Origin of the sequence: Peribacillus simplex (assembly GCF_001578185.1) — a bacterium.
GTDB lineage: Bacteria > Bacillota > Bacilli > Bacillales > DSM-1321 > Peribacillus > Peribacillus simplex_A.
Map to the genome: position 1 here is coordinate 2682616 of NZ_CP011008.1, position 57671 is coordinate 2740286.

The window sequence follows — 57671 nt, forward strand, 5'->3', positions numbered from 1 at the left end:
GAAGAAGGTCGTCGAACTATGTGCCTTTGAGCTCATCCGTTAGTCTGACTCCGGCGACCACGGTGTACCACCGACTGTCGCGCCCTTTTTGTGCTTTTTTAATTTTCATGGGAGTTCAACAAAAGCCTACCCTTAAATCCACTCTTTTCCATGTTCACAAATGAATTTAATATCGTTTTGGTAATGTTCAAGATGCCCTTCATCTATCATCTTTTGAAATGCAATGTCACCTTCACTGGATTTTTTTGTAATTGTTTTACATAACCCCTCTAATCGTAGCAATACCATTTCCAAATAATCTTCGTCTATTCCTTCACCGTAAGATTCAAAAAACAATCTAACTCTTTGTTTTATACGGTTAGCATGCTGTAATGAATTATAATAAACTCTCTCACCTGTTTCAGAAAGGTAAAATCTACTTAAGGGGACGCAATTATAAAGAGTATAAGCCATGTCCCAAAGTCTTGGACCAGGTCCAGCAACATCGAAATCAATAATACCTATTGGTCTTTCATGTTTAAAAATAATGTTGTATATCGCAAAATCATTATGGCATAGTACCTCAAATTGTTGGGGGGTGTTATCTATCGATTCCCAGCTATCATCAAATGAAAAATCACTGACAGAATCATGATAAAGACGGAGCATTTTCGCTATTTCTATTAAGACATCATTAGACCGCATGTATTCTTTTAAAGGATAATTACCAGCTTCTCCTTCAATAAATGATAATATCTCCCTTCCTTTTTCATCAATACCTAACAACTTTGGGGCATAACTGAAACCTTTGTTCTCCAAATGCTTTAATAGCTTATGAATTTTGGGACTATCTGGCTTTAATTCTCGTCGCACAGTATCTCCCGAACGATAAACCCTAGAGACATTCCCTCCTGTTAGCATTTCTTCGTTTTCATGGTTTGACATCTAAATATCCCTCCTTGATATGACTTTCTATAAACCATAAAATAAATCCTGTTTGTTAAACTAATCTCTTTCAATTTATACCGGTCAAAGTACTTTGGGAGTTTCCGATTTCCTTAGAGCTGCCTCTAAAATGGATTAATCCCCGATCCATTCTTTCCTTTATAATCGTTACAGGATAAACCTACTTTTCTTCAACCATTCCCTGGTTGCAACAGTCTCCCTGTCCGTCATACCCTTCAACAAAGATCATCTCCCATTCCCGTGATTTCATTAGGTGGGATTATTTGGACACGTGCCTTCAACCAGGTGTTATGTTTTTACCTTATACCCACAGCCTTAATGATTCCATCCTTCTTCAAATTGTTCTCTAATCCTTGAACCATATCGCGGATTCACTTCCAAATTCATGACTTTTATAAGCCCTTTGCCTCTCCTGTTATGATAAGCCCTGAGATAGCCCGTACTCCTCTGGCGAATCCTCCATTGCCAGGACAGTACTGGATAACCGTTTAGGGTATCTTTACTTAATTGGATGGTATTCAAGAGTCTTTAATGCAGAGCAGCCCACTGCGGAACCATACAAGAAGTTGGCAAGCAATTCCCTGGACGAATGCTGCATTCATAAATACCAAATCGGATTCCCCCCCCCGCTACCCACAAAAAACAAGGAATTGAACTGCATTTGGCCAAACTTTCACAAAGTCTCCCTGATTTTCATTAATGAACCTCAAATTCTCTTTTTCTGATCCATATCGTTGTGAGCACAATCTAGCGTTTATAATAGTTCCTGTTCCATTACTTAATTAAAAACAGAAGTTGCCGAAACCACTAAAAAAAGCCGCCGGTAATGGCAGCTGGGAAATCTTTATATTTATATTTATATATCATATTGACTTTTAAATTGGAAAATCTCATCAACAGCTTGATGATACCCACCCGATTTTTGAAAGGATTCACTAATATTTGAAACAGCTTTATGGAAGGATGGGTGGTTTAACAAATGCTCTACCGCTTCATTAAGTTGATTTGCCGTCAAACTTTGCATTTGTAATTGAATACCTGCTCCTATATTGGCAACTTGCTTGGCAATTATCGGCTGATCCGCACTTTGCGGAATTACAATTAGCGGAACCCCGTAGTAGAGACCCTCATTGGTACTGTTCATTCCACCATGAGTGATAAATAATTTCGTGTATTTCAGCACCTCAGTTTGTGGAACATAATTTTTCACAATGAAGTTTCTAGGAATATCCCCCAAGTCAGATATTTGAGCATTTTTCCCGATAGACATCAAGACAGTATGATCAGTGGCCTCGAATGCCTTAAAACATAGCTTATAGAAATCAATTTCTTGGTTAAAGACAGTACCCAGTGAAATATAAATTGGGCTTTTTCCTTTGATTGAAGTAAGGTCGAAGTTTTCTTGCTTTAATCGTGTGGAGATGGATGGACCAACAAATTTGTAAGTTTGGTTGAATACTTCTCCGAAAGGTTGAAACTCCCTAGTTGTATAAATGATTGTAAGTGGTGCAGGATTACAAAAAACTTCGTAAGGAGAATCGATCACCACATCATATTTTTCCTTCACCATTGCCGTCAGGCTTTGATATTCATCGTATATAGGTTTAACTCTTTCTGTAGGGATTTTTTTAGAAAGTTGTTCCAACATTTTATCGAATGATGCTTTTGTCTGCGCAAAAGATGTACAAGAATTAATTGCCGGAAGTTTAAGTATTTGTGCAAGTAAATACCCACAACCAAACATGGAATCGTGGATGATATAATCAAAATGTTCTCCTTCGATTTGCTTCAGAACACTAGGTATCACGACATCAGCTGTATGCAAAAGACCGTTGATTCTTTCGAGTAAATAATTTCTTCCACCAGAGATAAAGGCTTTTACAAATTTTTCACCGTCTAATGTTCGTACAGTAGCTCCGGTCTTCTCAATACGCTCTCGAAAAGCTTCTATCGTAAAGTACACCACCTCTTCTCCACGCGAAATAAGCTCATGCACAACTCCAATAGTTGGATTGATATGTCCTTCTGATCCACCATTAATAAATAAAACACGTGCCATTATAACCACTCCTTAAGTAAAACGTTCACTTGATTTGATATGAGTAAGGGGCACTGCCCCATACCTTTCTCAACTATGTTAAAACTCCGTGGGCTCTTTTAGCAAGTGCAATCAAGTATCATTTTTAACTAAATTGCCCAGTTTAGTGAAAATCCTCACACTCTCTTCACCATTACCGATTTTCTTTAAATTGTTTTTCAATAATATGTGCGATTGCTAAATAAGAAAAAACCCTACATTATCAAAAAACAGCATATAAACGGCCTACTTAGGGTTATGCTCTTCAAGCATTACTGATTTCCCCATTAACTAGGTCACCTTTTAATTAAAAACAGTTAAATCCCAAGTTACAAGAACGATTATATGTGACATAAAAGAATGGACAAAATCCTTTTTCAGATTTTAGTGATGTAGACATGCTACAGTGGTTTCTTCAACGGCGAGAGCATTTATAACTGCAACATGAAAAGTCCACCCGCACCTTCCAAGCCTAAGAGCGAAAACTTCTTCAATTTATTGAACAATTACCCACATATTCAGTGGAAATCCATGTAGACTTGGAAATGGTTGTGGAGGGTTCCCTTTTTAAATCTTTATCTAGCCGGCAGATTCGAGGTATCAGGAATGGTTATCAATCGAGTAGGAGGAGGCGCCTAGCCTCCGACCTCTCACACCACCGTACGTACCGTTCGGTATACGGCGGTTCAGTTTAAGTCTGACGTAGTTTTGTATATCGTTCATATAGATTTACTAACCCATGATGGAGCCAATAAACATTATTAAGGGTTTTGTCTAGAATAGGACTATGCGCTATGCGCCAATAACCCTTTCTGCTATTTCCCCATTCATATGCTTTTCCAAATGGGACGCCTAATCCTTTGAGTTTCCTCACCCTCGTTCTTGGTAATTTCCATTGTTTCCATAGGCACATTCTGAGTCTTCTTCGAATCCATGAATCTAAATTCTTCAATACGTTCGGAGTATCAATGAGGGCGAAATACCCCATCCAACCTCTAAGGTATTGCTTTAACTTATTTATTCGGAGTTCCATGGGTATCGGTAATTTTCTCGAGGTCATTTCCCTGATTCGTTTCTTTACCCTCTTCACTGTTTGTTTAGCCAGTAGAACCTTCGGGTTCTTCTTTGACTTCGTGAAACTAAAACCGAGAAACGTTCTGTTCCAAGGGCGATCATACTTCGACTTCTCGTAGTTGACCTTTAGCTTCAGTTTATTTTCAATGAAGCTTGAGATATTTCCCATTGCACGTTTGGCGGCTTTTCGTGTCTTCACAAAGATAGTATTGTCATCCGCATACCTTACAAATCGAAGATTGCGTTTCTCTAGTTCTTTATCTAAATCGTCTAACATGATATTAGATAATAAAGGACTTAACGGACCTCCTTCCGGAGTTCCCTCCTCACTTTTATGAAAAAGTCCGCCTATCATAATGCCTGCTTGAAGGAACTTACGAATCAGTTTAAGAACTCGTTTATCTTCAATTTTCCGCTCTAACATTCCCATGAGCTTGTCATGATTCACTTTATCGAAGAACTTCTCCAAATCCATATCCACTACCCATTTATAACATTCGGTTATATAGGACTTTGCCTTTCGAACCGCCTGGTGCCCTTGTTTGTTAGGGGCGAAATCCATAGCTATTCTCCGAAAAGGTTGAGTCATATATCTTGGTCAATATTTGGGCAATGGCTTGTTGAATGAAACGGTCTAGAACGGTTGGAATACCCAAAAGCCGAACTCCGCCGTTTGGTTTCGGGATTTCGATACGACGGACGGGCTTCGGTTGATAGGTACCCTGTAAAAGGGCAGTTTTCATGTTGTACCATTCGGTTACGAGGTGCGGTCTCAGGTTTTGGACCCGCATTCCATCTACACCATGGCTTCCCTTATTTCTTTCTACACGCTTCAATGCCTGTATTAAGTTTTCCCTCTCTAGTATCTGTTCCATTAACATCGTTGATATCCTTTCTACGTGGATAAATGGTCTATTTGTGCCTTTATCTGCTCCACCCTTTTGAAGTTCCCCGTGTATTCACCACTTCTTCCTTCAAATAAGTTCCGTTAGGAATTGTTTGCTTCTTCACAGATAACGAACGCCTAGTATTCATCCTCCTTAATCTGTTCGGTCCTTCCTTGTCTTCTCGAGGAGACAAGTACTATGACCTCTGCTGACTTCTGATGATTCAGCTGTCCATCACTGGAAAGGTTACCAAGTGTACTTGGCTGTCATCAGACCTCCCCGGGTAAGAGTGCAATCTTTCCCTCCATCTATCTGCTTCATTTACTCTGTACCACCTTCGGCAGTAAGGACTTTGTTTTGTTTCGCAAACTCATCCAATGATACCTAGCCTTATATGAAGTTCGTGTTCCTCAGACCGGAGGTTTGCCGCTTGCTTCCTTCAGATTCCACGTCACCGTGGACACCCTTGCATTAAGCTAACCACTACTACTGCCTTCATGATTCGGGACTTCCACCCTATAGATTGCACCCATGCCGGGCGCACGAAAAAAGCCCCTATGTCTTAACAAAAGGAGCGTATTCCGTTGCCACATTATCCAGAAAGACAACCATCATTAAGAGTTTTTTGAAATTCCTGTTCGAAGCAGGCTATATCACGGAACCTATTCATGAAGGTTTCTTTAATGTTCGTAAAGATGATCGGCCCAACGTGATTTGGGACCAAAGGAAATCATTCAGCTACTTGATTACTTCAGGGAAATTAACCACCCCATCGTTTTTTCGATTATTCATATCCTAACGATGACAGGCATGCGTAATGAAGAGTTTACAAGACTCCGAGTCAAGGACTTCAATATGATTCCATTTCCAGTACGTATTTTTTAGAGGTCCTAGGTAAGGGAGTAAAAAAAGGCAAATACCAGACATCGACGATATAGATGCAGCAGAAGGAGACGACCCTCTTTTTACGACCAATACCGGCCGTGCCTACTCTCCCTCTTATTTGTCTCAATTCTTAAAAAAAGTCATAAAAGAGAGTGGATTGCTCTTTTTGAAGTTCCGTTCTTCCTCCGTTGGTCCTCATACCTTTAGGCATGCTTTCGCCATCATTTCTCACTTAAATGGAGTTAATGTCTATCAGATTATGATGAGTCTGGGCCATGAGCAGCTATCCACTATAGAAATTTATTTGCAAAAGGTTTTTGAAAAAGAACGCCATGCGATTTCATTTGTGTAAATCAGATGTGTTTGGAGAGTATATATAATAGAAGAAAGTCGTCCTATTTAGAGAAGTTTTTGAAGCATATCGCTGATAACTAAGAACTTCTTCGTAAATTTGAACAATCATTTCCTTGGAATCGTTCATTGTTATACCGCCTAGTATATTATGTTTAGGCTCTTTATTTAGAGCACATATTCTTCTTGCTTTTTCTGCAAAATATAGTCCAATTACTTGAACTAAATTGAAAGGGTGGGGAAAAAAGGAGCGTCTCAAGGGGACGAATTTAGATCCTTTTGGGTCGCTCCTTTTTTTGACGTCACTTTCTATTCGGTGATGCCGGTGTTCACAATACGAACCTTCATATAAAATTGAACAGGAACGGTTGGGTAGCGGTCAAGTTCCGAAAATGGCTCCGGACTTTTTCACCGATTCCGAGCGGATCAATCTTTAGCTCCTGAAATTTCCTCATCATTTTTTCCGCTCTTTCCGTCGTCTCTTTGCTCCATTCCTTCTCCACTTCTTTCATCGTGTTCCCTTTCTTCAACACGCTGGAAGCATCTTTAACCTCTCCTATCACCGAGACATGAACCGACACCCGCGGATTGTCTTGGCTGCCGGACACTTTATATTTCACTTTGGATCGAATATTTTCAGTAGCAATGTACTTTTTATTTTTGAAGCTTATTTCATATGTGCCTGTTTTAGTCTTTTCGTAAAAGAGTTTAAATATATAACTGTCCTTATTGGAAAGCTCTCCTACGTAGAGATCATCCTTAAAAAGAGCGAGACCTTTATATTGAATATGATCGTCTTTTTTCCTAATAATAGGTAGAAAAGGATCTTGATTGAACCCTTCATATTGATCCAGGAAAGCATGAACAGTTGGCTGAGGAATAATATCCTTCAGATTTCTCTCCATGAAATCGGAAAGATATTCAGCAGATGTCGGCGCATTAGGATACTCAAAAGTTAACAGCTCCTCAACGCTGCCGTCGACGACCGCCATGTAAACATCTCTGCCAATATCGGTAGAGCGTCCAAGCGGATCAGCAAGCTCGGCGACTCCGTGTTTTGCCAGCTCTTTTTTGTGTCCAAAATATTGACTCAAATCCACGTAGCTTTCTAAATATATGCCTAATATACAAAGGAATATCAGGGAACTATACCTAGATAAAGTATAAAGGGGACATAATTATGAAGAAAATAATGCTATTTATCTTACTATCATCCTTATTATTAAACCTTTCTCCGATAATTGTTCAAGCTGACAAAAAACTGAATAAAGAGCTAATGAAAATTGTTAATGAGTTTAAACCGTCGAACTCGTTAATTGTAAGTCCTGACAAACCTTTCCCTACAAAGTCAATTAAACTATATGACTTTAATCAAGATGGACGGAAAGAAATAATCGTTACTTTTGAAGTTAAAGCAAAAGAACAGCCTTCCCCTTCCCAGTATGGAGCAATGGTATTAAAGAAGGTTAATAATAAGTGGGAAAAAATATGGGAGACAAGAATTAAAGGAGTAGATTTAGATTTTTCTGGATTAGCTGATATTACTGGTGATGGTACAAAAGAATATCTATTTGGTGTTACAATTGGCGCAGCATTAGGAAGTAAACTTAAAATTTTCCAGTGGAATGATAACTCATTCAAAAATATTGCAGAAGTTCTTTATCATGAAATTGACATTTTGAATGGAAATCAAAAAGAAGGTTTAGCAGTTTGGCGATGGTATCTTGCTGAGTGTTCTTTAGTAGATGTATTAAAATGGAATGGTGATCAATTAGTTTATGATAAAGAATTATTTTCTAAATATTATCCTGTTATCGAAAAATTTTATAACGATAAAATTTCTAAAATGGATGCGTGGTTCTACTGGTATTGCCTTGCAGATGCTCAAATTAAAGCGAATTTATTTGAAGAAGCTTCTAAATCAATCGAAAAAGGGAGTTTGTTAGCAAAAAAATTATCAATGCCTGAGGGAGTCCAAAACTTTAACAAATTAAGGGACAGACTGGAAGAAAAGAAAAAAAGCTTAAAGAACTAACGGGTGCTTTAATTCAAGAAGGTTGCTGGGGCAGCCTTTCTCTTATGGCACTAAAGGGACAGTTTAGTTACACAAGGAGTTATAATATATTAGATTCAGAAGCTTGTAAAAGTGGTGATGAAAAGTGTATATAAAGTAACGAGTATATGTAAAGACGCGAAGCTTTGAACAAAGTTGCGATGTTTATAAAAATGATGCGATGCTTTATCTCTTTGATTGAAGAATTTTAAATAGTTTGGATATAGGATTAGGTGAAGATGATTCACATATTGCATTCCGTATAAAAGAATGTTATTTTAAAAATAGAATTATGAGAGGACTGATGGTTGAATAATGATTAACTAATCTATATTTTAATTTGAAATTAATATTCAAACTAAAAAAATAGGGTTGGTCTATCCATTTTTATAAATCAGTTCATACTTTATTTATCATGATTCCAATGATTAATAAGGACTTATTTAGTATGAGTGAAAGACTAATCCTTCCAATTATAAATTGGGAGGTATTTTTTATTCTCTAATAGATAAGTCGATATTTATTAATCCGTAACTTTAACCCAACAAACAAAGGAGAGAGAAAAATGAGTAATTCAGACACTATTGTTACACATGTAATGCTCTATATAAGTCGTTAGTATCCATCAAACTTATATGGAGGAATTAATAAATTGATGGATATTCCGACTTTATATGAAAAGTGTCGATATATAAAGGAGGAATTATTATGTCAATGATAAAAGTTCAAGACTTAACTTTTTCATATCCAGGTAGCTTTGATAATATTTTTGAAGGTGTAAACTTTCAAATGGATACGGATTGGAAACTAGGATTTATCGGTAGAAACGGACGAGGAAAAACGACATTCTTTAATTTATTATTAGGGAATTATGAGTATAGTGGGAAAATCACTTCTTCGGTAGAATTTAATTATTTCCCTTACCCAGTTTCAGATAAGAACAAGTTTACTCATGAAATCCTTGAAGAAATTTGTCCCCAAGCAGAAGATTGGGAATTTCTTCGTGAAATATCCTATTTAAATGTTGATGCCGAGGTCATGTACCGACCATTTAAAACATTATCAAATGGAGAACAAACAAAGGTATTGCTTGCTGCACTGTTTTTGAATGAGGGTCAATTTCTATTAATTGATGAGCCAACAAATCATCTAGATACTGATGCACGAAAGATGGTCTCTGATTATCTAAGGAAGAAAAAAGGATTTATTTTAATTTCACATGACAGAATCTTTTTAGACGGGTGCGTTGACCATATCTTATCTATAAATAGAGCAAACATTGAAGTCCAAAGTGGTAACTTTTCTTCTTGGAAGTTAAATTTTGATAGACAGCAGGAACACGAAGAAGCAACAAATGAGCGTCTACAAAAAGACATAGGGAGATTAAAACAGTCTTCAAAGCGTTCAGAAGCTTGGTCTCATCAAGTGGAGGCCACTAAAAACGGGACAAGGAATTCTGGTTCCAAGTTGGACAAAGGTTTTGTAGGGCATAAAGCGGCCAAGATGATGAAGAGATCGAAGAATCTTGAATCAAGGAAACAAAAAGCTATTGAAGAAAAGTCAAAATTACTAAAAAATGTAGAGAAAACTGATTCGTTAAAATTAGAACAATTGAAATTCCAGTCAAATGAATTGGTTGTTTTGGCTGATGTGTCTGTTCAGTATGATGACCAAATAGTGAATGAGCCAATTAGCTTTATAATTGAACAAGGTGACCGAATTGTACTTGATGGAAAGAATGGAAGTGGGAAAAGTAGTATCCTAAAACTAATTCTAGGACATCCGATTCAGCATACAGGCTCAGTTAATTTAGGCTCAGGACTCATCATTTCCTATGTCCAACAAGATACTTCTCATTTGAAAGGATCGTTATCAGATTTTATTGAAGAGCAAGAGATTGATGAGACGTTATTTAAATCTATCCTACGTAAGATGGATTTTGACCGAATTCAATTTGAGAAAGAAATATCTCATTATTCTGGTGGACAAAAGAAAAAGCTGCTTATCGCTAAAAGTTTATGTGAAAAAGCTCATTTATATATATGGGATGAACCATTAAATTTTATTGATATTTATTCGCGTATGCAGATTGAAGAGCTTATTCAACAATTTAATCCCACAATGGTTATTGTTGAGCATGATCAGGCATTTCAACAAACAGTTGCAACAAAAACTATATCTATGTAGTTCAAAGTGAATGATTGAAAGTATATTCAGTAAATCAAGTCATTAAACTATAAGGCGCTTTAATGGAGTAGTGAAAAAAGGCCTAATTCCTCTACAATAAGTTGAGAATTAGGCTTTTTAATGGGGAAATAGGAAATACTTTAACGAAATGCACTTATATCTGGGAATATATAAGACCATAAGGTTTTCCTACTATTAAAGAAGATGTTTAAGAATGTTTCCCTGGTAAGGGCGATAACTGGTAGCTAGCCTTTCCTCCATCGGCATTACCCAACTTCATTGGTACTACGCTGCTATCCGACTCCCTACACAGCATTTGGTTTCCTTGCATCATATCGATGTGTAACGTGCCCAATTGTTAGTCACAATTAACAATTGGAGGTGCAGTTTTTTTATGACAAAGTATTCGTTAGAAACTAAGCTAGCTGCCGTTCATTTTTTTATTGAGGGTCATGAATCTTTTAAAAATGTAGCTCAGAAGTATGAAGTAAGCAAAACTAAAAGGATTGAGTCCTGTAAAATACAGGATCCAATCCTTATCAGCTGCTTAAAATACTTTGTCTAACTTTTTGGGTTCACTTCACAATACAGGGATCATCTGTTCAATGCTTTCTAGCTTTTTTTAAAATATCCTTTACAAGGGATACACTTTAAATAAGAGAACCACCTTATTATTTATAAAGTACAATTTTACCTACAGTACCGTCAGCACTTTGGCCAACAACGCGAACCTTTAGTCCGAATTTTGGAATATTACGGCCAACGTCAGGAGCTTGGGTATTGCTGTAATTCTGTTTATCATCAAACATGGCATTGCTTTGAGTAAAGTTATCTTTCAAGTAGAAAGAAGAATCACCAATGGTCACTTTACTACCTTTGTTTAAGCTAAATGCTGCATCATGCATTTGATAGCTGTTTGAGCCAAGGACTTTATTAACATCATATACACCGTTTGGATCCTTCCAGTCTTTATAATGCCAGATATTATTGTGCTGGTCGGCGTCGACAACACCTAAGAAACCATCACCAGGGTGGTAGTCTGGACCTGTCCAGTTGTTATCGTAGGAGTTATCAACATACCAAACTACTAAACCTTGATCATAAGATAACATGGTTCCTTTACGGTTCACATTGGCTAAACCTGAATCAGAACCGTTATGGGATCTCCATTCAAGAAGGTAATACTGACTTGCATGTTTTTTGCCATCAGATTTGGAGAAACCTACAAAAGTAAATGGTGAAGTTCCTTCCGCATCATCGGACAGAATTGTGCTGCCACCCGCACTTACCTTGATATCATCAACATAAAAACCAGCCATTGCCAATCCGCCATCAGTGACATAATTGAAGCTTAATTGGACTTTTTGGCCAGCAAATTGAGATAAATCAAATGTTGCATCTACCCATTTGTTTCCGGAATCTCCTGTAATACCATTGCCTGGATTTGACCCTTGAGGATCATCATTCGTTGTGATGTTACCATGAACCGTTTGACCATTGACACGAACAGTAGCATAATCATAATCTTGTTCGATAGAGTACCAGGTTTTAAATGTAAGTTGAGCAGAAGTAGCATTGGATAAGTCAATAGTCGTGTTCATTTTGTTACTTAGATTATTTCCACTCCCACTGAAGTACTCTGACTTCCCACTTGCAGGCGTATTAACTAATATCTCCTTTTCAGGAAGATTTACTTTAACAACATCATCATTTGTGCCTTTTGTACTTGCTTCATCAAGCAAGTACTCTGTTCCTTTAGAAGTAACATCATTTACGTTTATTTGACTTCCTGACTGCCAGTTTGGTATAAAGTCATTTGTTGTCATCGTTTGCTGTAAAAACTCTTTGTCATATGGACTGAAGCCAGATGGTTCCGTACCTGGAATTTTCCCTGTCCAGCTTCCACTTGACATGAGTGACCAGTAGCTGACTGGTTCACCTAAACCGCTGTAAAGAGTGTCATACTCATCCGGCAAGCCTAAATCGTGACCGAATTCATGAGCAAATACGCCCGCAGCTCCATCTTCTGGTTCAATGGTATAGGCTAGTCCTAACAAATTATCAACACCAAAATAGTTTACATCCGCTTTTGTTTCGGGAATTGGGTAGAGACCGCCTAGATCCCAGCTGTGAGACCAAATTGCCTCTTCACCAATTTTACCGCCGCCTGCTTCTTCCCCGACACCAGAGTGAATGACCATGACATGGTCAATGATTCCATCTGGTTCGCGCATATTGCCGTCACCGTCCAAATCAAACTGATCTTCTTTGTCATATTGATTCAAATCAATTGAAGGATCTTTAGCCGCATCAGCAAGGGCTTCCCGAATAAGTGCTCTTGGATTTTTATCATTACCGGCATTTTCATCATGAGCGCCGTAATAAGCAGCTGGATGTTTGGCTGTATACCAGCCGGCAACCTTACCATCCACCGTATAACTGCCGCCGGACTGTTGCTCGTAATACTGTTTCATGGAGATCTTCTTTTTACCATCCGGACCGACATAGCCATTTTCACCGAAAATCATATCCTGATAATGTTGGTTGGAGTATGCATCGGGTCCGCTATAATACATGTCTGTTTCATCGGAAGTTAATTGTCCGTGTGGAAGATTAGGAAAATCAATTAATAGAACGAGGACCTCGTCTTTCCTTTCCGTACCATCCCAATCTTCTTTTTTGACAGAGGAAACAGTATTTTTCTTTGCTTGCCCTGACTTGTTTCCTTTTCCCTCATTTAGACCGTTACTATCCATTTTTGCTTTAACTTGTTCTTTTAGTGCGGCCTGCTTCTTTTCAAAAGAATTTTCTTTTTTATTAGTTTCCGAGGCCGTCGCTAGCTTATGTAAGTACTTTTGTAATGCCTTTTCTGCTTCTGTGGCCGTCGCATCTTTCGGAATCGTTCCATTTTTCTTTAACATCTCAATTAGCCGGTCATCATTTGCAATCCCTAAATCAATTGGTGCTCCCTCTTTTCCAGAAGCCTTAACTTCTTGAGATAAATTCACATGACTTATAACTCCGGGTGTAAACGCACTAAATGCAAGTCCAGCAGATAATAATGGCATGCTAATTTTCTTTTTCCAATTCAAAGTCCATCCCCCTTAAAAAAAGTCTATGAAACTAATTGCGAAAAGAAAGAGTTTCATAGAATTTTATACTACAGGCAACAAAATGGCAATGGTTAATATATTGATTAATCAGATAATTGAAAATATGTTTCTCAATAAACATTCTTAAATTTAACACTCGAGACCAAGTAGGTTACCACGTGCATTAAGGTAAATTACGACAGATACATATTTACAGGTACAACTATGAAAACTGATTTATAGCAATGAACGTACCTTTCTTCTTAAACTATTGTTAATCCGAAATTACGTCTTATTTAGTTCATATTTCAGCTTTTTTCGCCTGGATCATTTCTTTGATTTTATCTCTAAACTTTTCATTCGTGAGGATATCCTGTGTGGTTGTTAAGTGTCGCTTGGCATGTCTGGAAAAGTTAGTATCTGCCACCCACTGACCACAATAAGGACATGGAAGCTGTGCGTCTACTTGCCAGTGTGTCGTTACGAATCTATTTGTATTTGAATTACATCTTTTGCAATCTTATTGACTACTTTTGTATTCACATTGACTACATCATCATCATTTTGTATTTGTCCGTGATTGCTAATTCTCCAGATACCTTGTCATTTCACGTTCTATCAGCAGACAAATCGCTTCACTGATAAATAAATTCAGTTCGTCACAGTAACCTTTGAAATCACCGTACAAGCTTTCTGGAATGAGTGCGGTTAATACCTCAGTCTTTTCTCTTCTTCTCCAATTACGTACGAATTGTTTCAAGTATGGCATCCAATTCCCTCCTAAAATATTAGGTCACCTTGTATACTTGAGTATTAGATTAAAATATATATTCTATCGAGGTTATTCCTAAAATAATTATGAAGTACACTTCACTATAGTAACTGATAAATTTGTCTCCAAGAATCTTTGATGATTGTTCTTTTTGACGCTCATACCGAGTAGCTTTTTTAAAAATTACTTATGTATTTCACTAGAACGATGCTACGTTGAATAAGAGAATATGTAATTCAAAACCTTTATTCTGAGTGAAATAAAAACGACAATTAAGTCGCCTTTTCTCTACCTTTTTAATAAAAATCTCCAAGCTGCAAGTTTTGTTGTCCCACCCTAGCCCCCTTCGTAAATATATCAGAAGCATCCTAACCACCGATTTATTTGGAGAACTTTAATAGGGCGCTGCTCTCTTTTTCAAAAAATTGAAGTTTGCGCTTTATTTAATATGGTCTTTTTCCTGATTATTAATGTTTAATTTTCATGGTAGTTTAAGTGTAATTCTTCACAATCCTGTTTTTGGAAAAAGCGACCTCTCTCTTGAAGGATCGCACGATATAAAATAAAAATAATTAATAACCTAATGTGCACAAGGCTGCAAAATAACCTGTTTGAGGACGGAACAGGCAGCCGTCGCCCTCTTTGGAGATCGGGATTGTCACCCCGCTAAAATTTTGCATGCTAGTAGGCCGTAGCCCACCGCTATGGCTTTTTCATTTTCTTTCAAGCTTTTTTGGGTTGTACTTTCTGACTTTTTCATCACTCATTATAAACAAAGTACGTGCATAATAAATTCCCGTTTGGCTGGCCCGTAATGCCACTCAAACGTAGTCTCCTCTACCCTTGTCGTAATATTTTTTATATACTTGATGGAGTCTTTCCTTGGATGTTTAGCTACATAATCCGGCTCCTGAAGGATTTCAGGTCAAAGAGGTATTCATTACCAATACTACAGAAAAAAAATAAACATATACTTAATGATACTTGTGATCAGATTAGAAAGGAGAAATCTGCTTTGACAAAATATCGGATTATGTCCTTTGATGGAGGCGGTACCTTAGGTGCTTTAAGTTTACAACTTTTGAACAGACTGGCTCAGCACAACCCAAAATTAATTAGGCGAACCAATGTTTTTTCAGGAAATTCAATCGGTTCATTCACTGCCCTTGCGTTAGCAAGTGGAAGATCGCCCAAGGAGACACTCCAGTTTTTTAAGGATAAAATCCTGCCGGCATTCAGCGTTTCCCGACCAGGTGGACCTGTATTCAACCAACAATTACCATATTCTGGTTTCGTTAAAGCGGTGCAAACATTTTTTCCACCAGACCTTCTCCTCAAAGACTTAAAAAGACGAATTGTTGTCCCTGCATTTCATTTATTCTCACCGGAGCTGAATCGTTGGACTCCTGTGTTATTCCACAACTTTCCTGGCTCTCCCTATTTAAATGAGAAAGCGAGTGATGTAATACTACGGAGCAGTGGTGCTCCCGCGACACAACGAGCCTATCAAAACTACGTGGATGGGTATACAGTAACAACTAACCCCAGTACAGCCAGTATCGCGTTTGCAGTGGGGAAAGCCAAACAGCCGTTGGATCAAATTGCGGTATTATCCATTGGAACAGGTGAAGAGCCGACTCAATTAAGAAGAGATACGAAGGGGTGGGGGATGGTGAGTGCAGATAACATACGCCCCGAAAATATGAAGAACCTTCCCCCAAATTGGGGAGTCCTTTTGGACCGATCGCCCAATGAACCCTTACTGCCATTTCTTCAGATTGTCGCTAGTGGATCCGGTTACTATGAATCCATGGTCAGTTCTCAGCTTCTAGGAAATCGTTTTTTTCGGTTAAATCCACGGATCCCTAATTTCTCCAAAACGGACCCGTCTGTAGTTCCCGCTGTCATTTCAATTGCTAACAAAACAAATTTACAACCTGCAATTCAATTTATAGAGAAAAACTGGAATTAATCAAATTATCCCATAAATCTGATTGCGTGATTGAATTTTCCGTTTTTATTGAAAGCATTTGGATTTTTTATAGAAAAACAGCCATAACCTGGCTGTTTTTATTTATTCAGTTTTCTTCAACTAAACTCCCTCAATAAACTAAACACAATCTCACTATTGCTCTAGTTTTCAAAGAAACACGTTTTATCCAGTTCCAATCCTCTAAAATCCTGTGCTCTCGCTGCATGATTGTGCTTGGCAATATCTACTCCACAATTAAGGTTTCAGAAGTAATTTGAGAGATTTTATGATTTTGGTTATAATTCATTGTGAGACCTCCAAATAGATGTTTTTGTCCTTTTTAGCTGCCAGCTTAGGACACATTCATCTTATCAAGAGGTCTTTTTTGGTTCAAACTCTTATGCAACTAAAGGGGTAGCATTCCTGTAATAACTGAAAATGAAAGGAGCAGCTGATTAGCTCCTGATAATGAAGTAAAGCACCTGTTAGTTCAACAAGGAGACATTCTTTATTTGAATGTCTCGTCTATTTCATTTCTGTCGTAATCTAATATCCAATCGTTGTATTTGTCATAAACATCTCTTATTGTTTCGGGAGAGGTCGCCAATAAATCACAACCCCTGTCATCATAAACGTGAAATATAGTTTTCCTGTTGATGTTGATAAAATAGACTCTATTAAAAATACTTGGTCTTATGCCCATATCATTATTGCAGATTGCTTTTAACATAGGAATGTATGTGAAGTCAGACGTTTTACATTTTAAAGTAAATCTATGTGTTTTATATGTTCCTTCATCATCATCGTCAGGAAAAATATAAGGAATTGTTTTTTGGTTTAACCCATATAAGACCGATTTCTCTTTAATATAACGAGAAAAAGTTTTTGATTTATGTTTATAACCATCTGCATAATCGTTTACGTCAACTACGATATAAAGATCATCGTTATGAGAATGCAAGGACTTAAATAAAGTGATAGCCCTTTTATATACTCCTTGTAGATATGGGCTATTTTCATAATCATTATCTCTATCATAGTCCACACCTAATTCAAAACGGATACCAATTTTCCAACTATAAAACAAGGGTGGTCTAAGTTCTAAGTTCGGGAAATTCTCATTCATAAAGTCGTTTAAAAACATTTTTGCACCTCGTTAATTTTCCTTCATTGTACCATTCCTTAAGGAACTATCTTGCCCCTTTAGCATTCCTGTAGACTGTTAAATATCAGGTTTGAAAAAAAATAGGGCCCCTCAAGCAAAAAAACGCTTGGAATCATAAAATCATCCAAGCGTTTTGCGCTTATTTCAATATATTTCATTTGTTAATTACATTTCCCAATGAAAATTCGACAAATCTCAATGTAATGAAATTATTTAGTTATTGATTACTTGGAAATGAAAATTCCGCTTTATTTTCGTTGTCTTTGGATTCAGGCCATCTTTCTGAAATCGTTTTGGTTTTTGTGAAAAAGCGAACGGTGTCTGGACCAAACATGTGGCCTTCCCCGAATTTCGAACGCTTCCACCCTCCAAAGTTGTAGTATCCGACTGGTATCGGAATCGGTACGTTCACACCGACCATTCCCACTTCAATTTGTTCTGAGAACTTCCTTGCAGCAGACCCATTTTCTGTGAAAATCGTAACACCATTACCATATTCGTGATTATTAATTAATTCAATTGCTTCGTCTAAGCTATTTACGCGTACCACAATACGTGCCGGTCCGAACACCTCATCACGATAAATTTTCATGTCAGGAGTAACATGATCTAAAATCGTTGGTCCTAAATAAAAACCTTTTTCCGTTTCACATATTTTAGGATTCCGGCCATCCACATATAATTGTGCGCCTTCTTCAAGACTTTCATTAATATACTTGATAACAGAATCCTTTGATTCTTGTGTAATTACAGCTCCGAAGTCTGCATTATTGTCATTATATGCCCCTACTTTTAATTCTAGTACACGAGTTTTTAATTTTGCTACAAATGCATCAGCTGTAGCTTTACCAACCGGAACAGCTGCTGAAATCGCCATACAGCGTTGGGATGCAGAACCAAATGCTGCACCTAGGAAGGCAGTAACAACTTGATCTAAATCAGCATCCGGCATAATAATCATATGATTCTTTCCTCCACCAAAAGAAGCTACTCTTTTATTATTTCGGCTTCCTTCGTGATAAACATATTCAGCTACCCTTGTAGAACCTACAAAAGATATGGCACATACTTTTGGATTTTTAAGTAATGCATCAACTGCCTCTTTGTCACCGTTAACGATACTCCAAATCCCATCTGGTAGGCCCGCTTTTTTCCATAGATCCGAGATAAATAAAGCTGAGTTCGGAACACGTTCAGAGGGTTTTAAAATTACCGCATTTCCACAAGCTACTGCCATAGAAGTCATTGCGAGCGGTACCATTACTGGAAAATTGAATGGAGAAATCGCTGCAACTACACCTAGAGGTTGTTTCATTGAAAAAGAGTTGATATTTCCACCAACATTGACAGAGTATTCACCTTTTAACATATGTGGAGCATTTATCGCCAAATCAACCGATTCAATTCCTCTACTAATTTCACCTTTTGCATCAGAAATTGTTTTGCCGCTTTCAAGACCTATTATATTTGCCAGTCGTTCTGTTTCCTCTATTAGAAGGCTTCTAAAGCGATGAATAACTTCCACTCTTTTTGCTACAGACGTATTTTTCCAAGCTGCAAAAGCCGAATGTGCCACTTCAATTGTTTCATTTACTTCCTCTACTGAAGCATATGGACAAAAAGCCGTTACTTCACCCGTTGAAGGATTATATACCTTTCCAAAGCGTTCACTTCTGCCAGGTTTCATTTCTCCACCAATAAAATGAGTTAATGTTTTCGTATTAAATTCACTTTTAATCATAGTCATATTAATTATTCCTCCTAATTTATTATTATTTTTTTTGTATTGCTTTTTTGGCTAGCTTCTTAGTCATTAGGTAAACAGCAGACATATCATTCTCTCCATAACCTTCATTCACCGCCTGCGTATACCAATCTACCAAGTGGTCTCCAATTGGCAGCTTAATTTCACATTCCTCAGCCATTTGCTTAGCTATTTTTAAATCTTTTAACAACAGATTTGTTGTAAAGCCAGGTTCAAAGTTATTTTCGGCGATATACTCCTTATAATTTCTTTCATATATTCTGCTTTGGCCATAACTTACATTTAGGATTTCAAACATACGCTCGTGATCTAAGCCCATATTTTCACCAAGAGTTAGCGCTTCCCCAACTGCTTGGGTATAGAAGCCGATCATCAAATTATTGATTAACTTAATCACAGTGCCACTATCTGGATTTTCTCCAACATGAAACAGATTTTTTCCTAAAATATTTAGCAGTGGATGTACTTCATCAAAGTAAACTTTAGGTCCGCCAACCATAAATGTTAGGGTTGCATTAACGGCACCAATAACACCGCCACTTATCGGAGAACCTAAGTATCTTAAGTTATTTTTCTGGCAAGCAGTAAAAACTTTACGGTTTAATTCGGGTGTTACTGTACTTGTATCAATAATCATTAAATTTTCAGTACCATACTTAATAATACCTTCTTCGAAAAACGTCATCTCAACAATAGCTGGTGAAGGCAAACTAATAAATATCACATCTGCATATTGGAGTACTTCTTTAATACTTTGACATACATGTCCACCAATTTCTTGAAATTTGACAATAGCTGTTGGATTAATGTCAAAACCGTATACTATATTTTCATGACTAATCAAATTCTCTGCCATAGGTAAACCCATATTTCCTAATCCGATAAATCCTATCCTATGTTTTAAACTCATCTCTCTTTCCCTCCTTCAGGTATCATCTAGTAAAAAATCATATATAAGATAACTGCTAAAGCTAAAGCTGCTGTAGGTACGACCACACTGAGAACAAATACTGGCTTATATGCTCGTTGATGTGTCTCTTTACATACCGCTCTGATAGTAGTAACGACGTATCCGTTATGTGGTAAAGAATCTAGGCCACCGGAAGCAATGGATGAAATTCGATGCATAGCTCCTGGATCTAAACCTTGTGCTTGATAAATGGGTGCAAGTATAGGTAAGGCGATTCCTAAACCGCCAGAGGCTGAACCTGTTATAGCGGCTATAGTCGTAACAGCCATAGCAAGACCCGCATATTTTAGCCCAGGCATATTAGTAAGCGTATCCACAATAGCAGTAAATGCTGGTACTTTTGCTGCAACTGCACCAAATCCTACAACAGCACATGTATTAGCAATGGCATTAAGTGCATTTTCTGCCCCTATAGTAAGGGCTTTCCAATGAGTGCCAATAGCATTTTTATACATAAGCGCCCATCCCACAATAATTCCCGCAAATAAAGCAACCAATACCGCTTGATCCGTCGGGATATACTTGGCAACAATATTTAAAACTGCTACTACAGAGATCAAAGGAATGATCGAAATAATTATATTAGGCAAGCCCTTTTTAGATACTCCTTGATTCAGGTCATCCTCTGTTTCCAGCCGAGTTGCAGCAACCTCATTCGATGCACTTTCAGCAATGTGGTCCATAGAAAAAGTTTCTCCTCTATCTACAGCTTTTTGAACCATCCTTCCTAAGAGAATTCCACCTCCAACCATAATTAATAGAGCAATAACCACACCCACCCAACCTCCAGCAGTTGGAGTCGTACCAAAATGTTCAGTAGGAATTAAATTTTGAATTTCTGGTGACCCTGGCGATGTCATAGTGAAAGAGATGGATCCAAAGACAAGTGCACCAGGTATAAAACGATGAGGTAAATTAGCACTTTTAAACAAAGAAACTGCTATAGGATAAACGGAAAAGGCAACAATGAACACGCTTACACCACCATACGTCATAAGCGCACACGCGGTTACAACAGCAAATACTGCGCGTTTAGCTCCGAATCTACGCTGAACCCAATTTGCAATTGAATTTGCAGATTTTGTATCTTCCATAACTTTCCCAAAAATTGCACCTAGTAAAAATGTTAAAAACCAGGAAGCGAAGAAACCAGTGAAGCCCCCCATGTAGTCTGTTGTTAACGCTCCCATTAGATTAAGCTTGCCTGTGATACTTACAACAACAGAACACAACACAGCTGCAATAATGATGTTTATCCCTTTAATGGTCATATACATGAGTAGTCCAAGGCCAGCTATTAAACCTAAAAAACTAATTGCCATATTAACCAATCCCCCCTTTCCAAATTCAATATTATTTTTTGAGTAATTTCATAGTTGAATAGTCATTAGTAAAGGAGACCCGATATAGATCAATAATTTCCTCTTTGCTAGGCACTCGGGGGTGATTCCCTGGACTTCCGCTTGCTAATGCGTCAGTTGCCATTTTCTCTAAAGATTGTTCAAAATCTTCTTCATTAATTCCCCACGCTTTAAGATTAGGAATATTTAAATCAACACATAGTTTTTTAATGAAAAATACGGTTTCTTTTGCCACGACCACATCACTTTGCTGCTCCATGCCCTCCATAATTGTCCGACCTACTTGAGCTAGTTTTTCAACGCAGCTGCCTTCACTAAATTCCAACACAGCTGATAGAAGCATTGCATTCGAAATCCCATGTGGTACTTTATACAAGGCACCAATTGGCCGAGACATCCCATGAACAAGGCATACGGATGAATTAGAAAAAGCAATGCCTGCTTGCATTGAAGCTAAAGCCATCTGTGTTCTTGCTTCTAAATCATTTCCATCTTCATAAACACGTTGAATGTTATCTATAATTAATTTGATAGATGATAAAGCTAGTGTATTAGTTAAAGGATGAGACTTACGTGAGATATAAGCTTCTAAAGCGTGACATAATGCATCAATCCCTGTGGCAACTGTTAACATTTTTGGTGATGAAAGCGTCAGACTTGGATCAACAATAGCTACCTGTGGCATTATTTTAGGTTGTTTAATCATCATTTTTAAATCTAAAATTGTATCAGTCACAACTAAGGCATCAGTCACCTCAGATCCTGTTCCAGCTGTTGTCGGAATAGCTATTACTGAAACGGGATCATTTATAATCTCATTTTCCACACCCATATATTCAATTAAAGCGCTTTTATTTCTAGCCAATAGAGCTACCGCCTTAGCAGCATCAATACAACTTCCTCCGCCTAGACCAACAATTAAATCACATTCATTCTCTTTAAAAAGAGTTAAAGCCTCTTCAACATGAGTATCTTTTGTTTCTGAATCCACTCCCAAATATGTAATCGAGTGAACACCCCCACCTTGAAGATATCTAATAACCCTAGCCACATAACCTAAATCCTTCATAGGCTTATCACTGATTAACAATGCTTTGGAACCTAAATCATTTGCCACTTTGCATAGTTTAGAAAGGCTTTGGTCTCCGTAATATACAATATTAGGCGTACGTAATTCTCCGATAAAATTCATACTGCACCCCCTATAAAAAATTGACTTTCAGTTATAAACTAATGCAAGTGTTGTGCCAACTCGTTATTATGCCAAATTTACTGTAAGTGCCCATCCGTTTCTTAAATATCTGTTTCCAAAAAGCAACACTCTATTGATAATTATGTAGATAAACAAGAACAACTTCGTTGACAAATGACAACAATTTCCTTTAGTATTATTTTGAATATTAAAATTATTCAAAATTCATATCAATTTAAAATTATATATAAGATAGGTGATTCTTGATGAATGTTTTAAATAATAAAGGCGTCTCCTATAATATTTTTAAGGACGGTATCGTTGAAGATTGGATGGAAGAAGAGTCATATTTATTACAAATTCACGACTCTATTTATAAAGCTGCTAATATCATGTCGAAATACGAAATAGATAACATTGCAGTGGTTAACGAAGATTGTATAGTAAAGGGGATTGTCACTTTCTCAATAATAATGAGAGCATTTTTGGATGGCATACCTTTAGAACAAGAAATTCAAAATATCATGATTAAGAAGTTCCCTGCTTGCTATGCTGATGATCCTATAAACGAACTTTCCTTTCAGTTTGGAACGCGTATTCCAGTATTAGATAGAAATGGACGTCTTATTGGTCGTTTCCCTTCAACGAGAAGTTTGCTAAACCAATTCTTTGTATTGAGCGAAGAAGTACAATCATTAGATCAAATAGTAAAAATGTACGATCTTTGTTTTGATACAGCCTATGAAGGTATAACAGTAGTGGATCAAAACGGCGTAATCCAACTTTTTAATAATTCCTACAGCCGTTTCGTACAAATGAGAAAGGAAGAAGTTATAGGTAAGCATTGTACTGAAGTAATTGACAATACCCGGTTGCCAGTTGTTCTTGAAACGGGTATTCCTGAACGCAATAATGCGGTTATTTTGCAGGGGCAAGAAATGATTGCTAGCGTAATTCCGATATGGAGAAATGATAAAGTGATTGGTGCAATAGGGATGCTTGTTTTCGAAGGAGTTTCAGAGCTCTCTAAAGTCTTTGATAGGATGCAGACCCTTAAGGATAAATCGAGCCATAAACACATTACACTTGAATATCCCAAGAAAGATGAAGAAACGATTACATTTGATAAAATCATCGGTGAAAGTAGCTCTATAGGTGAAGTTAAAAAAATAGCCCGTCGAGCAGCAAAGACAATGGCTACGGTTTTAATTATCGGTGAAAGCGGTGTTGGAAAAGAGTTGTTTACCAAAGCTATTCATAATTTAAGTCCAGTAAAAAATGGTCCATTAATATCCATTAATTGTGCGGCTATTCCTGATGAGTTGCTTGAATCTGAGCTTTTTGGGTACAACCACGGGGCTTTTACAGGAGCAAGCAAGGGAGGAAAACCAGGAAAATTTGAATTGGCTCATAATGGGACGCTTTTTTTGGATGAAATTGGAGACATGTCCCTACACCTACAAGCTAAACTGCTCCGTATCTTGCAGGAACAAAAATTTGAAAGGATTGGGGGCATTAATGAAATACATGTGAACGTACGCATTATTGCCGCAACGAACCAGCCATTAGAGCAGTTGGTTGAAAAGGGAACCTTTCGTAAAGATTTATTCTATCGTCTAAACATCATTCGTTTGCACATCCCTCCCCTCAAAAATAGAAAAACAGATATTCCTATTTTAGTATCAAAATTATTAGAAGATTCTTGCAATAAACACCAAATCCCCCCCGTTAAATTAAGTCGAGAAGTCTTGGAAAGCTTCATTCAATATGATTGGCCCGGAAATGTTCGGGAAATGGCAAACCTTTTAGAAAGCTTAGTGGTTATTTCAGATCAAGCACGAATTCAACTCGAAGATCTGCCACCACATCTTACAGACTATCTTATGAGGACTAAAAATAAAAATAGTAAAAATCCTAGTGAAAAAACAGGCCAGATTTCAACTCATACTATTAATCCTCTTATAACTACTGATCTAGAATTAGATCAGCAATTAGGTTCTCCTCACCAAGGAAATAGTTCAACAACCTCTAATTTGCTGGTTAATGAAAAAGTGGCGAACGAAGAACGTGAACGTGAACTTATTTCAAACATCTTACAGAAAGTAGACGGAAACAAATCGAAGGCAGCTAAAATTCTCGGCATACACCGATCTACTTTATATAAAAAAATGGTGAAACATCACCTAAGATAAACTTGATAGGTGTAGCGTCACATGCCCATCAAGCTAAGTTAAAACGATACCTTCAAAAATGAAAAAACGCTATGCTTATCGAAAGAAGTTTACGAGATAGGATGGTGTTTTTATGAATCCTATCATCTCTAGTGAACTAACACTTTTCGCACAAGAATTACAACGCTTTTTATCTCCAATAGTCCTACAAGAAATCACCAAACAAGTTGGTTTTGTATAGCGATCTAGTAAATATAAGCAGATGAACTATCACTAATTGCGTTTGGCTCAGCCAAGAAGTCGCTCGTACATGAAGATAGAAAACTAGTGTGATTTTCGACTGATAATTTGCATATATTTTAAATGTTATTTTGCACATCCAACTTTAAAAACCCAGCTATCTTCACATGAGAAGATTAGCCGGGTTTCTTAATATTTACATCCAATGATTTAAAGAATTGATTTGAAATTAAAGCACTGCAGAGGCTTGACTAACTATTGAGACAAGCTGTTCGAGATCAATCGTATCCCATTGCGGAGCTTCATTGTCTTTCTTTCTGGGGGTCCATCGAAAATGGCTTCTGGAAGATCCAATGTGACGGCATTAAAAATTGTAAAGCTGACTGCTGCTTTAGATGTCGAGATAACTTCAGCATACTTTCTGTTTTTTTATAATGTCACAGTACGAAGACACTACGCTTATTAAAGTATGCCCCGGTAGTTGAATAAGCAAATATTTCTTTCATGCAAGTATAAAGCTACCAATGTGGTTTTTCAATGGATGCCCATCAAAACAGAATGGTTATTAAGGAAAGTGTTCCTTTATAACGGAATAAGCAAATCCTGCGGGGTTTGCTTTTTTGTCTGGAGAACCATTGATAACATTGTGATGCATGATTTACTTCCAACCTCATCAGAAATATAGCCCAATCCTTTCCGTTATAGCAATTGCTGAGATAATTGTTCAAGACTTAGTAGCAGGCGTTTAGCATTTTTTAAATAGCCAAAGCCGGATTCATTGCTGAATCCGGCTTTGGCTATTTCTACTATTTTTCAAAAATTGCATTTGATAGAAGACGGAACAAGTAATCCGGGTGGTCGCGGAAACCTGCTTCTAACCCAATAAGAGTTACATCTTTGTTCTGTTCTTTTACGATTACGGCTTGGCCCTTGGCGGTTATGTTATCTTTCCAGTGACCAGCTACGAAGAAATTATCTGAATCTGCAAGGGTCGCGACGACTTCATCATTATCCGTACCCGTGAACCATGTTGGACGATAGACAAAGCCGATATCATCCTCACCATATCCTGCTGTTAAACCGGTTCCCTCATAATCGACTTTTACGATACCATTACTGTTGGAACCTCCTACATTAATGATGTCGTCTGTAAGACCAAGTGTCTTAGTTGCTCTAGATGCCCCAGCACCTACAGCTATATATTTGCCTCCTTCATTTAAGAAGCTTGTCATATTTTCTTTAAACGCATTAAGTTGCCCGTCGTTCTGTAATCCAAATTCTTTATTAGCTTGAGATAGGTTGGTAGAAATTAGACTTTCCGTTCCACTATAGACAAAAATATCAAAACCGTAAAGGGTATTTGTAGCCACTTCGACTGGCGTAACTTCTGTCACATCAAAACCTAGTCTTTTCAAAGCGAGCTTTGTTCCTGCGTGTGATTTCTGTTTACCCATACCTCCATCCTTTAATATAGCCACTTTTAAAGTCGTAATAGCCACTGCATCTCCTGGTACCTCAGCAGTTCCAACCTGTAACCCAGATTCTTTCACCGCTGCTGATACCTGATTAGCTACTGCTTTTGCAAAGAAGTTGCCCTGGGCATCACGTACTATAGGTATTCCTTGCTTAAGCAATGCATTCACTAAATTTACCGATTGGACAGAGCTGTTCGGAATCAAAAACGGTCCTTTTCCTGAAACCGTTCCTTGACCTGTAATCTGGTTTACTTTCGTTGCTTTAACTTTAATAGGATTTTGTGTGGCTACTGCCTCGAATCCCCAAAGCTCCGGTAAACTCCATGCGGAAATGTCGTACATCGCTGGGGTATCGTTCGTGATGTCTTCCCCATCCCAGAGCATCGTGTTTGCTAATCCGGCTTTCGCCTGATCCATCTCAACGAGATAAGTTCCTTTTGGATATGACACTCCATCCGATTCAAATGCATTCACAGCTTGAACAACTTCAATATCATTATTGATCAAATGATTTACTGCCTTATTCGTAACAGTCGGATCCTTAGGGTCTAGTGGAAGTATGTAAGCTTTTGGAAACAGCCCTTCCTTATGAAAAGGATGGTCAAAGTTAATTCCTCTTTTAAAAATTTCAATTTGATCAGTAATCATGGATTGCTTGTTAGCTGTTGCAAATTTCAGTGCCCCCATAATCGAATTATACATCCATCGTACGCCATCCCAATCATTTGTTGGAGCTTCTAATGTATGACCGTAAGCACCATGGTACATCGCATACATTGGTGTGAAAATTGGTGGGTAATCATCCCAGCCAGCGGAATCGTCGCGCAGCGGAATATAGGTACCTTTCATGTTTTGATACAAGGATCCTGAATAGTTCCCATGATCCTTCATTATTTCCGCTTCCATCGCTTCTGCCTGTTTATAGGCCCATTTTCCGTATAAGTCATACTCGTAATTAGGATTATGGGGTGGCGTACAAGGCTCAATTAACCCCTGCAGATTTGGCTGATAATTCTTCACATAGCCATGAGTATCAAGGAACACCATCGGGTTCCATTCTTTAATGAGCTCAACCATCTCTTTTGTTTCTGGCTGCGACTGGGTGATAAAGTCACGATTTATGTCAATTCCTTCGCCATTAAAGCGGGTGGCATCAATACGTCCATCAGGGTTTTGTACCACATTGAAAATAAGAATGTTATTCTTTAAAACGTCTTTGGTTGTTGAATCATTTTGGGTAGCAAAACGTTCAATTAATTGAAGGATTGCATCGCTTCCGACAAATTCAGTCCCATGAATAGAACCATTAATCATGATTGGAACTTTAAAGTCAGGATTATTGGCAACCCATTCTTGAGCTTTGCCTGGATTCTTAAACATTTGCTTTCTAAGTGCCTTCACTTTTCCAAACTTCCCTTGCGTTGTTGGGTCAGCAATCGTGACAACGTAGAGTGGGTTTCCATCAGCTGATGTTCCACGGACTTCAACTTTCACACGGTTTGAAAGTTTTTCAAGCTCTTTTAATTTGGAACCAATTTGTGAGAATTTCACAAAGTCATAGTTTTCGCTATTAAACTTGCTTCCGTCCTGTTCCTCATATGTATTCACATTTGTCCGTTGAGGTTTCTCAGCATGTCCAGAACTCCACGGAATTACTGTTAGTAAACTCACAGCCATCAGGCCGGATAATGCTTTTTTCTTTTTCATCCTAAAACCTCCAGTATGTATATATAGTGATTTTTTCTATATATTAAAATACATAGTTTAATTGAATACAACACGAAATGACTGGCTAATGGGCTGAACAAATTCTGTTGAAAGCGCTTTAATTTTATTGCGTTGAACAAACCACATCTTTAAAAATAGTCTGTATAAAATTTGATAAGCTCCCCCAGTAAGTAATGCTACATAAAGTTGTCCTTCCGAGGAGCGAATCCCAATAAAATAAACAATGAATGACTTGGTGGAAACGCAATACCTAAACCCGCATTACCAGCGTCTACTAGCTGCTTTAATTCCTTTCTAGACTAATAAATTTCTCCTTTTCTGCATCCTACTAATATTTCTTTTCTAAAAAATAAATTTCCATACATGTTTAAGAGTATCGCCTCCTTATTAAGAGATAGTAACCCACAAACTTAGATAACTGTTTTATAATATTTTACACTTATTTTTGTGTGAATTAAGAATTTTCAGTTAATAACGACTGAATTTTTATCCTATTTTCATCACTTCATAAGCATATTAGTATTTATAAATAATTTCCATGCGCTTCTAAATCGGTAAAAAAAGCACTGGTCTCGTACAATGTGTCAAACAACTTAGTTTAGCAAGCTTCTATTGTACGCAATTCGGTCGAAGGTTAGAAAAATTAGGATATACCGTAAATATATTAGAAGCATACTAACCACCGATTTATTTGGTGAACTTTATTAGGGCGCTGCTCTTTTTCAAAAAATTGAAGTTTGCGTTTTATTTTTTATATGGTCTTTTTCCTGATTATTAGTGTTTAATTATAGTGAAAAAATTAAGCACGAGGCGCTGGCCGATAAAAAGAAGAGAGCATCTGTAAACTACACAGCTGCCCTCCTGATTTTCTCCAAGATCCATTATTAATCTCGTAATTCTGTACAATGAAGTATTTAATCTACCGGACGGTCATCAAAATCATAGTCTACCGTGACAGGTGCTACACGTGCATTTGTTAATGCCGGAGTTTCCGGACGGGCAATTTGATACACACTGGCACCGACAATTTCAGCTGCTTGCTGCAATTTTTCTTTCGATATCTTATCCAGTGTATCTGTAGGCTGGTGATACCAAGGCTCTACAGGGGAATGGATAAACAAGGCGGATGGAATGCCAAGCTCATGGAATGGTTGGTGGTCACTCCTGCCCAGCTGTCCATAAGGAATCGCAACATCCATCGTTCTGGCCCCTGCTGAGGAACCCAGGTCCGTCACAAGGTTTTTCATTCCATCAATGGTATACATAATCAAACCACCTGCAGGATTATCCTCGCCAGCATCACGTCCGCCTATCATATCCATTTGGAAGTGAGCCACCATGCGGTCTACATCCTCTTTGGGAAGGGAATCTGCATAGAAGGATGATCCAACGAGCCCTCTTTCCTCAGATCCGAACGTGAGGAAGCGAATTTCAGTGTCAATTGGCGTTTTGGCCAGGATCCTTGCCAGTTCCAGCACAGCTGATACACCAGAAGCATCATCGTTTGCACCAGGGCCGCCCGAGACAGAATCATGATGGGCTCCAACAGTCACGATTTGACCATTATCCTTATTGGCTTTTGGTTTTAGGGAAGCGATGACATTGTAGGATGTCTTTTCGATTCTTTCAGCTTTTCCCACTTCCAGAGTGGACGTGATTTGTTTAGATTTAAGCTGTTCGACCAATTCTAACCCTTGGGCTTGGGTAATGGCTACAGCAGGTATATTTTGCCCCGCTGATACTTGTCCGAAATTATTTCCTGATGGTGAGTTGTTGTACATTAAAACGCCAACCGCTCCTTTATTTAGGACATTCTGAACCTTTTCAACAAAGGTAATGTCCCCACGTTCAACTAGTGCAATTTTCCCAGATACATTTTCTCCAACTTCCTCTGGCTTTGCTTTTCCAACATTAACAAGTTCGGCCGTTACCTTTCCGCTGATACTGCCGCTAAGGGCACGCGGTGTTCCTCCTAAATCACTGTCACCAATTTTCACTTTTACATTTTGCACCGTATCATAGATGGGAAAAGGCTGAACCTTTGTTTCAAAACCAAGACTCTTAAACTGACTTTCTATGTATTTGACTGCACGGAGCTCCCCTTCTGTACCAGCAGCCCTCGGTTGCTCTGATAGATAGGCAATCGTATTATACATATTGTCCGCACTAATTTTTTTGATAACTTTGTTATCAAAAGCTGTGTCAGACTGGGCATTTGTTGCCCCGTTTGTTTGTGCAAATACTGTACCAGTTGATAGAGCCATACCCGCAGCTAATAGTACTGTTAGTGATTTTCTATACATGTAATCCCTCCTTATTCATAATATTCCTAATTATGTATTTAACTGAATAGTTTGTAAATGAGCCATTAGTCTTTAAATTCCAGTTATCAATCGGTGTCTGACACCCACTCTCTTTATATCTGCCATATTTACTGAAATTAAAGGACTTAAAACATCAAATAGATGCTTCCTTTTATTATTTCAATCATCATCTTAAATTCATTAAAACTCAGACAAAAAAGCACCCCAACTGGATGCTCAAGTTTCTATACCGGCCTAGTATTATAATTCCCAGATAGTAAATAGTATTTTAAATAACTTTCATTCAAATCAGTTGAAGCTCCATAGTACAAATACAAATACAAAAGAAATCCCGCAAGAGTGTTGTCGCCCCATTCCTCAAAGAACCAGCCTGCTTTTTGTTCATCAGTATAGGTAGATATCCAAGAAGCCTTTATACTAAAAATAAAAAAAGGGACCTGTTTTGAATGATTGCGTATATATTCTGGCTTAGAATTTTCGTAAATAAGTGTATTGACTCGTCGACGCAATTTTTTTACTGATATACCTTGCACTAATCTTCTTTGGAGTTCATGAAAAATAGCTCTATCAGGCTTTACTTCAATTGCACCATCTACACCGTCAGCCACAATTAGACTATGTTTACCACTATTATTGACGGTATGAGGGAAAGACGCATTGTAATAGAATTCTGGGTCAGGTTATTTAACCGTTTTATTATTAAACACAGCTTTCTCCGGATCAATTTTGTAAATCACACAATTAACGATATATTTATTACCTTTCCCCATAATCAACGTTTCACATCAAATATAGCCCATCTTTCAATCATTCTTTTTTCAAAACGATACAACTTTATTAAGGGCACGGAAACGATTCGAGGATTAAGGGGCCATATGTATAAAAATTTACAAACTTTGTAAATTATCGAACCGAATAATCGGATAACTAATGCGGATTCTACCATATTTCAACAGGACTTAAAAATGCTAATTGAACCTTGGCTAACTGTTAAACAATATGATGAAAAAGATATTTATAAAAAGTGTTCAACAATTAAGATAAGTCTTTCAAACAAAGCCCTGAATCTTCTACTTAGCGTAGAAAATCCAGGGCTTTTTATTCCAAAAATTGTCTTAGCGTATTCGCGTTTTGTCGGCAGGACCCCTATTTAATAGTATCCAGTAATACCATAAGCCTCAAAAGGATTCGAGCTTGTTGATCGATATCCTTCTGCTTTCGCATAATTTCCCACTGGATCATCAACCATGGGGGTATAACATGATTTTTGTCCGGAAAGTACTTTTCCATTTCCTCCAGAACTATTACAATCATATGATCGGAGCTTTATCGAATGATCGGAATTATACTGGTGAATAAAGGCATTCCCTGTATAACCGGATGGCAAGGCAGAATTAAATGTAGTTTTCGCCCAAGCAGACTTACAGGATGGACTATATTTCACCTGAATTGTTCCAACAATGGTTCCATTATCCTTCTTCACATTCGTAGAAACTGCCGTGTAGGCATCATTTTGACAACCAGTAGAAACTGGACTCTTCCCGTTATAACTTGCAGCCTCTACATTGGGAATAGAAAATGACATTGTGGTTAACGCCAAAAATGAAAGAAATACCAACAATTTTTGTTTCATTATAATCCTCTCCTCGATATTTTTTCAATACTCTGAAAATTATAACGTTATGTGTATTTATAATCTATATAACTAAACTACTATCTTATTCAACAATCTGGCCCAATTGTTGAATAAAGATCAAACAGCACTCTTCAACTCCCTAAGTTTGATGCAAATATCTCTCGAATGCTCACTTATTCGCAGGATTTCATTACCCTTGATTGTAAGGTCAAAGTTAAATGGAGTGATTTCAGGACATGAAGATTTCGTGAAATCATAGTGAAATAAAGGAGTTGTACAAGACTCCACATTTTGCCATATTATGTACATTCTCCACGCCGCCCCTGGAGGCTTTCCCTCCCATGTCTCAACAGGTCAACTGCCCTATCATTCCTTCTTCATGCCTATCCAAGGGGTGGAGGCCAGTTATGCTAACCTGATGGGTCAGTGCTCTTTTGTTGAAGAAATCTGGTACTCCGCACATATTTGAAATCCTACGAATAAGCCAACATTCGTAAAAAGAAAAAGTCTATGAAAAAATTAGCTTTTGAATGTTCCCTCGAGAACCCAATTAAAAAATCCCCTTTAAAATTACGCAACCGGTTCAGTAATAGGTTGAACTTTTTCTGCACAATAAGCCTCGTTTCTGCCTGCTATTCCAACAAATATCCTAGCTAGCTTACCTACCAATTTCATAATCGATTTCATTTTCTTCACCTTAACATTATTTGGAGTGAATAGCTCGAAATTCCGTGTTATTCATCAAAAGGCTCATGGTGGCTAAGTAAAGGAAACGTCTTAGCCTGGATCGCCCACGCTTAGAGAAGACAATTTAGCCTTTCCACTTACCAGAGCTTGCTTTAGCCAGATGCAACCCAGTGTGCCAAAGTAAAGAATTACCGTTTGAAAAACCACTTAGATCTCCTGCTTCATCTAATATTCCGGCTAAAGAAATTTCACTAATTCCCTTAATGGCAAGCAGCTTCTTGGCAAAAGGTATCTGTTTTAATACATCCTTAACCTCTTGTTCCACTTTCGAGATGTAAGACTGCAAAGTGAGAGTTTAGTAACTGAATGAAATTCTTAACATGGCGTGAGCAACGACAATTCCAGCTCGTTTTCTTCCTTTTCTTGCAGCTGTCCGTCTTTATAGAGGGCCAGGATAGCTTTTAGAGGCTCCAATTGAATGAGCAGCTTCGGTTAAAGGAGACTTTAAATATTTATTTCCCTTTTTGGCTCTGGTGGACTTCCTTTTTCCTGCACTTTCATTGTGTCCTGGCACGAGGGCGGCCCATGAACATAATCTGGCTGCACTTCGAACTGTTTTTCAACGTCTGTTCCGATTTCAGCTAGAATTTGTTCTGCCATTCGAATGGCAATACCGGGTATTGAATCCAATCGTTCTATGCTTTCTTGGTACACTAACTCTTTGGGCAACCTCCTGATCGAGTTTTTCAATCTGTTCAGTCAGAAAGTCAATATGAGTTAGAATCGTTTTGAGCATCATGCCTGATTAGGATTCACGTACCCATTCAGGGCAAGGATTAAATCCTCCTTTTTCTTCTTCATCGAACGTCTCGCAAAGTTTGCTAGTTTCTCAGGATCATCCTCACCATTTGCGATCGCATGAAGCATGTCCTTTGATGAAACGCCCATAATATCCGATACGACAGAGCCTAATTTGATATTTGCACCATCAAGAACCTTTTGAATTAAATTATGCTGTCTAGCTCGTTCTTCAATAATACTTCTGCGATAACGAACAAGCTCACGCAATTCTCGCTGATTTCGAAAGGGATAAAGCTTGCCTTCAACAACCCATGACGAGGAAGTTGAACTATCCATTCAGCATCCTTGCCATCTGTTTTTCGACCAGGGACTGCTTTCATATGTTGTGCGTTAACAACTAAAAATTCCATTTCTTCAGCCTCAATTAAGTTCACGATAGGCTTCCAAAATACATCAAAAGACGCTTTGCACATGCAATAGCTTACTATTTGTTTTTGCCTTCATTTTTAAAAGACTATAGCACTAAACTCGCATTTGTTTTTCTTTTTTAATTTATTTTTAACCTAATTTTCATAGGATGTTCAGGTTCCTTCGATACACTTAGAATGCATGTTTCTGGTCAACTTGATTTTAAATGAGAAACCAAAACCATATAAGCAAGGAGATGAACAATATGAACTATGAAATATTTCAATGGATTAACGGTTGGTCCGGCCATTTCTCTTATCTAGATAGAGGAATGATATTCATCACTAATAGCGTTCCATATGTGGTAATCGCACTTATGTTGTTCCTATGGTTTATTGCAAACAAAGAAAAACGAGCGGAAAAACAGTACACAGCTATATACGCTGTTTTTTCTTGCTTACTTGGATTGTTCATAAACGCAATCCTTCACCTTGTCTACTATCATCCACGTCCATTCATGGCACACCATGTTCATCAGTTAATACTGCATCCTGCTGACTCTTCGTTTGTAAGTGATCACTCGGTATTAGTATTCTCCATAGCATGTACGATGGTGCTACGAAACGACTCGTGGAAGTATCCCATATTAGTATGGGCTATTATCGTTGGCATTTCGCGTATATTCGTCGGAGTCCATTATCCTGCAGACGTGATTGGTGGCGCCCTTATTTCATATGGGGTAAGCATATTCGTTATGCAGTCTTCCAAAAAACTGGAGCCTTTGGTACAAGTGGTGTTCTACATGTATGACAGATTAACGAAACATATCCCTTTCCTGGCTAAGTACAACCATAAAGACTTAAGTCAAGATAGATAAGGATTTTTTCTAATGGAAAATCTACTAAGAGTTGAAATCCTATGGTTAATTGATAAACAAACTTTTTCTTATTATGTGGAAATGTTGTATTTTCTATTTTTGTCAGAGATGGAAATTACTTTGTAACAATGACAACTTCCAAGAAGGAGATGAGTTAGCATTTTCTGAACAAACTGAAATGGTCCAACATTCAGGTCGGTAAATGCTATGCAAAGAATCACAAGTCACCATATTTTTTGGAGCCGTCAAGATTATGGCAACCACTGTGGGAGAAACAGCGCAGACTTCCTTAATGATTAACTTGGATTTGGATGGGTATCCTTATTTAGAGAGAGAAATAAAATTAAGTTGTGGGAAACCACTTTAAAGAAAGGAAATTATATATGCAAGAAAACCAAAATAAAATGAAAATTTCACTTAACAAAGTGCCGCAAGTGACGATGTTCTTTTGGATCATCAAAGTTTTGTGTACAACTGTTGGTGAAACATTTGCTGATTACATCAATTTCAACATTGGACTTGGTTTAACTCTTACTACCATTATTATGGGTGTTGCGTTTTTTATTGCATTGTTTGTTCAATTTAAAGCAAACAAATATGTTCCAGCCATTTACTGGGTAACAGTTGTTCTTATAAGCGTATTTGGAACACTGGTAACGGATAATTTGACAGATAATATGGGCGTACCACTTGAGGTTAGTACAGCTGTATTCTCGGTGTTACTAGGACTGACTTTTCTATTTTGGTATCTTAGTGAAAAAACACTATCGATCCACTCGATTTTTACTAGAAAAAGAGAAGTTTTCTATTGGCTTACGGTCCTTTTCACCTTTGCACTTGGTACAGCGGTCGGCGATTTATATTCCGAACAACTTGGTTTTGGTTATCTTAACACAGGAATAGGCGTTGTTATTATTATTGCTCTTGTGTTCTTAGCTTATAAATTTTTGAAACTTGACGGAGTATTAGCTTTCTGGATTGTGTATATTTTAACTCGTCCGCTTGGAGCGTCAATTGGAGATTACCTATCTCAACCAAAAGTAAATGGCGGATTAGGATTCGGGACAACCGTTACGAGTGTGATTTTTCTTATCGCTATTTTAGCGATCATCGTTTTCCTTGCCATTTCAAAAATTGATACAAATGCTAAAAGTGATATGGCTGAAACAAACCAAAGTAATGCAAATAAGAAACATGTGCTAACACAAACGATTGTTGTACTCGTAATTTTCTTAGTTGTTGGTATAGGTGGTTATAACTGGCGCAGTAATAATATTGCATCACAAGGTGCTGTGGAGCAAGCTACATTAGCAGGTCAATTAAATGATTTTGTTAAAATTGAAAATGATATGCTAAACGCTGTAAATAAAAACGACTTTGCTTCAGCAAAAAAAGGCGCGGATAATTTGGAACATCAGTGGGATACACAAGAACCTATGCTTCGAAAAATTGATAGCACTACATGGACAAAAATTGATGGAACAATTGACTCTGTACTAGCAGCGGTTCGTTCTTCAAAACCTGATATTAATCAAAGCAAAACAGCACTTACTAATTCACTTAGTGTCTTAAAAGGTGCAAATAAAGCAACATCAAAGTCTGGTGCTTCACAAACTTCATTATCTGGACAGTTAAACGATTTTGCAAAAATCGAAATTGACATACGAAACGCTGTAAACAAAAATGACTTTGCTTCAGCGAAAAAAAGGGCAGATGAATTAGAACATCAATGGGACACACAGGAACCTAAGCTTCGAAAAATCGATGGTGCTACATGGACGAAAATTGATGGAACAATTGATGTTGTATTAGCAGCAGTTCGTTCATCGAATCCTGATGTAAACAAGTGTAAAACAGCACTTAACAATTCACTTAGTACCATAAACGCAGTAAATAAATAATAATCTTAGGAATCGCCAATCGCGGTTCCTTTTTAAATAGAACTCTTATTAAACTAAACTCCTCAATAACTAAACACAATCTCACGATTGCTCTAGAATTCTTAGGATTTCATAGCCATATCATTAACCATTATCCATGTAAGATCAGGCATTACTCCTCAAGGATAGGGATTTATCGAAAAAAGCGTATGCTAAACTAGCCAATTATAGCAAAAAATCGGCTTAAACAATGTTATGATCGCAGTTTAGGATGTATAATTGAAATTGATTTATGCAAAACAGGAAGGTAGAAGAGACTAAAAGGCTATAATAGATTTTGACCAATTGCTTTTAGATACTGAAAAAATTGCCGAAGAGTCAACTCCATTTCATCTCGATACAGCTGACAATTATTAGATAAAACGGATAACTGGTAAAGAAAAGCATGTCCAAAGTGGATATGCTTTTTTTGTCACTTTGACCGATTATTTGCACTTATTTTAAGTGTTATTTTGCACATCCAACTTTAAAAACCCAGCTACCTTCACTTGAGAAGATTAGCTGGGTTTCATAATAATTTACATCCAATCATTTATAGAATTATTATGATCTGTTTAGTAAAAAAGCAACTGATTATTATTTAGCAATCGCGCCCTTTTATTGAAAAAGGAACTTAAACTATTATTTTTCAAGGGTACTCATTATTTTATTAATAACTTCGGCGCAAGTCTTAATTTCTTTTATTCCACGAAACAAACTCACCAAAGGGCGGTGTCTGTCCAAAACCTAAAAAAATTCATCCATCCACTGTTTTGATTAACTTCATAAGTTAGCAATTTAAGGGAAACTGTTCCTCTATGTTACTAGGAATAGGTTTTTGCACCAGAACCCATAATGTATCGAACCTAACAAAATGATTATGTTATTTCCCACTTTTCATTAAAATCTTATCATCTTTTATGACGGAAAGCACTTGCTGAAAGCTTTAAACAGCTTTAACTGCCCTTTTGTGCGAATTTTACCTGACATGACGGCTGATAATATCCCTGTTTCTTTGGCCATCAGCCGAATCCATGTTTGACTGTCTGCAATAAGTTGGAAATCTGCATCCCCGAGATGTCCCTTTTCCACAGTAAGGGTCTTGTTCTTTATGATAACCGTTGCTTGAGCATTTTCTTCTCCAGTAAATGTAAAATGATAGGTAGCAGCTAAATCTTTTGCTTGATTTCTTTGAAACATATGAGGAAGCACCTGCAAAAACGCACGGATTGATTTCGATCGTAAGCCGTTGCTCACCGGTCGAACTTGTTTATGGGGAAAACGCTTTTTGACATGATCCTCAGCGTCGGAATTCGGCACTACATACACCATTTCGCTTTTATCCTGTAGTGGTTTGACAACGTCCTTCAAAAATTTCTTGCGATCGTCAAGAAACTCACCAATTACATCTTCTCCAGCAGGACAAACGGACATACAGTAGGCCGCTTTATAGCTAGCTCCAAAAGAAAGGCTCTGCCACATAGATGCTGTTTCTGCATCATTTACTTTGTCCCTGTATGATTTAGAATTTTTGCTATCGGTAATCTTCTTCACCCAATCGCTGAAGCCGCCGGAAAATTCTCGATAGTTGTGCGTATAACAGGCGGAGAAATTAAAATGACCATCAGCGCCAATGGCTCCTACCGGGCAGGCAGCTACGCACAATTTGCACTCCAAACACGGATTATAATCAATGGGCTGACTTTCCAAAGTCATATCTGCATTTGTAAGGATCGTACCTAACAAAATAAAGTTGCCGAACTTGGGATGAATGACATTTCTATGGATGCCTATTTGTCCGAGTCCAGCCGCAACCGCAATTGGTTTATGTGAGATGACCCATGCTTTTCCGGTACTTTCCTGCTCCATCGGGAATCCTGCTGGCGGATTCAATGCTTTGATGCCTTGCTCTTCAAGCTCTTTCACGATTTCATGTCCGATATGCGTTACGTTATCGACAACATGATGAAATTCCGTATTTGCAATGGATCGAGCTGTCGAACGCAAGGGCTCGCGGTTCATTTTACAGACGAAACTAATAAGCGTCCTGGCTTCAGGAAACAGATTCAAAATTTCTTTTTGTTGGTCCTCAAGTTCGCTTCGGTCAATAGTGACGAATCCAACATCGTCGGCTCCTGCATGTAGACATAAATCCCGCAACCATTGTGTATCTATGCGCCTGCCTTCGGTCCCCTGCATAATTTCCTTTTTCTTGTAATATTGTTTTACGGTAGGATGATCATTTATTGTCCCCTTTTTCATGGCACTCAACTCCTTAGTCATTCAATTTAACGCCCAGTCGTACTGTTTGATGGCCTGCCCAATCATTCGAAGTTGTGCATTTCATACAGACTTCGTAAAATTGATTTTTAGTTCTAGCGTTGTGAATGTCTCCCCTTTGCTGAGGGTAGATGCATAGGCTATTCTCATCGCTGTATCAGTAGCATCGCAAAGTACGCCGTCGTGAAGCTTTCTACCAAGGCTCACAGAACTTGTACGGAAAGCTTATCGGAACGGTCAAGACTTAAAGTTTCTTTCTTCTTGCCCATCGATGATCAGACGACATCCACTATGACAGCATCCTTGTCAGATTTCGTATTATCGCCTTCTAAGTATTATAGATAATCAGTGAGACCGATCGGTCTTTTTTAGAGTAAAAAAAAAGCCATCTCCGGCTTCTTTTTAGGCTGCTAGGCACAGTTCTGAGCAAGAAACGATCTAAGATGATGCACAGCTCTTTTCATGTACTCTTGGTTCTTGTAAAGTTTGCTAAGTGCTAGCGCCCCCTCCAGCGTGGAGATAAACACGGTCGCCACAAACTCGGGATCCACTCCTTGTTTAACCTCACCCTTCTTTATGCCTTCCTGAACAAGATTACGAACCATTCCGAGCAAGCCATCCATTGCTTCACGGACTTTTTCTTGAAGCAATGGGTCTGCGTCATCTGCTTCAATGGCAGCATTCATAATCGGGCAACCTCCCGGGAACAATTCTCTTTCAGCAATCCCTTCAAATACGGAAATAATGGAATGAAGGCGTTCCATGTATCCTTGTTTGCCTGCCATTGCTTCAGAGAAAAAATGACTCATAGTGTCAATGGAAAAGGAGAAAGCGCTCAACATTATTTCCTCTTTATTTTCAAAATGGTTATAAATCCCTCCTTTTTGAAGACCAGTCTCGTGCATGATGTCGGATATAGAAGATGCCCTATATCCTTGGCTATTAAAAATTTTTGATGCTTTTTCTAAGATCAGGGCTTTAGTCTGTTCTCCCTTGCGATTAACCATGAATCTATTTGCCTCCTTTTGAAAAAGGTTTACGAAATTTATAAGACCATTCGGTCCTTTTTATTGTACATTTAGGTAGTATCTTTGTAAAGTGCAAAAATAATAGGAAAAATTTTTGATTAAAGTGGATTACATCACATTGACTGAATTACAGATAAAAGGAAGACAAGCAAAACAGACATCCCACGTCCTAGCAAATATAAGTAACCTATTCAGAAGTGTCAAAATACAATTTTATAAAGATTTTATTTCTTATTACATAACTTTAACTGTAAAAATAATACTAAATACTACTGAATAGACTGTCATAAACGAAAAAACATTTAAAATCCATTGTGGCCATTCGTATGTTAAAATTAATTATACGAAAGTGTCTTATTTTTTTGTATTAATTATACACATTACATAAAAAACGTGTAGGAAAACCGAAAAATTGGTTTCTCTACACGTTTTCTATTTAAGAATGGGATTTATGTCCCATCCTCTTATGCAGTCGCCTTGGCCAGTAAACCACTAAAAAACTTAAGCATTTATGTAGTCGCTAATGAGACAGTAAAAGGTTCGAATGATTAGCAGTGTGTACCATGATAAATGGCGTACTCTTTTTTTAGCTACTTTGCATAAGGAAATTGAAATGTATATAATTGAATAAGTTATGTATTATCCAGCTCACTAGGGGGATGTAAGAATGTTACAATCTGTATGGTTTAATTTACCAGTTGCAAATTTAGAAAAGAGTGAAGCGTTTTTCGAGGGAATCGGATTCAATATTAATAAAAACCCCGATATGTTAGATAAAATGGTTGGTATTAAAGTGACGGAAGGTTCGATAATCATTCTAATTGAAAAGTCTCATTATGAGCAGGTTTCTCGTGCTTCAGTACAACCTAATGCAAATGAAGTGTTAGTGTCGATAGGTGTGAAGGAAAATAAAGAGGTCGATGAGATATTGGATAAAGTTGAAGCGGCAGGTGGCAAAGTACTCGAACGTTCAACAGAACATGAAGGATATTATGGTGGATTATTTGAAGATTTAGATGGTCACAAATTTAATCTGCTTGTGTGTTAACAAATAATAAAAGACTCGTTTGCTGCCCCTAACTTATGAAAAGCTAGGAGAGCGAATGAGTCTCTTTTTTTAACTTAAATTAATCAATACTTGATTGTTTACGTAGTTCATATACTTTATCTGGTGTTACGTCTTGGCCAAGTGGGTACCCATCTCTTATAGCTCTTACTATGACTTCATAATCCTCAATGCCATGCTTTTGGGCGATTTGAGCCAAAGAATAGGCCAGTTCATTCCGTTGTTCTTTCTTTATCGGCACATGTACTTTAATCGTTTTGTTATCTGGATTGACTCCGGGCGCTATAATATCATATACATTATTTTACCTTATTGCTTTCTTCCATGAATTCTCGGTTCTATCCTTCCTTTTTCTGATTGTCTAAGTAATCATAGACTAAAAAAAGTATAAACGCGGCCATCAGCACCACTAACCCTAGAGAAAATCGTTTTTTTAATTTCTTCACTTTATATCTCCTTGTCCAAAATTCTGTCTCTGCTTTTTAACTTTCCCCGTTAGTTCTAGAAAAATATAGAAAGCTAGTTTACATAGACAACCTCATCAGAAAGGTAAAAGGCTCCCTTTTCTCTCCATTATAATAACCAACATAAGTTTACCTTTATCATGCATATATTCATATATGGACAAGGTAGAGGGTGAATAAATGACTAAACAATCTCTTTTTAAAGGAACTATGATTTTAACAGTTGCCGGATTCATTACAAAGGTATTGGGATTTGCCAACGGAATAGTATTAGCAAATGTAATAGGTCCTGAAGGCGTCGGACTTATCATGATGGCAATGCCTGTTACTGGACTTTTAATTACATTAACTACGTTAGGACTTCCCATAGCTATATCTAAACTGGTTGCTGAAGCTGAAATAAAGGGAAACTATAGACGTGTAAAAAAAATCCTGGTTGTATCATTAGTAACTACTAGCTTATTAGGATTTATTTTAATGATTGTTGCAATTTTCGGTGCTAAGGCATTGTCTTCACATTTCTTAACAGATCAAAGAGCTTATTATTCTTTACTTGCCGTGATACCGATAGTTCCTATTGTGGCAGTTTCTTCAGTCATAAAAGGATATTTCCGTGGAAAACAAATCATGACACCAATTGCGCTATCTCAAGCAATTGAGCAAGTTGTTAGAATTGGGCTTATATTTTTTCTAGTTCAGTGGCTACTTCCTTATGGAATCGAATATGCTGCAGCTGGGGCAATTCTTTGTGGCATTATTGGGGAAGGATTTTCTCTACTATATTTATTCTCTGTATTTAAATGGTCAAAACATAAAAAATTCAAATTACACCATTCCTTTATAAAACAGCTCAGCAAAGGGAAGGAAATTTTCTTCGATTTACTTAAAACTGGACTGCCGACAACTGGAAACGGCTTAATACAATCTTTGATAGGAATTATTCAGCCCATTCTGATTACACAAAGTTTGGCTCTGGCCGGTATTGGAACGGCTTTAGCTACCAAACAATATGGTATTGTGATGGGATATGCTATACCTTTAATGCTTCTTCCGGGTTTTGTAACTAATTCTTTATCAATAGCTTTAGTACCAGCTATTAGTGAATCGAAAGAGAATAATATAATCTAATCGATACTATCAAAGTTATTTTATCCGGTATTATTATGGGGTACGGTGGTTTATTACATTTAAATATATTGAAAATGAGACTACAAATTTAATCGTGATATTGGTTATATCTTTAACGATTTCCTTGCTTAATAATCTACTATTTCTACTTTTTTTCAAAATCATTCATCTTAAAAAATTGCATAAATAGCATACATTTAATTTACCTGCTCATCGGTGACAATAAAGTTGTTTAATTTTAAGCACCCGTTAGCTTAATATCTTATTTGGTCAGTTTCGTATTTCAATTTTTTTGCGGTCCTCCAACATAACGTATAATCGTGTTATGATTTCATCTAATTGTTCTGGAGCAAATCGTAAAGACAATACAACCTGATGAAAAGTAGCCATTCCAGAATAGATAGAATAGGGTGATACATTTTAGTCATGTATAATATGTAGCGCCCTTTATTTTTTATGACTTTTCTGGAATTAGGTCTTGATAAGGAGAACCCTGCTTTGTGCCTTTAGGTGTAGATTTGAAACAAATTTTGATCAAATTAATACAAGAAACCTTGAACCACTATCTGTAATTTTAGTTGCATCATTTCAATATCATCCTTTCACTAATTTAGAAATCATTGTACAGTAAAGGCCGTCTAATCTAAAGAGCATTCATCTTATCAATCCTTTTTTTCTGAGAAAGATTTTTAAGCATCTCAATATATTCTTTCAATTGAGAATTAGTTAAACCTGAGATAGTTTCATAAAAGATAGATTCTTTTTCTCTTATTGCTCTTGTAGTTTTTTCACGACCATTTGTGGTCAAGGACAACAATACATCACGACGATCTGTGGAGTGAGGTTCACTCATAACATAACCTCGATTTTTTAGCTGACCAATAAGTCTACTTACAGAGCTTCGATCCATGGCGGTTGATTCAGCTAAAGTGCTTGCGTTAGCAGGACCATGTGAGTATAACCAACGAACAATCAAAAAAGCTGCTGGCTGTAATGTTGCGTCAAATATAGAAGTGGTTCAAGTGAGAGAAATCGAATATGAGCAGGCACTTTTTCTTAAATCTTTAATTCGATAAGATACATCTTCATTCTCTAAACTTGTTCCTATCCAAATATTTGGTGTCCAATGTAAGGATTCAGCCAATTCACTTAGTCGTTTAGAACGTTTCGTTAGTATTTGATAAGTATTATGTGGCGTTTCATTCATTGTTTTAAAGACTCTCTGTATAAAATCCAGCAGAACCTCCAATCCGACATGGAATTGGGCAGTTTTTTTATTTTATGTTTTTCTCTTTTTATAAATATAATTCAATATTAGGACATTAATTCCTTCTCGAACTGCGCATTGCTCTCCGGCGGTCGTGCAGTACCATCAGGATAATTATTCCCATCATCACTCCCAAGACGCTACTTAACTCGGTGGTTAGTACATATGCAAGCGGGTACTCTAGAGCAGGTTGTGCATCGGGGCGAATGGCGGACAAGCGGTTAAAGAGGTTATAAGAGAACAGCATTCCCGACGAGATCCATGCTGCTGCCATAGGAGGGAGGAACCTCTTCGACCCGCGGCGGGTGGTCAGTACCAACAAACCCCATGCCCCGGCGAAGGCCCACACACCGGTACTCAACGACAATAGGTGCCACCATATATCGCGGTTATCCAACATAGCTGGGTTGATGCCAATAGTTCCACCAACCGCCCAGAATAGCTTAATAAATCCAAGCAGGATACAGCCAGTCGCGACAAGCCTAGCCAAGGTGATATGCAGTTTCTGGCTGTTGCCCGGGAGTAATTCAATGTCGATTGGATCAGCAAATGCCTCTGGCCAACGCGCTTTAGCGTATCCAGCTAAGGCGAAAGGCAGGCAGATGCCGACTCCAACCAGTGAGACCATTACGAAAATCTGCTCATATACCCAAACGTTGACAGCTCCTTCCTGCTGATCGCGTATCATAGCAGCAGGACCAAGCACAGGTGCTAGCAACAGCATAGGAATAAGTAAACCAGTACCTACCCAGACGGGCAAGGCAACCAACCAGGCGGGCAGTCGCTCACCCCATGTCATGCTAAACGCCAATGCTAACAGGATACCAACTGCAGCTAGAACCATTGTTACTGCGTTTGCAGTGCGCCAACTTGGGTCGCCCATTTGTTCGGTCGGCATGAAGAGACCGAACGTCCAGGCGATTTTGATTAACAGATAAGGCATTAACGCTATAGCGGCACCATAACCCCAAAATCTACGCTTCTTCATCAAATGTGAAATTGGCTGCTTTTTCATTACTGTCATGAGGTCACCTCGGCTTCCAGACCAGTGAGTTCGTAAATCTCTACCTCTACAATGAACAGAGCGCTACCATTTAAACTCTCATGTTTATTTCTATTTATAACTATAAATAAACACCCCTTAAGAATTATTATTTAAACTGTTTTAGTTTTAATGAAATATAGGACTTTTCACGAAGATAATCATTCCCCCCATTACACTCACCGTCAATACCCTAAAAACTGCTCTGCTCGCTTCAACTTTAACATAATATTCCAACAAATAATCCCTTATTCTAAAAAATTGACACAAGAAGATCGCCTTCATTGACGACCTTCTTGTGTCAATAACTAATATACCCTTACTATTATTTAAATTGAATTATTCTTTTTATAAAAGGCTCTTTTCGTAAAGATTGTTGTTTTTAAAACGAAACTATTTAAGGTTGATTGGAGCGGAAGTGCGAGACTCCTGCGGGAGCAGCGGGACAGGTGAGACCCCACAGGCGTTTACGCCGAGGAGGCTCACCGCCCGCACCAAGGAAAGCGAGCATCTGGAGGACAAATCAACCACAACTCACTACCTGGTAAATAGCAACATAGTATGTGAAAACAGCCTTATAAAAAAACATTGATCATTTTTGCCTTCCTTAATCAACTAAACCAGCTAATAGGAAGTCAATATCTTTCTCTAAAATAAAAAACAACGTATGGTGAGTTCGCTCAAAGGGGATCATCACACACAAAATGTCCATTGACGAAGCAAGACATGGTTATCCCATGATATAATTATCATAGAAAACCGCTTACAGAAATGAAATTAAAAATCAGAAAATTCATTCTCTTGAGGAGACGATGAAAGTTGACAGTGGACAATAAAAATTCAATAAGTAAAGAACAAACTATTTTTAATCATATTGGAAATAAAATCAAAATGGAAGATAGAGAAATTAATATAATTGCTAAATTAGAAGAACCTCTTCTGGTGGTTTTAGGAAATGTATTGAGTGACGAAGAATGTGATGAACTTATTAGACTGTCAAAAGACAAAATGCATCGTTCTAAAATTGGAGTTACACCCGAAGTAAATGAGATAAGAACTAGTAGTAGTATGTTTTTTCAAGAAAATGAAAATGACATCATTTCCAAAATTGAAAAAAGAATATCGTCTATCATGAATATACCCATTGAACATGGGGATGGTATTCAAATTCTTAAATATATTCCAGGTCAAGAGTATAAAGCTCATTTTGATTTTTTTACATCTGCAAGTAAAGCAACAAAAAACAATAGAATCAGCACAATCGTCATGTACTTAAATGATGTAGAGCATGGAGGAGAAACTTTTTTTCCTAAACTGAATTTTTCAGTATCACCTCAAAAAGGAATGGCAGTGTATTTTGAATATTTCTATAACGATCAAAACCTTAACGACCTGACTTTACATGGTGGAGCTCCAGTTATTACTGGAGAAAAATGGGTTGCAACACAATGGATGAGAAGGAAAAAATAGTCTCCAAATGTCAGATGTTTTAAAAATGATAGATGTAATTCACTTCCTGCTCCCACATAACTGTCTCCTTCAAACCTTTATATCTGTATTAATGGATGAGGAATGAAGTTCGAGAAAAAACAGAAAATAGACATCTTTTTTTCTCATCGAGTTCCTTAATGAACTAATACACCTATTAGTTCATAAGGGATTTTCCTGATAAAATATGGCCACAAGGTGAAATCAAATAAATGACCAATAGCCTAATTAAGACTTGTCCATTGACCTTTCAAAACTTCGTCTTACCTCTTTCTGCTATTAAATGCTTTAATGCATCTCTAAGTAAGCTCCATCCAGTGAAATGTTTGTTTGGCAATCCGGATATCCAAGTTCTTATTGGCTTAACTTTGCATTTCTTTTCACCATGCAGTTATGTTATGTATTTAAACACTATTTCATTTACCTTTGTTACTAATTTTAAAAATCATCATAATCAGTCTTAATGTAATGAAATACCTTTTAGTAGCCATTTTGGTCTGGATGAGTTATTTTTAATGACCCATTATATCCTGCTTATATTCTTTATTACTTGCCATTTTAGAAATATTTGATAAAACCGTAAGGCGTACGTAACACGTAATATTAAGGTTGAAATTAAAGAAATGTGGCCTTACGGTCACCAGAAGGCGAATTGGCCGCATTATAAAAGAATAGGGGCTTGTTCCCTCTTATACAGTTGCTCAGATAAACCGAAAAAGAACTCATGTAAATCGGGAATTTCTATAAGAAGAAGAGAAAAAGTAGTGGTCATTGATATTAACATATGACAAGTCAATGTGCCTTTGTCAATCTCTTTAATCGTGAAATTATTGAATTTAGTACAGGACCTAACAAGGACGCCAAGCTTGTGGCACGAGCATTTGCATCAATCAAAGGTAACCTCCGTGACATTCAGCTCTTCCACACAAATCGAGGGATGAATTTTAAAACTAGCTGATTGACGAAAATATGAAAGGTTTCCCTTATGATAACGCTGCCGCGGAAGTGACATTTAAAATCATTAAGACTGAGTTCACCAATCAAAACATTCGCAAGCAATAGCTTACACTCGATTTTGGAGACTATGTGAACTGGATTAATAAGCTGCGAATTCAAGGAACTTTAGGCTACGTAAGCCCTCTTGAGTTTAAAATCGACCTTCATTCTAAGAAAATAGTAAGGTATTCATTTTCTCGTTCAATGACGACAGAACTGGTCATAAAAGCTTTCAATAACGCACACGGATCTTGGCTCACAATATACAAGCAGTGAGTTTACTCAACATATCCAAAACCATCATATTAAGCAATCTTTTAGTCAGAAAGGTTGCCCGTACGATAATGCCTGTATTGAATCCTTTCATGCCCTATTAAAAAGGAAGAAGTCAACCACGTACAATATCTAGACTATCAAACAGCTAAATTAGCGATGTTCCAATTTATTGAAGGTTAGTATAACCGAAAAAGAATTCACAGCAGCTTGGGCTATCAAACCCCACAAGCCATTGAAGATCGAATTAGGAATACAGCTTAAGATTTAACTTTTTAGTGTCCAGAATATTGACTCAAATCCAGTTACCCCTTAAAAAAGTTGATTGATTTAGTGTTAACAATCCAACATTGATCCTCCATGATCGTGTCATTCCGCCGCAGCCGTTAATTATTTTTTCTTATTCGTCAGATCATCGATATTCTTATCCCCTTCATCCTTGATATCGTCATAAACCTGATTTCCACTATTAGTGACTTCGTCATACAAACGCCTCCCGGTATTACGAGCATAATCCCATGCGAAATTCTTACGATCAGTAATCTGTTTCCAGACCTCACCGTGAGGGATAGCATTTCCATATTTAATTTCTAGATACTTAAGGGCTGCTAGCAGATTATAATATTCTTTGTTCACTAGAATTTGCATATCTGTTTCTGTATTATTAATAACTCCCTGCTTCTGTTCTTTTTGTGTATTTGCCTGTCCTTCTCCTTTTTCTTTCCACATCGTCCACTCGCCTTGTAATTTGGCATACGCTTTATTGAGATAATTCTTTAGTGATTCGTCATTATCTACAGAAGTGAACTCTCCACCACCAGATGTAGCAACTTGTCGAAGCAATTTCTGTCCTTCGTTATCCACATTAAAGCCAATAATATTTACAACTGTTTTCACTTTGGATTGGTTGAGTTCTTTGGCAATCTGCACTGGATTACCTCCACATGTTTCAATTCCATCACTAACTACATATACGACCGAATCGGTTGTCTCCGGATTAATATCTTGTTTTACAGATTTCAGAGCATTTGCAATTGGCGTCCATCCGGCTGGTTTTATATCTTGAAGTACCGTTTTTATTTGATTTGTCTGCTCACCTTGACCATGAAAGATTTCTTCTGTACTGTTACAGGATACTTTTTTATCTTTATGACTTCCTGTTCCTTTATGTCCATAAACCCGCAAAGATACCTCTGCATTTTTTGGTAATTTATCTAAGAAGATTTGAATAGCTTCTTTGGCAGAGTCCATTTTTGATTTGCCATTGATCTGCGCTTTCATGCTGCCACTGGCATCAAGTAGGATCGAAATGTGTAACTTCTTACTTGTGGGTAATGTGATTTTACCATTAGGTCGCTCATTATTCACTTTAACTTCTGTTACAAAATTATTGAAAGTTGTCACATAAGGTCGATAATCTTCAGCCAATAGGAGGAGGAGTTCTTCCTTATATTGATCAGCTGTCAAATCACTTGATAATTGATCCAGAGCTTCCTGAACCTTCTGTTCATCATAGTTAGAACCAGCATAACTTCCTGGAGGTTTCATTAATATTTGTTCATCTGTTAAGGAAGTCTGATGTTTACTTTGATCTGAATCTGATGGGTCCTGAATGTTTGAAATATTCTTTTCCGGTTCATTACTTTGATTTGAATGTGATGGATTCTGAGTTTTTGAAGTATTCTTTTCCGGTTCATTAATACAACCAGCAAGGAATAAGGCTAACGTTACCAATATTAAGATAGACCTTCGAATCATCAACTCGCCTCCGATTAATAATCTTCTTATATAATCAAATTATTATCTACCAAGCCAAAGTTCATTTGATAACCACGGCTTCTGAGAATATACATGTTAATCAGGCTGATACGAGCAGACTAAATTTGCCGATTTCCATTCGTATTGAAGCTTCAATTCGTTTCCTCTGCGGTTGACGACCATAATGAATGGCTCCGCTTTGGGCTCGTGCAATATAACCCGAATATCGTTTCCTTCTTTCTCGTATTCCCCGAACCATATTTGGGTAAAATTTCCCGTTGTTTCATGAACGGATAAAGGTTCCCTATCGGTAGTAGGATTTTCAAAAAATTTCATCCCGGAAAAGCAAGCTGTCGATTGGGAACCGGCGACAAGCCTCCAGTCCCCCTCTAGTTTCAACTCTGCGGTTTCCGTTTTTTTTGCATCATTGAACCAACCAGCAAGGAAACGGCAAATAGTACAGCGATCGTTCCTACAACTGTACTTTTCATAAATAACCCCCTTCACTGCATATTAATCTCATTGAGCAAAGAAGTAATTAAATATTATGGTTGCGATTATGAAAACCTCTATATTGGAAATATGGTGCAGTGTATTGTTGGCGTAACTTTTATGGGCGATTATGGTATTGCATAACCCGATATAAACGACCACACGCTCACGCCGAAACGCGTTGGGCAGCCCGCTCTCCAGCAGCTCCAGCCTGCCATAGCATATACTCCTTAGTGTCGCCATCATCTTGGAGCGCACACATTCCTTCACCGGGAAAGCGTAGGTACTTCCTCTCTCCACATCCGTGCCACCTTGTCACCAGGTATTACATAGGTTAAGTGTGTTATGGGTTGAATAACGAGTTCAAAGGCAACATAAGTTTGTGATATCAAAGCTTTCCTATAAATACAACTACGTCTTTACATGCATGGGGTATTTTTCCTTAAGCCCTTCTACTCTTTCAAATAATTTGGTTTGCTGTTCTTCTCTAGGTTTAGATGCGCCCACTCTTATAATTGATCAAGTTCAGCAAAAATACTTGGTAAATCTTGCTCTTCATCAACACCTGACGAAAAAAGATCTACCTAGGATGGCAGTATCCAAAATTCTTTGAAAAAGGATTCCGTAGCAACTGAAAGAAAGAAGTGTTTTTCAAAATCGTTTTGTGGATCAAGGATCATTACACTAATAGCCATTTGTTATTCAACTTCGAAGACCGCACTGAAAGCTACTGTTTTGATTTAACGGTATTGTCTCGATCAATAACGCCTAAAAGTTATTCTTTGATTTCATTAATGAGCCACTGTCTACCTTCTTCTCCTTTAAGAATTATAGGGTGTTCTGGAGTACCTATATTAACACTTTTAATGAAAGCCTCCTCTAGTCCTCGAATCCCCCCTAACTTAGCCCCCTTTAGTAATACCCCTTCAAACGTAGATAACCTTACATCAGCATTCAGTAATGAAGCTTCACGAAAATCTGCCTCATCAAAAAGACCACCTACTAAATTTGCGTTTGATAAATCAGCCTTAACAAAAACTGTCTCAATGCATTCACTATCAGCAAATCTTGAGGCTTTAATATTTGCATTTGTAAAATCTACATATGAAACGTTAGACTTACAAAAATCTGAACCTTCTAAATTAGCGAATTTAAAAGTTGATGAACATAATAAAGATGAAGACATATCTTTAAGATTTAAGTTCATACCATCAAAAAGACAAGCTGTAAGGTATGCTTGATCTAACGGATATTTTGATAAATCTAAATTTCGGAAGTCTATTTCATCTAAGCCGAGTTTTTCACCTTTCTTACCAATGGTCTCTATCCAAAGGCGGTGTGATTCAAGTTGAACAATAATTTCCTCAACATTTAATATTGTCATGCCCTGCATACCCTCCTAAACTATGGATACCAAATAATTCTATCAGCTATTCCTGCTTCTTTTATTGCCTCTTTTAACTGATCAATATGTTCAGGAATTAGTTTTCTCGTATCCACTATTACATTGTAGTTTTTATCAAGTTCCTTATTGATCCCTTTCATTCCATTATTTACTGTAAAGGCTCCCTTTTTCGGTGATGTATGCCCATTTGGATAAGATTGAAAGCTTTTAACATCCCATTTTACACCATTAGTTGTGTCAATAAATTCTGCTCCACCATCAGCCTGAGGATCTCGAATTATTCTACCTAGTTTGCCCTGTTTCTCCAATTCCAAGCCTATCTCTCTTTCTTTCACACCCTGATCTCTAATTTTGCCTCCATGTGAAGGATCACCTGCTAAATCATCCAATTCCTTTTGATTTCTACCACCAGTATACTCCGTTCCCTCATCAGCTTTATCCTTATTCGGCGTATCGTCATCCGGCTTCTTGGGATCGTCCGTATGCTTGCCAGGGCTTTCGCCGTCACTTTTCGGAGGTTTCGGTTTAATCGGAACGTCGACATCCGGCTTCCGGGACCCAAGCTTATCCAAAAGCTTGCGCAAATAGCGGTGCCCTTTCTTCCCAACCCATCTTAGTGCACTGCCGAACGGGATTCGGCTTAGTACAATGCCGAGAGCGACGGAAAACGCATTTTCGGGAGTCAGCAGCTTCTTCGGATCGCGGATATAACCGGCAGTCTCATGTCCGCTCCCGGCGATTCCCGCCCCAGTCATCGCGATGCCAAAAGCCGGCCAGAATCCGACGAACAGCAATGACAAGGCAAGGGCACCAAGCACTATCACCCCTTGTTCATACCAATCCAATCCATCCCACCAATTTTGCAGCGAATCGAACATGCAGGCGAAACATGCCGTTTCCCCACCGCCCGCATGAGCCCCGATGCCTGCGAACAGACCGGACACAAGCAGAATCATCGCGAGTCCGGTTAGCGCCTGGTAAAGAGCCTTTACCCGAGCCTGGACAGGCTCCTGTCTACCGGCGGCTTCTTCATTTCCATAAAGTAAATGATATCCAAGCTCCCTGCGCTCCCGGTAAAAGCCTAGCCAATATATGAATTTCCCCCGGTCCAGACAAAAAGAACGGATCATATTCCACAGCTCGGTAAACGGATTAAGAAGCGGCTCGTTCGGCAGCAATGGAAGGCAGTTCCGTATTTTGTTCAGCGACCAGTAATCGGCAATGAGCGATGCGGCCAGCATCAGCAGGAAGGCCGGCTGAGTTTTATAACCGCTGCCGGTCCACTCATGAAGCCGGAACACCCAACCCGGCAGCTTGTGTTGGCCGTTATAAGCCGCGTGATCCAAGATGGACCACAGCAAAAGGATTGCCGGGAACAGAAAAACCCATTTCGTCAGTCTTGTTCGCAGCCGATAAGCAATTCCGCACGCAAGTGTGATCATGGCTGTATGTACGGGATGACCGACGGTCATTAGCGTCGGGAACAGACTTTCTTCGAAACGCCCGGGAAACAGTGAGAATATATCCCAATGGATCGTTTCGCCGCCCAGCATTGTAAAGCTATAGCCAAACTTTTTCTCAAGAATGCCGGAACTTAGCCACCTTCGGGAAAGCTCCTCCATCAGTTGGAAGCCGACACCGGTTGCCGCCCCGATGAGCGTGAAATCGCTTAAACTCAAGGCGGAAGCTCGACGTGAGAAAAACAGAAATATACCTAGAGGAAGGAGCTTCCACAATTCTTCGAAAATTGGCGTGATAACGGCAATGGACCAAGTGTCGGAAGTTTTTCCGCCGAAAAACGCATGGAGAGCATTGACCGTAAGCGTCGTGAACGGTACGACAAGGAAAACACCTAACAGAACGAACAGAACAACTTGCTTCCACGGCATCGTTTTGCTTCGGCACAGAAACCAAAATTGCAGCAGCACATAAAACGACCACAAATATTGAATCATCATGGTACGCGATTCTTTAACGAAAAACAAGCTCAACACAAACGCAAGCAAAGACAGCCAGGAAAAAATCGCATACGCCGTTTTAATAAACGGATATTTCGCAATCCAAGATTGGCAAGTTCGATAGATGGCCTCAAGGAAATCCCGAATTCCGTTTCGAATGGACCAGAGCGTATTCACTACGGTCGCCTCCTTTGTAAGCCGACCTCGTGCGAACGGGACGTCTCCCTTGACGACGGTCCGGCCATGAGTAAATAAATGAATTCATGAAAACGATGGTCACCGATCGATCGGAGGTTTATAGAGTAATACCCGCAACAAGTACTTACCCTATTTCTCGCGGGATACTAGTAATATAGACATTTTTATAAAATGTGGAAAAGGCGCTGGTCGCAAATCTGGGTATTTTTGCACGAAGTCCAGAAAAGGTAAAATCGCTGCTATTGAAAGGAGAAAAATGCCGATTGCCGCATTAAGGAGAAAGCATCCTTCAAATCGCCTTCAAAATAATGGGGCCGCGAAAATAAATAAAAATAACGTGCCCGTTGCAAGTATAAATCCAATCAAACTTGTAATCACAAGCCATCTTTCCCTTCAAATAATTTGGTAGATGGTCGTACAACATCATTTCAATCAGTTTGCATAGGATTTGACATGAAAAATCTCCTTCTTTCCTCACCTCTTATTTATTTGATTAACCTATATTTTTATATTCGAAATTACTAAAAAGATACCTCTAAATTGAGTTTTATTAACAAACCTGTTCTTTATCTTAATAAAATGTTTTAAAAGCATCTAAATTTGCACATACATTTATTCAACTAAATGAATCGTCTACACTTATCTGGACAGAAGTTTTAAGGGCAGATACACTTAACTCACTACGATAAGGGTGCACTCAAAATGACCAAGCGAAAACGCCATACGTTCACTTCCGAATTTAAACAACAGATCATTGAACACTACCAAAAATGGAACAAAGATAAATACTCGGTATCAGCAATGTGTGGCGTCCTGGAGCTTTCACGTAGCACCTAATACTACGAAGCAAATGCCATTTTAGAAATTTTTGATAAAAACCGTAAGGCGTACGGAACACGTAAGATTAAGGTTGAATAAAAGAAAAGAGGCATTACGGTCTCCAGAAGGCGAATTGGCCGTATCATGAAAGAACAGGGGCTTATTTTTCTCTTTTATAGTTGCTCAGTCTAAACCGCAAAAGACCTCATGCAACGAATCAGGCCAGGCTAACGAATTAAATCGGGAATTTCTACAATCTACAAGAAGAAGGGAAAAAATAGTGGTCAGTGATTTAACATATGTCAAAGTCAAAAATAACTGGCATTACATGTTAAACAAAAAAGGGTCCGCATTTCTCTACAAAATGAATGCTGACCCTTGTTTTTTAAGAAGATCCTCTGAATGAGAGTCCTTCTTTAAAGCATTTTATTGATACTTCTCATAAAGTCTTTCATAACGGTGGATAATTTCCCTTTCGCTTCCTTCATCGAGCTTCCTTTAACACCGAAATAAAATTTAATTTTAGGTTCTGTTCCGGAAGGTCGTAAACATACCCATGTGCCATCTTCAAGAAAGTATTTTAATACGTTCGATTTTGGGAGCTTGATGGCCTCTTCCCTATTTGACGCAAACATGTATTTTTTCCTGCTGAGATAATCCTCTTGAACCACTACTTGAAGACCACAGATTTGATCTGGTGGATTTTCACGTAATTCATTGAGAATCGCTTCAATTTGTCTTGCACCTTCAATTCCTTTTAAAGTCAACGATTGCAAATCTTCCAGGTAATATCCATATCTATCGAAAACATCCAGTAAACCTTCGTACATCGTTTTGCCTTGCTTTTTATAATAGGCACAAACTTCCACTGCCAGAATAGTAGCCTGTATGGCATCCTTATCTCGAGCAAAATCTTTGATTAGATATCCATAGCTTTCTTCATAGCCAAACAGGAAAGAGTGTTCTCCACTTGTGTGGTATTCATTGATTTTTTCAGCAATGAATTTAAATCCAGTTAAAACATCTACGGCTTTTAAACCATTTTGCTCAGAAATCGCCCTTCCTATTTCTGAAGTCACGATGGTCTTTAATACGACGCCATTTTCAGGAAGAGTCCCTTTCTTTTGTTTTTGTGAAATTAAATAATCCAAAAAGAGAGCGCCTGTTTGGTTGCCTGTTAATACGACATAATCTCCAGCATTATTTTTTACGCTAATTCCGAGTCTATCCGCATCCGGATCGGTGGCAATCAATAAATCAGCGTCGACGCGGTTTCCAAGCGCAATGGACATTTCAAAAGCAGCATGCTCCTCTGGATTAGGCACTTTAACAGTAGGAAAGTTAGCATCGGGCATTTCCTGTTCTTTAACAATATGGACATTTCGATATCCTAGATCATGCAAAGCACGTTTTACAGATTTATTCGCTGTACCATGAAGCGGTGTAAACACGAGCTTTACATCGATTTCATCTGCTAACTTTGGATTTTCCGGAATAGTGAGCAAATGCTCATTATAAGCAATATCCAGCTCCTCCCCGATGATTTGAATGAGTCCTCTGTCCTTTAGGATTTCTTCTTCCTCAACTACAATGGAAAGCTCACTTTCAATCGCGTTCACGTAATTAATGACTTGATCCGCCGCTTCAGGAGGTAGCTGTGCCCCGTCTGATCCGTACACTTTATACCCATTATATTCAGACGGATTATGGCTTGCTGTTATGACGATACCGGCAAATGCACCCAGCTTACGTACGGAAAAAGAGAGCTGTGGGGTAGGCCGTAATTCATCAAATAAATAAGCTTTAATTCCCTTTGTTGCCAAAGTCCTGGCTGCTTCCAATGCAAATTCGGGAGACTTATGTCTTGAATCGTAAGCAATTACGACTCCTCTGGATTTTGCCTCGTTTCCAAACAATTGAATATACTCAGCAAGTCCTACTGTCGCTTTTCGCACGGTATAAATGTTCATCCTATTCGTACCTGGACCAATTTCCCCTCGCATACCACCCGTCCCGAAGTCCAAATTTTTATAAAAGGCGTCTTCAAGTGCTATCTCATCATCCTTCATTTCTTCAAGCATTAAACGCATTTCATTATCTAAATTTCTGTAACTTGTCCAAATAGTATATAATGACTTCCAGTCCATGAAAAAACAGCTCCTTCCAGCCTGTATATTTTTCTTTTCTCTTTGACCTTAGTACACATTGTAGGCGATCAATGAGTATGAAATCTAAAAGCCATCGTTCCTAAAGCACCATTACGATATCATTTTTAGCTTTCCCAAGTAGTTCCTTATCCTGCAACGGAGTTGTAGAATCGCCAAATATCGTACCTTCCAAAGTAGGTTGATTCATTCATATTCCCAACCAGCACTTTGGAAAGAGCGTCATTTATTCTTCATTACTTCTTTGAAAGAAGAGCGAAAATACGGCTTGTTTCGAAAAAATTCAATTGCGAAATCTTGAATAATTACAAATTTCTTTTTTGATATCGGGATCCATATCTTTTGGCAGCTGATTGATTGGAAAGAATTGTACAGCACTTCCTTCATTACCATCAGGTTTCAAGGTTCCTTCGATAATTTCATTTGTTGTATAAAAAGCGTTAACAGAATAGAATTGATCTCCATTTGGTAAGTGAATAAAATAGTTTACGCCTGATAAAACTTTTAGAAATTGTAATCCACCAATCGTTAAACCTGTTTCTTCTTTTACTTCACGCAATGCTGTTTCCTCTAATGATTCTCCTAACTCCATAAGTCCCCCTGGTAATCCCCATACTTTTGTATCTGTTCGATATTGTAATAAAATCTGCCCAAGTGGATTAAATACTAATACTTTTGCCCCTGTTAAAATGACTGGCCTTTTTCCCACAAGCTTGCGTAAATCTTCAATATAGCCCATGTCATTCCCCTTTCTACCTAAATGATAACTATTGGGTATCCTGCTTGTTTTTTCGTAACTGTTTTTAAGTTTTCCTTACTTGATTTATTTT

General features: G+C 38.0%; 40 protein-coding genes and 8 pseudogenes (1 of these 48 running past the window's edge). 15 read left to right on the top strand and 33 right to left on the bottom strand.

What is annotated here, in order from left to right:
- Window positions 1-132: 132 nt before the first annotated feature.
- From UP17_RS12500 to ltrA, 3 genes and pseudogenes are all read right to left on the bottom strand, one after another.
- On the bottom strand, window positions 133-924 hold the full coding sequence (locus UP17_RS12500) for a phosphotransferase (protein ID WP_061463307.1): 792 nt from the start codon (window positions 922-924) through the stop codon (window positions 133-135).
- An 877-nt stretch (window positions 925-1801) separates the two neighbouring features.
- A complete protein-coding gene (locus UP17_RS12505) occupies window positions 1802-3004 on the bottom strand; it encodes a macrolide family glycosyltransferase (protein WP_061463308.1) in 1203 nt (400 codons plus the stop codon).
- Window positions 3005-3713: 709 nt separating this feature from the next.
- A pseudogene (gene ltrA, locus UP17_RS12510) lies at window positions 3714-4977 on the bottom strand (group II intron reverse transcriptase/maturase).
- Between the two features lie 940 nt (window positions 4978-5917).
- Here ltrA and UP17_RS28805 point away from each other — a divergent pair.
- Window positions 5918-6220 carry a tyrosine-type recombinase/integrase gene (locus UP17_RS28805; RefSeq protein ID WP_250211837.1) on the top strand — a complete coding sequence of 101 codons (303 nt, stop codon included), beginning with the start codon at window positions 5918-5920 and terminating at the stop codon, window positions 6218-6220.
- Window positions 6221-6563: 343 nt separating this feature from the next.
- Here the strand turns inward: UP17_RS28805 and UP17_RS12520 are convergent, their stop codons facing one another.
- The gene (locus UP17_RS12520) at window positions 6564-7313 is read right to left on the bottom strand and encodes a Ger(x)C family spore germination protein (protein ID WP_061463310.1); all 750 of its coding nucleotides are present in this window, start codon (window positions 7311-7313) and stop codon (window positions 6564-6566) included.
- Between the two features lie 86 nt (window positions 7314-7399).
- Between UP17_RS12520 and UP17_RS12525 the strand changes: the two genes are divergently transcribed.
- Window positions 7400-8254 (top strand): VCBS repeat-containing protein, encoded by an 855-nt coding sequence (locus UP17_RS12525; RefSeq protein ID WP_061463311.1) that lies wholly within the window; start codon window positions 7400-7402, stop codon window positions 8252-8254.
- Window positions 8255-8980: 726 nt separating this feature from the next.
- A complete protein-coding gene (locus UP17_RS12530; protein ID WP_061463312.1) occupies window positions 8981-10459 on the top strand; it encodes an Lsa family ABC-F type ribosomal protection protein in 1479 nt (492 codons plus the stop codon).
- Between the two features lie 671 nt (window positions 10460-11130).
- On the opposite strand, the gene UP17_RS12535 is transcribed toward UP17_RS12530, so the two are convergent.
- Both UP17_RS12535 and UP17_RS12540 read right to left on the bottom strand, forming a co-directional pair.
- Entirely contained in the window at window positions 11131-13527 is a 2397-nt protein-coding gene (locus UP17_RS12535; RefSeq protein ID WP_081109000.1) for an immune inhibitor A domain-containing protein, read from the bottom strand.
- Between the two features lie 607 nt (window positions 13528-14134).
- Window positions 14135-14320, bottom strand: coding sequence for a hypothetical protein (locus UP17_RS12540; protein WP_061463313.1), 186 nt, complete (start codon window positions 14318-14320; stop codon window positions 14135-14137).
- Between the two features lie 1018 nt (window positions 14321-15338).
- Between UP17_RS12540 and UP17_RS12545 the strand changes: the two genes are divergently transcribed.
- Entirely contained in the window at window positions 15339-16295 is a 957-nt protein-coding gene (locus UP17_RS12545) for a patatin-like phospholipase family protein (RefSeq protein WP_061466085.1), read from the top strand.
- Window positions 16296-16459: 164 nt separating this feature from the next.
- Here UP17_RS12545 and UP17_RS28810 read toward each other — a convergent pair.
- From UP17_RS28810 to UP17_RS12570, 6 genes and pseudogenes are all read right to left on the bottom strand, one after another.
- Window positions 16460-16602 (bottom strand): annotated as a pseudogene (locus UP17_RS28810) (IS110 family transposase); the annotation flags it as partial.
- A 201-nt stretch (window positions 16603-16803) separates the two neighbouring features.
- A complete protein-coding gene (locus UP17_RS12550; protein WP_061466086.1) occupies window positions 16804-17421 on the bottom strand; it encodes a DUF3885 domain-containing protein in 618 nt (205 codons plus the stop codon).
- A 256-nt stretch (window positions 17422-17677) separates the two neighbouring features.
- On the bottom strand, window positions 17678-19201 hold the full coding sequence (locus tag UP17_RS12555; RefSeq protein WP_061466087.1) for a CoA-acylating methylmalonate-semialdehyde dehydrogenase: 1524 nt from the start codon (window positions 19199-19201) through the stop codon (window positions 17678-17680).
- A gap of 31 nt (window positions 19202-19232) precedes the next feature.
- On the bottom strand, window positions 19233-20135 hold the full coding sequence (locus UP17_RS12560; RefSeq protein ID WP_061463314.1) for an NAD(P)-dependent oxidoreductase: 903 nt from the start codon (window positions 20133-20135) through the stop codon (window positions 19233-19235).
- A 26-nt stretch (window positions 20136-20161) separates the two neighbouring features.
- Window positions 20162-21517, bottom strand: coding sequence for a GntP family permease (locus UP17_RS12565; protein WP_061463315.1), 1356 nt, complete (start codon window positions 21515-21517; stop codon window positions 20162-20164).
- A 31-nt stretch (window positions 21518-21548) separates the two neighbouring features.
- Window positions 21549-22748, bottom strand: coding sequence for an iron-containing alcohol dehydrogenase (locus tag UP17_RS12570; protein ID WP_061463316.1), 1200 nt, complete (start codon window positions 22746-22748; stop codon window positions 21549-21551).
- Between the two features lie 266 nt (window positions 22749-23014).
- Here UP17_RS12570 and UP17_RS12575 point away from each other — a divergent pair, with 266 nt between their 5' ends.
- Complete coding sequence (locus tag UP17_RS12575) at window positions 23015-24940, top strand: sigma 54-interacting transcriptional regulator (protein WP_081108809.1); 1926 nt, start codon at window positions 23015-23017, stop codon at window positions 24938-24940.
- A 112-nt stretch (window positions 24941-25052) separates the two neighbouring features.
- Window positions 25053-25230, top strand: a pseudogene (locus UP17_RS29715) (IS4 family transposase); the annotation flags it as partial.
- 735 nt (window positions 25231-25965) lie between these two features.
- Here the strand turns inward: UP17_RS29715 and UP17_RS12585 are convergent.
- The 8 genes and pseudogenes from UP17_RS12585 to UP17_RS29540 all read right to left on the bottom strand — a co-directional run.
- Window positions 25966-28341: a M14 family zinc carboxypeptidase gene (locus UP17_RS12585; protein WP_061463317.1), complete on the bottom strand. Its 2376-nt coding sequence runs from the start codon at window positions 28339-28341 to the stop codon at window positions 25966-25968.
- Between the two features lie 935 nt (window positions 28342-29276).
- Window positions 29277-30665: a M28 family peptidase gene (locus UP17_RS29255; protein ID WP_061463318.1), complete on the bottom strand. Its 1389-nt coding sequence runs from the start codon at window positions 30663-30665 to the stop codon at window positions 29277-29279.
- 245 nt (window positions 30666-30910) lie between these two features.
- Complete coding sequence (locus UP17_RS12595) at window positions 30911-31294, bottom strand: hypothetical protein (RefSeq protein WP_061463319.1); 384 nt, start codon at window positions 31292-31294, stop codon at window positions 30911-30913.
- A 542-nt stretch (window positions 31295-31836) separates the two neighbouring features.
- Window positions 31837-32319, bottom strand: coding sequence for a DUF2690 domain-containing protein (locus UP17_RS12605; protein ID WP_061463321.1), 483 nt, complete (start codon window positions 32317-32319; stop codon window positions 31837-31839).
- A 573-nt stretch (window positions 32320-32892) separates the two neighbouring features.
- Window positions 32893-33334: pseudogene (locus tag UP17_RS26530) on the bottom strand (transposase); the annotation flags it as partial.
- A gap of 114 nt (window positions 33335-33448) precedes the next feature.
- Window positions 33449-33583: a transposase gene (locus UP17_RS28830; protein WP_081108810.1), complete on the bottom strand. Its 135-nt coding sequence runs from the start codon at window positions 33581-33583 to the stop codon at window positions 33449-33451.
- A gap of 221 nt (window positions 33584-33804) precedes the next feature.
- A complete protein-coding gene (locus UP17_RS28835; protein WP_250211661.1) occupies window positions 33805-34146 on the bottom strand; it encodes an IS110 family transposase in 342 nt (113 codons plus the stop codon).
- A 5-nt stretch (window positions 34147-34151) separates the two neighbouring features.
- Window positions 34152-34283 (bottom strand): annotated as a pseudogene (locus UP17_RS29540) (hypothetical protein); the annotation flags it as partial.
- Between the two features lie 200 nt (window positions 34284-34483).
- On the opposite strand from UP17_RS29540, the gene UP17_RS12620 reads away from it, so the two are divergent.
- On the top strand, window positions 34484-35095 hold the full coding sequence (locus UP17_RS12620) for an undecaprenyl-diphosphatase (protein ID WP_061463323.1): 612 nt from the start codon (window positions 34484-34486) through the stop codon (window positions 35093-35095).
- Between the two features lie 383 nt (window positions 35096-35478).
- Window positions 35479-36996 carry a COG4705 family protein gene (locus UP17_RS29720; protein WP_061463324.1) on the top strand — a complete coding sequence of 506 codons (1518 nt, stop codon included), beginning with the start codon at window positions 35479-35481 and terminating at the stop codon, window positions 36994-36996.
- A gap of 936 nt (window positions 36997-37932) precedes the next feature.
- Here the strand turns inward: UP17_RS29720 and UP17_RS12630 are convergent.
- Both UP17_RS12630 and UP17_RS12635 read right to left on the bottom strand, forming a co-directional pair.
- Window positions 37933-39276: an SCP2 sterol-binding domain-containing protein gene (locus UP17_RS12630; protein WP_061463325.1), complete on the bottom strand. Its 1344-nt coding sequence runs from the start codon at window positions 39274-39276 to the stop codon at window positions 37933-37935.
- Window positions 39277-39704: 428 nt separating this feature from the next.
- On the bottom strand, window positions 39705-40301 hold the full coding sequence (locus UP17_RS12635) for a TetR/AcrR family transcriptional regulator (RefSeq protein WP_061463326.1): 597 nt from the start codon (window positions 40299-40301) through the stop codon (window positions 39705-39707).
- 688 nt (window positions 40302-40989) lie between these two features.
- Here UP17_RS12635 and UP17_RS12640 point away from each other — a divergent pair.
- Entirely contained in the window at window positions 40990-41370 is a 381-nt protein-coding gene (locus tag UP17_RS12640; RefSeq protein WP_061463327.1) for a VOC family protein, read from the top strand.
- A 79-nt stretch (window positions 41371-41449) separates the two neighbouring features.
- Here the strand turns inward: UP17_RS12640 and UP17_RS12645 are convergent, their stop codons facing one another.
- Window positions 41450-41629: a hypothetical protein gene (locus UP17_RS12645; protein ID WP_061463328.1), complete on the bottom strand. Its 180-nt coding sequence runs from the start codon at window positions 41627-41629 to the stop codon at window positions 41450-41452.
- 403 nt (window positions 41630-42032) lie between these two features.
- On the opposite strand from UP17_RS12645, the gene UP17_RS12650 reads away from it, so the two are divergent.
- Complete coding sequence (locus tag UP17_RS12650) at window positions 42033-42980, top strand: oligosaccharide flippase family protein (protein ID WP_061463329.1); 948 nt, start codon at window positions 42033-42035, stop codon at window positions 42978-42980.
- 643 nt (window positions 42981-43623) lie between these two features.
- Here the strand turns inward: UP17_RS12650 and UP17_RS27635 are convergent.
- Window positions 43624-43956: a MarR family winged helix-turn-helix transcriptional regulator gene (locus UP17_RS27635; protein WP_250211662.1), complete on the bottom strand. Its 333-nt coding sequence runs from the start codon at window positions 43954-43956 to the stop codon at window positions 43624-43626.
- Between UP17_RS27635 and UP17_RS28845 the strand changes: the two genes are divergently transcribed.
- Entirely contained in the window at window positions 43889-44056 is a 168-nt protein-coding gene (locus tag UP17_RS28845; protein ID WP_250211867.1) for a hypothetical protein, read from the top strand. The genes UP17_RS27635 and UP17_RS28845 overlap by 68 nt on opposite strands.
- Here UP17_RS28845 and UP17_RS29545 read toward each other — a convergent pair.
- Window positions 43999-44187 carry a DUF5131 family protein gene (locus UP17_RS29545; protein ID WP_208857019.1) on the bottom strand — a complete coding sequence of 63 codons (189 nt, stop codon included), beginning with the start codon at window positions 44185-44187 and terminating at the stop codon, window positions 43999-44001. The two genes, UP17_RS28845 and UP17_RS29545, sit on opposite strands and share 58 nt — an antisense overlap.
- 115 nt (window positions 44188-44302) lie before the next feature.
- Entirely contained in the window at window positions 44303-45271 is a 969-nt protein-coding gene (locus UP17_RS12660; RefSeq protein ID WP_061463330.1) for a hypothetical protein, read from the bottom strand.
- Window positions 45272-46180: 909 nt separating this feature from the next.
- Between UP17_RS12660 and UP17_RS12665 the strand changes: the two genes are divergently transcribed.
- From UP17_RS12665 to UP17_RS28850, 3 genes and pseudogenes are all read left to right on the top strand, one after another.
- Window positions 46181-46759 (top strand): 2OG-Fe(II) oxygenase, encoded by a 579-nt coding sequence (locus UP17_RS12665; protein WP_375166292.1) that lies wholly within the window; start codon window positions 46181-46183, stop codon window positions 46757-46759.
- 1104 nt (window positions 46760-47863) lie between these two features.
- Window positions 47864-47920 (top strand): annotated as a pseudogene (locus UP17_RS29550) (hypothetical protein); the annotation flags it as partial.
- A gap of 9 nt (window positions 47921-47929) precedes the next feature.
- Window positions 47930-48310: pseudogene (locus UP17_RS28850) on the top strand (transposase); the annotation flags it as partial.
- 126 nt (window positions 48311-48436) lie between these two features.
- Here UP17_RS28850 and UP17_RS12670 read toward each other — a convergent pair.
- From UP17_RS12670 to UP17_RS12685, 4 genes are all read right to left on the bottom strand, one after another.
- Window positions 48437-49804: a vWA domain-containing protein gene (locus UP17_RS12670; RefSeq protein ID WP_061463332.1), complete on the bottom strand. Its 1368-nt coding sequence runs from the start codon at window positions 49802-49804 to the stop codon at window positions 48437-48439.
- A gap of 96 nt (window positions 49805-49900) precedes the next feature.
- Window positions 49901-50203, bottom strand: a complete 303-nt coding sequence (locus tag UP17_RS12675) for a hypothetical protein (RefSeq protein WP_061463333.1) — start codon at window positions 50201-50203, stop codon at window positions 49901-49903.
- Window positions 50204-51071: 868 nt separating this feature from the next.
- Complete coding sequence (locus tag UP17_RS12680) at window positions 51072-51680, bottom strand: pentapeptide repeat-containing protein (protein ID WP_061463334.1); 609 nt, start codon at window positions 51678-51680, stop codon at window positions 51072-51074.
- Between the two features lie 20 nt (window positions 51681-51700).
- On the bottom strand, window positions 51701-53590 hold the full coding sequence (locus UP17_RS12685; protein WP_250211663.1) for a PrsW family glutamic-type intramembrane protease: 1890 nt from the start codon (window positions 53588-53590) through the stop codon (window positions 51701-51703).
- Between the two features lie 1041 nt (window positions 53591-54631).
- Between UP17_RS12685 and UP17_RS28855 the strand changes: the two are divergent.
- A pseudogene (locus tag UP17_RS28855) lies at window positions 54632-55007 on the top strand (IS3 family transposase); the annotation flags it as partial.
- Window positions 55008-55092: 85 nt separating this feature from the next.
- Here UP17_RS28855 and UP17_RS12690 read toward each other — a convergent pair.
- The 3 genes from UP17_RS12690 to UP17_RS12700 all read right to left on the bottom strand — a co-directional run.
- Window positions 55093-56823, bottom strand: coding sequence for a phospho-sugar mutase (locus UP17_RS12690; RefSeq protein WP_061463335.1), 1731 nt, complete (start codon window positions 56821-56823; stop codon window positions 55093-55095).
- Between the two features lie 301 nt (window positions 56824-57124).
- A complete protein-coding gene (locus tag UP17_RS12695; RefSeq protein ID WP_061463336.1) occupies window positions 57125-57580 on the bottom strand; it encodes an NUDIX hydrolase in 456 nt (151 codons plus the stop codon).
- Window positions 57581-57664: 84 nt separating this feature from the next.
- Window positions 57665-57671: the 3' portion of a glycosyltransferase gene (locus UP17_RS12700; RefSeq protein ID WP_208857020.1), read on the bottom strand. It continues 1217 nt past the right edge of the window; the window shows 7 of its 1224 coding nt (coding positions 1218-1224); its start codon lies beyond the right edge, outside the window; the stop codon is at window positions 57665-57667.

Bases quoted from the DNA above. Each gene is read 5' to 3' on its own strand.
- UP17_RS12640 (WP_061463327.1), top strand. From the start codon at position 40,990: ATGTTACAATCTGTATGGTTTAATTTACCAGTTGCAAATTTAGAAAAG.
- UP17_RS29545 (WP_208857019.1), bottom strand. From the start codon at position 44,187: ATGAATGAAACGCCACATAATACTTATCAAATACTAACGAAACGTTCT.
- UP17_RS12505 (WP_061463308.1), bottom strand. From the start codon at position 3,004: ATGGCACGTGTTTTATTTATTAATGGTGGATCAGAAGGACATATCAAT.
- UP17_RS12540 (WP_061463313.1), bottom strand. From the start codon at position 14,320: ATGCCATACTTGAAACAATTCGTACGTAATTGGAGAAGAAGAGAAAAG.
- UP17_RS12685 (WP_250211663.1), bottom strand. From the start codon at position 53,590: ATGCCGTGGAAGCAAGTTGTTCTGTTCGTTCTGTTAGGTGTTTTCCTT.
- UP17_RS12570 (WP_061463316.1), bottom strand. From the start codon at position 22,748: ATGAATTTTATCGGAGAATTACGTACGCCTAATATTGTATATTACGGA.
- UP17_RS12550 (WP_061466086.1), bottom strand. From the start codon at position 17,421: ATGAATGAGAATTTCCCGAACTTAGAACTTAGACCACCCTTGTTTTAT.
- UP17_RS28845 (WP_250211867.1), top strand. From the start codon at position 43,889: ATGGCGGTTGATTCAGCTAAAGTGCTTGCGTTAGCAGGACCATGTGAG.
- UP17_RS12535 (WP_081109000.1), bottom strand. From the start codon at position 13,527: ATGCCATTATTATCTGCTGGACTTGCATTTAGTGCGTTTACACCCGGA.
- UP17_RS12575 (WP_081108809.1), top strand. From the start codon at position 23,015: ATGAATGTTTTAAATAATAAAGGCGTCTCCTATAATATTTTTAAGGAC.
- UP17_RS12660 (WP_061463330.1), bottom strand. From the start codon at position 45,271: ATGACAGTAATGAAAAAGCAGCCAATTTCACATTTGATGAAGAAGCGT.
- UP17_RS12565 (WP_061463315.1), bottom strand. From the start codon at position 21,517: ATGGCAATTAGTTTTTTAGGTTTAATAGCTGGCCTTGGACTACTCATG.
- UP17_RS12650 (WP_061463329.1), top strand. From the start codon at position 42,033: ATGACTAAACAATCTCTTTTTAAAGGAACTATGATTTTAACAGTTGCC.
- UP17_RS12530 (WP_061463312.1), top strand. From the start codon at position 8,981: ATGTCAATGATAAAAGTTCAAGACTTAACTTTTTCATATCCAGGTAGC.
- UP17_RS28835 (WP_250211661.1), bottom strand. From the start codon at position 34,146: ATGGATAGTTCAACTTCCTCGTCATGGGTTGTTGAAGGCAAGCTTTAT.
- UP17_RS12560 (WP_061463314.1), bottom strand. From the start codon at position 20,135: ATGAGTTTAAAACATAGGATAGGATTTATCGGATTAGGAAATATGGGT.
- UP17_RS12500 (WP_061463307.1), bottom strand. From the start codon at position 924: ATGTCAAACCATGAAAACGAAGAAATGCTAACAGGAGGGAATGTCTCT.
- UP17_RS29720 (WP_061463324.1), top strand. From the start codon at position 35,479: ATGCAAGAAAACCAAAATAAAATGAAAATTTCACTTAACAAAGTGCCG.
- UP17_RS12605 (WP_061463321.1), bottom strand. From the start codon at position 32,319: ATGAAACAAAAATTGTTGGTATTTCTTTCATTTTTGGCGTTAACCACA.
- UP17_RS12525 (WP_061463311.1), top strand. From the start codon at position 7,400: ATGAAGAAAATAATGCTATTTATCTTACTATCATCCTTATTATTAAAC.
- UP17_RS12665 (WP_375166292.1), top strand. From the start codon at position 46,181: ATGGAAGATAGAGAAATTAATATAATTGCTAAATTAGAAGAACCTCTT.
- UP17_RS12635 (WP_061463326.1), bottom strand. From the start codon at position 40,301: ATGGTTAATCGCAAGGGAGAACAGACTAAAGCCCTGATCTTAGAAAAA.
- UP17_RS12670 (WP_061463332.1), bottom strand. From the start codon at position 49,804: ATGATTCGAAGGTCTATCTTAATATTGGTAACGTTAGCCTTATTCCTT.
- UP17_RS12585 (WP_061463317.1), bottom strand. From the start codon at position 28,341: ATGAAAAAGAAAAAAGCATTATCCGGCCTGATGGCTGTGAGTTTACTA.
- UP17_RS12695 (WP_061463336.1), bottom strand. From the start codon at position 57,580: ATGGGCTATATTGAAGATTTACGCAAGCTTGTGGGAAAAAGGCCAGTC.
- UP17_RS12690 (WP_061463335.1), bottom strand. From the start codon at position 56,823: ATGGACTGGAAGTCATTATATACTATTTGGACAAGTTACAGAAATTTA.
- UP17_RS12680 (WP_061463334.1), bottom strand. From the start codon at position 51,680: ATGACAATATTAAATGTTGAGGAAATTATTGTTCAACTTGAATCACAC.
- UP17_RS12620 (WP_061463323.1), top strand. From the start codon at position 34,484: ATGAACTATGAAATATTTCAATGGATTAACGGTTGGTCCGGCCATTTC.
- UP17_RS29255 (WP_061463318.1), bottom strand. From the start codon at position 30,665: ATGTATAGAAAATCACTAACAGTACTATTAGCTGCGGGTATGGCTCTA.
- UP17_RS12630 (WP_061463325.1), bottom strand. From the start codon at position 39,276: ATGAAAAAGGGGACAATAAATGATCATCCTACCGTAAAACAATATTAC.
- UP17_RS12555 (WP_061466087.1), bottom strand. From the start codon at position 19,201: ATGATTAAAAGTGAATTTAATACGAAAACATTAACTCATTTTATTGGT.